The sequence below is a fragment of the Brevibacterium sp. 239c genome (assembly GCF_900169365.1).
Classification (GTDB): Bacteria; Actinomycetota; Actinomycetes; order Actinomycetales; family Brevibacteriaceae; genus Brevibacterium.
In genome coordinates this window covers 115,343-173,013 of record NZ_FXZH01000003.1, presented here as the reverse complement: position 1 = coordinate 173,013, position 57,671 = coordinate 115,343, and the positions used below count along the sequence as shown (strand labels likewise).

Annotated in this window: 48 protein-coding genes and 4 tRNA genes (2 of these 52 running past the window's edge); 42 read left to right on the top strand and 10 right to left on the bottom strand. The window is 61.8% G+C overall.

Annotation, left to right across the window (positions count from 1 at the left end):
* A protein-coding gene (locus BSP239C_RS04215) for a hypothetical protein (protein WP_257930071.1) crosses the window boundary here: on the bottom strand, positions 1–621 show its 5' portion. The gene continues 75 nt to the left of window position 1, outside the view; the window shows 621 of its 696 coding nt (coding positions 1–621); the start codon lies at positions 619–621; its stop codon lies beyond the left edge, outside the window.
* A gap of 94 nt (positions 622–715) precedes the next feature.
* Between BSP239C_RS04215 and BSP239C_RS04210 the strand changes: the two genes are divergently transcribed.
* From BSP239C_RS04210 to holA, 5 genes are all read left to right on the top strand, one after another.
* Complete coding sequence (locus BSP239C_RS04210) at positions 716–2,023, top strand: UDP-glucose/GDP-mannose dehydrogenase family protein (RefSeq protein ID WP_101570372.1); 1,308 nt, start codon at positions 716–718, stop codon at positions 2,021–2,023.
* Entirely contained in the window at positions 2,020–2,895 is an 876-nt protein-coding gene (locus tag BSP239C_RS04205; protein WP_257930070.1) for a DegV family protein, read from the top strand. Before BSP239C_RS04210 ends, BSP239C_RS04205 begins: the two co-directional genes overlap by 4 nt.
* 146 nt (positions 2,896–3,041) lie before the next feature.
* Positions 3,042–3,914 carry a helix-hairpin-helix domain-containing protein gene (locus BSP239C_RS04200; RefSeq protein WP_101570370.1) on the top strand — a complete coding sequence of 291 codons (873 nt, stop codon included), beginning with the start codon at positions 3,042–3,044 and terminating at the stop codon, positions 3,912–3,914.
* A gap of 73 nt (positions 3,915–3,987) precedes the next feature.
* Positions 3,988–6,231, top strand: coding sequence for a ComEC/Rec2 family competence protein (locus BSP239C_RS04195; RefSeq protein WP_101570369.1), 2,244 nt, complete (start codon positions 3,988–3,990; stop codon positions 6,229–6,231).
* A 51-nt stretch (positions 6,232–6,282) separates the two neighbouring features.
* The gene (gene holA / locus BSP239C_RS04190; protein WP_101570368.1) at positions 6,283–7,266 is read left to right on the top strand and encodes a DNA polymerase III subunit delta; all 984 of its coding nucleotides are present in this window, start codon (positions 6,283–6,285) and stop codon (positions 7,264–7,266) included.
* A 129-nt stretch (positions 7,267–7,395) separates the two neighbouring features.
* Here holA and rpsT read toward each other — a convergent pair whose 3' ends face one another.
* The 3 genes from rpsT to BSP239C_RS04175 form a co-directional block, all read right to left on the bottom strand.
* Positions 7,396–7,656 carry a 30S ribosomal protein S20 gene (gene rpsT, locus BSP239C_RS04185; protein ID WP_101570367.1) on the bottom strand — a complete coding sequence of 87 codons (261 nt, stop codon included), beginning with the start codon at positions 7,654–7,656 and terminating at the stop codon, positions 7,396–7,398.
* Positions 7,657–7,888: 232 nt separating this feature from the next.
* Positions 7,889–8,470: a type II toxin-antitoxin system PemK/MazF family toxin gene (locus BSP239C_RS04180; protein ID WP_101570366.1), complete on the bottom strand. Its 582-nt coding sequence runs from the start codon at positions 8,468–8,470 to the stop codon at positions 7,889–7,891.
* 11 nt (positions 8,471–8,481) lie between these two features.
* Positions 8,482–9,249 carry an endonuclease/exonuclease/phosphatase family protein gene (locus tag BSP239C_RS04175; RefSeq protein WP_101570473.1) on the bottom strand — a complete coding sequence of 256 codons (768 nt, stop codon included), beginning with the start codon at positions 9,247–9,249 and terminating at the stop codon, positions 8,482–8,484.
* A gap of 191 nt (positions 9,250–9,440) precedes the next feature.
* Between BSP239C_RS04175 and lepA the strand changes: the two genes are divergently transcribed.
* A complete protein-coding gene (gene lepA / locus BSP239C_RS04170) occupies positions 9,441–11,312 on the top strand; it encodes a translation elongation factor 4 (protein ID WP_101570365.1) in 1,872 nt (623 codons plus the stop codon).
* The gene (gene hemW, locus BSP239C_RS04165; protein ID WP_101570364.1) at positions 11,313–12,545 is read left to right on the top strand and encodes a radical SAM family heme chaperone HemW; all 1,233 of its coding nucleotides are present in this window, start codon (positions 11,313–11,315) and stop codon (positions 12,543–12,545) included.
* A 132-nt stretch (positions 12,546–12,677) separates the two neighbouring features.
* Here the strand turns inward: hemW and BSP239C_RS04160 are convergent, their stop codons facing one another.
* Complete coding sequence (locus tag BSP239C_RS04160) at positions 12,678–13,439, bottom strand: DUF4870 domain-containing protein (protein ID WP_101570363.1); 762 nt, start codon at positions 13,437–13,439, stop codon at positions 12,678–12,680.
* Between the two features lie 107 nt (positions 13,440–13,546).
* Complete coding sequence (locus BSP239C_RS04155; protein WP_101570362.1) at positions 13,547–14,410, bottom strand: DUF3097 domain-containing protein; 864 nt, start codon at positions 14,408–14,410, stop codon at positions 13,547–13,549.
* Positions 14,411–14,551: 141 nt separating this feature from the next.
* Here BSP239C_RS04155 and hrcA point away from each other — a divergent pair, with 141 nt between their 5' ends.
* The 8 genes from hrcA (at position 14,552) to zapE (ending at position 22,527) form a co-directional block, all read left to right on the top strand.
* Complete coding sequence (gene hrcA / locus BSP239C_RS04150; protein ID WP_101570361.1) at positions 14,552–15,622, top strand: heat-inducible transcriptional repressor HrcA; 1,071 nt, start codon at positions 14,552–14,554, stop codon at positions 15,620–15,622.
* 139 nt (positions 15,623–15,761) lie between these two features.
* The gene (gene dnaJ, locus BSP239C_RS04145) at positions 15,762–16,880 is read left to right on the top strand and encodes a molecular chaperone DnaJ (RefSeq protein ID WP_101570360.1); all 1,119 of its coding nucleotides are present in this window, start codon (positions 15,762–15,764) and stop codon (positions 16,878–16,880) included.
* Positions 16,877–17,665, top strand: coding sequence for a 16S rRNA (uracil(1498)-N(3))-methyltransferase (locus tag BSP239C_RS04140; RefSeq protein WP_101570359.1), 789 nt, complete (start codon positions 16,877–16,879; stop codon positions 17,663–17,665). Before dnaJ ends, BSP239C_RS04140 begins: the two co-directional genes overlap by 4 nt.
* A gap of 67 nt (positions 17,666–17,732) precedes the next feature.
* On the top strand, positions 17,733–18,746 hold the full coding sequence (locus BSP239C_RS04135) for a PhoH family protein (protein ID WP_374701017.1): 1,014 nt from the start codon (positions 17,733–17,735) through the stop codon (positions 18,744–18,746).
* A complete protein-coding gene (gene ybeY / locus BSP239C_RS04130; protein ID WP_101570357.1) occupies positions 18,743–19,231 on the top strand; it encodes an rRNA maturation RNase YbeY in 489 nt (162 codons plus the stop codon). Before BSP239C_RS04135 ends, ybeY begins: the two co-directional genes overlap by 4 nt.
* A gap of 3 nt (positions 19,232–19,234) precedes the next feature.
* Positions 19,235–20,488, top strand: a complete 1,254-nt coding sequence (locus BSP239C_RS04125) for a hemolysin family protein (RefSeq protein ID WP_101570356.1) — start codon at positions 19,235–19,237, stop codon at positions 20,486–20,488.
* Position 20,489: 1 nt separating this feature from the next.
* Positions 20,490–21,425, top strand: coding sequence for a GTPase Era (gene era, locus BSP239C_RS04120; protein WP_101570355.1), 936 nt, complete (start codon positions 20,490–20,492; stop codon positions 21,423–21,425).
* A gap of 91 nt (positions 21,426–21,516) precedes the next feature.
* Complete coding sequence (gene zapE, locus BSP239C_RS04115; protein WP_101570354.1) at positions 21,517–22,527, top strand: cell division protein ZapE; 1,011 nt, start codon at positions 21,517–21,519, stop codon at positions 22,525–22,527.
* A 55-nt stretch (positions 22,528–22,582) separates the two neighbouring features.
* Here zapE and BSP239C_RS04110 read toward each other — a convergent pair whose 3' ends face one another.
* On the bottom strand, positions 22,583–23,059 hold the full coding sequence (locus BSP239C_RS04110) for a PGPGW domain-containing protein (protein WP_257930068.1): 477 nt from the start codon (positions 23,057–23,059) through the stop codon (positions 22,583–22,585).
* 136 nt (positions 23,060–23,195) lie between these two features.
* Between BSP239C_RS04110 and BSP239C_RS04105 the strand changes: the two genes are divergently transcribed.
* The 18 genes from BSP239C_RS04105 (at position 23,196) to BSP239C_RS04015 (ending at position 42,664) form a co-directional block, all read left to right on the top strand.
* Positions 23,196–23,268, top strand: a tRNA-Gly gene (locus BSP239C_RS04105).
* Between the two features lie 26 nt (positions 23,269–23,294).
* Positions 23,295–23,365, top strand: a tRNA-Cys gene (locus BSP239C_RS04100).
* A gap of 34 nt (positions 23,366–23,399) precedes the next feature.
* A tRNA-Val gene (locus tag BSP239C_RS04095) sits at positions 23,400–23,471 on the top strand.
* Between the two features lie 36 nt (positions 23,472–23,507).
* Positions 23,508–23,579: transfer RNA gene (locus BSP239C_RS04090), tRNA-Val, on the top strand.
* Between the two features lie 184 nt (positions 23,580–23,763).
* A complete protein-coding gene (locus BSP239C_RS04085) occupies positions 23,764–25,053 on the top strand; it encodes a DUF4190 domain-containing protein (protein ID WP_257930067.1) in 1,290 nt (429 codons plus the stop codon).
* 185 nt (positions 25,054–25,238) lie between these two features.
* A complete protein-coding gene (gene thrS, locus BSP239C_RS04080; RefSeq protein ID WP_101570352.1) occupies positions 25,239–27,245 on the top strand; it encodes a threonine--tRNA ligase in 2,007 nt (668 codons plus the stop codon).
* On the top strand, positions 27,242–27,841 hold the full coding sequence (locus BSP239C_RS04075) for an HIT domain-containing protein (RefSeq protein WP_180958914.1): 600 nt from the start codon (positions 27,242–27,244) through the stop codon (positions 27,839–27,841). The genes thrS and BSP239C_RS04075 overlap by 4 nt, the downstream gene beginning before the upstream one ends.
* Positions 27,838–29,940 (top strand): S9 family peptidase, encoded by a 2,103-nt coding sequence (locus tag BSP239C_RS04070; RefSeq protein WP_101570351.1) that lies wholly within the window; start codon positions 27,838–27,840, stop codon positions 29,938–29,940. The genes BSP239C_RS04075 and BSP239C_RS04070 overlap by 4 nt, the downstream gene beginning before the upstream one ends.
* Before the next feature lie 223 nt (positions 29,941–30,163).
* Positions 30,164–30,643 carry an NUDIX hydrolase gene (locus BSP239C_RS04060; RefSeq protein ID WP_101570349.1) on the top strand — a complete coding sequence of 160 codons (480 nt, stop codon included), beginning with the start codon at positions 30,164–30,166 and terminating at the stop codon, positions 30,641–30,643.
* Positions 30,644–30,746: 103 nt separating this feature from the next.
* Complete coding sequence (locus BSP239C_RS04055) at positions 30,747–31,499, top strand: YebC/PmpR family DNA-binding transcriptional regulator (protein ID WP_101570348.1); 753 nt, start codon at positions 30,747–30,749, stop codon at positions 31,497–31,499.
* 21 nt (positions 31,500–31,520) lie between these two features.
* A complete protein-coding gene (gene ruvC, locus BSP239C_RS04050) occupies positions 31,521–32,117 on the top strand; it encodes a crossover junction endodeoxyribonuclease RuvC (RefSeq protein ID WP_101570347.1) in 597 nt (198 codons plus the stop codon).
* A 427-nt stretch (positions 32,118–32,544) separates the two neighbouring features.
* On the top strand, positions 32,545–34,554 hold the full coding sequence (locus BSP239C_RS04045; RefSeq protein ID WP_101570346.1) for an HNH endonuclease signature motif containing protein: 2,010 nt from the start codon (positions 32,545–32,547) through the stop codon (positions 34,552–34,554).
* A 131-nt stretch (positions 34,555–34,685) separates the two neighbouring features.
* Positions 34,686–35,282, top strand: a complete 597-nt coding sequence (gene ruvA / locus BSP239C_RS04040; RefSeq protein WP_257930066.1) for a Holliday junction branch migration protein RuvA — start codon at positions 34,686–34,688, stop codon at positions 35,280–35,282.
* 35 nt (positions 35,283–35,317) lie between these two features.
* Positions 35,318–36,361 carry a Holliday junction branch migration DNA helicase RuvB gene (ruvB, locus tag BSP239C_RS04035; RefSeq protein WP_101570344.1) on the top strand — a complete coding sequence of 348 codons (1,044 nt, stop codon included), beginning with the start codon at positions 35,318–35,320 and terminating at the stop codon, positions 36,359–36,361.
* 81 nt (positions 36,362–36,442) lie between these two features.
* Positions 36,443–37,000 (top strand): preprotein translocase subunit YajC, encoded by a 558-nt coding sequence (gene yajC, locus BSP239C_RS04030; RefSeq protein WP_257930065.1) that lies wholly within the window; start codon positions 36,443–36,445, stop codon positions 36,998–37,000.
* Between the two features lie 33 nt (positions 37,001–37,033).
* Positions 37,034–39,337 carry a protein translocase subunit SecD gene (gene secD, locus BSP239C_RS04025; RefSeq protein WP_257930064.1) on the top strand — a complete coding sequence of 768 codons (2,304 nt, stop codon included), beginning with the start codon at positions 37,034–37,036 and terminating at the stop codon, positions 39,335–39,337.
* Positions 39,334–40,350, top strand: coding sequence for a protein translocase subunit SecF (gene secF, locus BSP239C_RS04020; RefSeq protein WP_101570341.1), 1,017 nt, complete (start codon positions 39,334–39,336; stop codon positions 40,348–40,350). Before secD ends, secF begins: the two co-directional genes overlap by 4 nt.
* A gap of 16 nt (positions 40,351–40,366) precedes the next feature.
* Complete coding sequence (locus BSP239C_RS04015; RefSeq protein ID WP_101570340.1) at positions 40,367–42,664, top strand: bifunctional (p)ppGpp synthetase/guanosine-3',5'-bis(diphosphate) 3'-pyrophosphohydrolase; 2,298 nt, start codon at positions 40,367–40,369, stop codon at positions 42,662–42,664.
* Positions 42,665–42,692: 28 nt separating this feature from the next.
* On the opposite strand, the gene BSP239C_RS04010 is transcribed toward BSP239C_RS04015, so the two are convergent.
* Together BSP239C_RS04010 and BSP239C_RS04005 are read right to left on the bottom strand one after the other, a co-directional pair.
* Complete coding sequence (locus tag BSP239C_RS04010) at positions 42,693–43,253, bottom strand: hypothetical protein (protein WP_226830493.1); 561 nt, start codon at positions 43,251–43,253, stop codon at positions 42,693–42,695.
* 96 nt (positions 43,254–43,349) lie between these two features.
* A complete protein-coding gene (locus tag BSP239C_RS04005) occupies positions 43,350–44,702 on the bottom strand; it encodes a DUF349 domain-containing protein (RefSeq protein ID WP_101570338.1) in 1,353 nt (450 codons plus the stop codon).
* A gap of 119 nt (positions 44,703–44,821) precedes the next feature.
* Here BSP239C_RS04005 and BSP239C_RS04000 point away from each other — a divergent pair, with 119 nt between their 5' ends.
* Positions 44,822–45,466: an MBL fold metallo-hydrolase gene (locus tag BSP239C_RS04000; protein ID WP_101570337.1), complete on the top strand. Its 645-nt coding sequence runs from the start codon at positions 44,822–44,824 to the stop codon at positions 45,464–45,466.
* Positions 45,467–45,551: 85 nt separating this feature from the next.
* Positions 45,552–46,886 (top strand): histidine--tRNA ligase, encoded by a 1,335-nt coding sequence (gene hisS, locus BSP239C_RS03995; protein ID WP_101570336.1) that lies wholly within the window; start codon positions 45,552–45,554, stop codon positions 46,884–46,886.
* A 53-nt stretch (positions 46,887–46,939) separates the two neighbouring features.
* On the opposite strand, the gene BSP239C_RS03990 is transcribed toward hisS, so the two are convergent.
* Positions 46,940–47,314, bottom strand: a complete 375-nt coding sequence (locus BSP239C_RS03990) for a metalloregulator ArsR/SmtB family transcription factor (RefSeq protein ID WP_101570335.1) — start codon at positions 47,312–47,314, stop codon at positions 46,940–46,942.
* A 119-nt stretch (positions 47,315–47,433) separates the two neighbouring features.
* On the opposite strand from BSP239C_RS03990, the gene aspS reads away from it, so the two are divergent.
* From aspS to mltG, 7 genes are all read left to right on the top strand, one after another.
* Positions 47,434–49,218, top strand: a complete 1,785-nt coding sequence (gene aspS / locus BSP239C_RS03985; protein ID WP_101570334.1) for an aspartate--tRNA ligase — start codon at positions 47,434–47,436, stop codon at positions 49,216–49,218.
* A complete protein-coding gene (locus tag BSP239C_RS03980; RefSeq protein ID WP_101570333.1) occupies positions 49,218–50,765 on the top strand; it encodes a replication-associated recombination protein A in 1,548 nt (515 codons plus the stop codon). The genes aspS and BSP239C_RS03980 overlap by 1 nt, the downstream gene beginning before the upstream one ends.
* Positions 50,766–50,902: 137 nt before the next feature.
* On the top strand, positions 50,903–52,516 hold the full coding sequence (locus BSP239C_RS03975) for a cation:proton antiporter family protein (protein WP_257930063.1): 1,614 nt from the start codon (positions 50,903–50,905) through the stop codon (positions 52,514–52,516).
* Positions 52,517–52,742: 226 nt separating this feature from the next.
* Positions 52,743–53,384: a 30S ribosomal protein S4 gene (gene rpsD / locus BSP239C_RS03970; RefSeq protein ID WP_101570332.1), complete on the top strand. Its 642-nt coding sequence runs from the start codon at positions 52,743–52,745 to the stop codon at positions 53,382–53,384.
* A gap of 238 nt (positions 53,385–53,622) precedes the next feature.
* Complete coding sequence (gene alaS, locus BSP239C_RS03965; protein WP_101570331.1) at positions 53,623–56,277, top strand: alanine--tRNA ligase; 2,655 nt, start codon at positions 53,623–53,625, stop codon at positions 56,275–56,277.
* Positions 56,274–56,750: a Holliday junction resolvase RuvX gene (ruvX, locus tag BSP239C_RS03960; protein ID WP_101570330.1), complete on the top strand. Its 477-nt coding sequence runs from the start codon at positions 56,274–56,276 to the stop codon at positions 56,748–56,750. Before alaS ends, ruvX begins: the two co-directional genes overlap by 4 nt.
* Positions 56,747–57,671 carry the 5' portion of an endolytic transglycosylase MltG gene (mltG, locus tag BSP239C_RS03955; protein WP_101570329.1) on the top strand. The gene runs 218 nt beyond the window's last position, so 925 of the gene's 1,143 nt are visible here — the first part of the coding sequence; its start codon is at positions 56,747–56,749; the stop codon falls past the right edge of the window. Before ruvX ends, mltG begins: the two co-directional genes overlap by 4 nt.

Sequence of the window (57,671 nt, the reverse complement as noted above, 5' to 3'; positions counted from 1 at the left end):
CTCGCCGCGGCTGCGAGCCTCCGTGTACTCTCTCCAGCCGCCTTTGCGGGAATCTCCGGGACGGATCTCTCGCTTCGACTTATCGTCGGCAAGCTGGCGAGTCTCCTCATTCACCCAGATCGACAGAGCTTCGGCGGCACGGTAGAGATCCATGAACGCTGTGTGGGAACGCGGGTTGTCGAAGCTGGACTTCGCGAATTCCTTCCGGAACGTGTGCAGCGGCTCGAGTTCGTCAACCTCGAGCGTCCCGTAAGTCGCATCCAGACGCAGCGACTGCACCAGGCCCGCAGAATCCGGGAGCAGGCCCAGGATCCGCCGCGCACGCTCTTCGTCGGGCAGCGCAGTGACGTCTTCGTCGACAGGAGTCAGACCCAGGGTATCGAGACGCCCACGTTCGGTGCTCAACAGCTGGCGCAGAGAATCGATCTGTATCTGTGCCCGCCGCCACTCGCCATGGAACATGAGCAAGGCGATGATGACTCCGAGGCACAGAATCAGGCCGATGATCCAGGCGAAGGGGTGGAGTCCGGGCACAGCGAAGAGGACGATGCCCAGCACGCTGAGCACCGCGAATGTCACCGCCGCCGGTGAGTTGGTCAGGAAATCCAAGAAACGCTTCACAATTCCAAGGGTACTGTTTCAACCTGCAGATATCGTGGAACCTAGTGGCATATAGTGTGGCTGAAATGCCGGGACGAAGCAGGGAGAACACGGATTGAAGATTTCAGTCATCGGGTGCGGATACCTGGGCGCTGTTCACGCGGCGGCTATGGCATCACTGGGACACGAGGTAGTCGGCGTCGATGTCGACGCTGACAAGGTGGCGGCGCTGACCTCTGGTCGGCCGCCCTTCTTCGAGCCGGGGCTGAGTGAATTGCTGGTGAAGGGTCAGAACCTCGGCAGTCTCGAATTCACCACAGACGTCTCGCGTGTCGCGGACTCGCGGATCCATTTCGTGTGTGTCGGAACCCCACAGAAGCCGGGAGAGTTCGCAGCCGATGTCACCTACGTCGATGCGGCAGCGAATTCGCTGATTCCGTATCTGACTTCGACGTCGGTGGTTGTGGGTAAGTCCACCGTTCCTGTCGGTACTGCAGAACGTTTGGCCGCTCTGCTGGCTCCCGCGGGAGCAACCCTGATGTGGAATCCCGAGTTCCTGCGGGAAGGTCATGCTGTGGAGGACACGCTGCACCCCAACCGCCTGGTCTACGGTGTCGCAGATGGGCAGGCCGGTGAACAGGCCACTGCTGGCCTCGACGAGGTGTATGCGACCATGCTGGCCGAAGAGACGCCGCGCATGATCACAGACTTCGCGACCGCCGAGCTGGTCAAGACCGCGGCGAACTCATTCTTGGCCACGAAGATCTCATTTATCAATGCGATGGCGGAGCTGTGCGAGGCATCGGGGGCCGACGTCACCCAGCTGGCGGATGCGATCGGGATGGATGATCGCATCGGACGGAAGTTCCTCAACGCCGGGCTCGGCTTCGGCGGCGGTTGCCTGCCCAAGGACATCCGTGCCTTCATGGCCCGTGCCGGTGAACTGGGTGCCGATCAGGCGGTGGCGTTCCTGCGGGAGATCGACTCGATCAACATGCGACGCCGTGTGCGCATGGTCGACATTGCCCGGGATACCTTGGACGGGTCATTCATCGGGAAGAAGGTCACGGTCCTCGGCGCCGCGTTCAAACCCAACAGCGACGATGTCCGGGATTCGCCTGCTCTGGCTGTGGCGCGTCTGATCGCGACCCAGGGCGGTGTGGTGACGGTGACGGATCCGCAGGCGATCGACAATGCGGCCAAGACCTTCCCCGAACTCAACTATGTGGCTGATACCTCGCAGGCTCTGGCCGGCGCCGATGCTGTGCTGCTGCTGACGGAGTGGCAGGAGTACCGGGATCTTGATCCGGTGGCCACAGCGTCGCTGGTGGCAGACAAGCTCCTCATCGATGGCAGGAATGTGCTGACACCGCAGGTGTGGCGCGCGGCCGGCTGGACGTATCGGGCGCTGGGCCGACCATGAAGATCGGCCTGGTCACCGACTCGACGGCACAGCTGTCGGACGACGAGGAATCCATGCTGCGCGAGATCACCGGTGACCTCTTCGCCGTCGTTCCCTTGACGGTGCTCGTCGGAGGGGTCGCCTTCGCAGACGGCGAGCTTGAACCGGGGCACCTGTGCCAGAAGATGGACGAAGGCGCCGAGGTGTCGACCTCCATGGCGACTCCCGCTCAGTTCACCAAGGCCTACTCAACCCTGCTCGACCATGGGGCTGAGGCGATCATCGCTGTGACCATGTCGGGGGAGCTCTCCGGGACACGTGACTCGGCCGTCGCCGCCGCTGCGCACGAGGATTCGCTGATCAACGTTGTGGACTCCAGGACCACCTCGGCGGGACTGGCCGGCGCACTTGCGATCGCTGCCGCCGGAATCGCACAGGGACACGATGTGGCGTCGATCGCCGGAACCGTCGCCGACTGGTGCGCCGGCGAGACCCGAACCGCATTCGCTCCAGAGACCTTGGAACACCTGCGCCGAGGCGGTCGCATCGGTGCCGCGTCCTCGCTGCTGGGCCGGGCCCTGCAGATCGTTCCGGTGCTCGGGCTCAACGCCGGTGTCGTGGCCCCTGTCGCCAGGGTCCGCACCCGCACGAAGGCACTCGATCGCATGGTTGCCTTAGCCGGTGAAACCGCAGCCGAGATCGCCTCCGATGAGCAGGACGTGTACGTGGAGATCCAGCACGCGGACGGTGAACCCTCCCACCCAGATGTGGTCACGCTGCGCGAGAAGATCGAAGCGGCCGGCCTACCGACGACATTTCGAACCTTGTCGACCATCATCACCGCCCACGTCGGATCCGGCACCATCGGAATCACGGTCCAAACCAGACCCTGAGCTTCTCACCACCGGTCCACTCATGCTCACCAGACTGTGGACGAGTGGCCCAGTCATGCGTATTTGACCTGTGGACCCAGAGGCGGTTTCCACAAGCGGCAGTTCGGCGCTGGTGCGAGCGAGGCCTGTACCCAAAGCTTGTCGACATGGCCGTCTCTCCCGATGATCGCTTCGCAGGCCTCATCAATTCCAGCGCCGAACGCGGCGGGTGGGTCCCAGGAGATGTGTTCGGAAGCGACACCGAAGGCGAAGAAGAGCCGGTAGAGCAGCGTCGAGTGCGCCTGCCCATCCTGGTGGCATTGTTGGTGGCGACAATTGCTGTGCTCGTCATCGCCTTCCTCATCTTCCGACCCGCCCCACACCATGCCGCCTCTGAAGAACAGGTGGGATCAGCAGAGGGCGGCGGCACAGACGCCGGTGGCAGTGCAGGCGCGACTGCGACCCAGAGCGCCGACGACGGAACCGTCGTCGTCCATGTCACCGGAGCAGTGCACAGACCCTCCGTCGTGACCCTGAGTGCAGGAACTCGAGTCCAGGACGCGGTGGAAGAGGCCGGGGGACTGAAGGAACAAGCCGACGCGGAGGCGATCAACCTTGCCCGGGTCCTTAAAGACGGCGAGCAGATCCACATCCCCGCCCGCGGAGAAGAGCCAGAGACGAGTCGTGCTGATGACGCCGGCTCTGCTTCGAACGCAGGCGGGAGCTCAAGTGCCAGTCCAGGCGGAGACCCAGGAGGGGCTGCGAGCTCCAGGGGCGCAGGTTCCGGTGGTGCGGAGGACAACGCAGCAGGTGATCCCGGCAGCGGCTCCGCAGATCCGAATCCGGGGGCAAAAGTCGACCTCAACACCGCTGACCTCACGAGCCTGGAGACACTGCCCGGAGTCGGTCCTGTGACCGCAGAGGCGATCATTGCCCACCGTGAGGAGCACCCCTTCACCAGCGTCGAGGATCTGCTGTTCGTCCAAGGTATCGGACCCAAGACCTTCGAGAGTCTCAAAGACCTTGTCACCGTCGGGTAGGGCTCAGCGAGCGAGGACTGGTGGGGCGAAATCTGAGCGGGTCAGAGACCGGTGGAAGACGGTTGTCACCTGTGTGAGGACCACTGCCCAGATCTGGCCCGGATCGGTACGCCTGCTCATCTGCGCGCTGGCACTATGGACCACTGCACTGCTGGACCTCGGACCCTGGGCGCTGCTGGCTGCACCAGCTCTCGTCGGCCTCGGCTTCCTGTGTCTGCGCAGGCACCATCACCTCGGTGTGCTCCTCATCGTCTTCACCTGCCTGTTCACGATCCAGACCACCATGCTCGGCGCCGCTCGAGGAACGGATGATGCCACCTCGGCGGAGGGCATCGTGGTCGGGCACAGCCAGCCGGGGGAATCGGGCTGGTCTCGGCTGACGGTGCTGACCTCGACCGGTATCACCGAGGTGCTCAGTCCCTCGGCGCCACCCGATGGTGCTCGTGTGTCCATGCGCACCGAAGCCCTCGATGACATTCGCATCTCCAACGTTGATGCGAACGTCCTTCGTACACCGAACAGGCTGTGGCAGTGGCGAACGGACCTGCGCATGCAGCTGCGCGAAGACTCACTGGCCTCGGGCCACAGCGGCGGAGCACTCTTGCCAGGACTCGTGGTCGGAGACACCGGGCCGCAGAATGCACGGATGGAAGACGACATGCGTGTGGTGTCCCTGACTCACATTTCGGCCGTCTCAGGCAGCAACGTCACGATCGTCAGCCTCGGCGCCGGACTGTTTGCCGGACTGTGTCGGGCCGGGCCCAGAACACGCGTCGCAGTCGGGGTGCTCACCTGCATCGGGTATGTGTTCGTAGTCGGATTCGAACCCAGTGCCATCCGGGCCGCTGGGATGGCTATCGCGGTGGCCCTCGTGTTCCTACGTGGGGGAGGGATCTCACCGGTGGCGGTGATGAGCACGACCGTGTGCCTTCTGCTCAGCCTGGTCCCCGTGCTGGCCACCTCGGTGGGGTTTGTGCTCTCCGTCGTCTCGACCGCCGCCATCATGTTCATCGTTCCGATCCTTCTGCGGTATCTGAGCCTGCGACTGTCGCTGGTCCCCGCCATCGTCATCAGCGCCCTCCTCGTGCCCCTGGTTGCTCAGTTGGCATGTACCCCGGTGCTAGTGGCGATCGATCCTCGGATCGGGATGTGGTCGGTGGCGGCCAACGCCCTGGCCGCACCCGCAGTGCTGCCGGCCACCATCCTCGGGTTCCTATCGCTGGTGTGCGGGGGTCTCGGACTCGTCGGCGTCCCGGGACTGCTGTGGGCTGCTCAACTGCCTGCCTGGTTCGGCTCTCTGTGCGCATGGTGGATCGTTGCCGTGGCCAGGGCCTGTGCCGGACTGCCCGGGGCGGCATTGGACTGGCCGCAACCGCCGTGGGGGACGCTGGCCGCAACCGGGCTCCTCGTCGTGTTGGCCGCAGGCACATGGCTGATAGTGCGCCGCAGACTGTGGGGAGTTCCAGTGGTCGTCGTCTGCATCTGCCTGACAGCGCTGATCATCGTGGTCGGCCGGACGAAACCACCGGCAGATGACTGGTTGGTGATGGTCTGCGATGTGGGGCAGGGCTCGGCAACGCTGATCAACCTCGGCGAAGGCCGTGGGCTCGTCGTCGACACGGGGAAGGACCCGAAGCCGGTCGACGTGTGCCTTGACGAGGGTGGGATTGAGGAGTTCGATCTGTTCATCTCCCACTTCGATGCCGATCACAGTGCTGGGTATGCCGGAACCACATGGTCGCGGACCCTGCAGCAGCTGTGGGTGTCTGCCAACGTCAGTGGGGGAGCCGAAGCCCGCAACATCGTTGAAGACACCGGCGCCGAGGTGGTTGCCACAGCACGTGGACGCACGATCGACGCCGGTGGGGCACAGATCGAGGTGCTCTGGCCGCCTACGACGAACACGGAGGAGTCAGGGGGTGCAGAGGAGGCGGCAGGGGCCGAGGAAGCACAAGGGAGCGGGGGCACCGAGGTGCGCAATGAGGATTCTCTGGTCCTGAGGGTCGAGCAGAACGATTTGAGTTACCTGGTCCCCGGAGATATCGGCGAGGACGAACAGTTCATCGTCGCTCAGAACCTCGAACCCGTCGATGTGCTCATTGCACCCCACCATGGCTCTTCCGACCTGTCAGAGGACTTCTTCACGGCCGCAGGCGCTCGCCTCGGAGTGGTCTCGGTGGGAGACAACAGCTACGGCCATCCCACGCCACGAGCCCTGCAGGCCTTCGGACCCGTCCCTGTTCTGCGCACCGACCTCTGCGGCACCGTCGCCATCTATGCGAACGCACAGTACAGCACCGGGCGAGGCTGCCCATGACTGCCGGTGACTGCGGCGCGTCGTGTCCATGGCTAACGATAGGCTTGGGCCATGGCAGTGAAGAAGACCCTGATCCCGTGGAGTTCCGCGAAGCCCGCGCCCGTAGTGATGATCTCTGGAAACGAGCCTGTGCTCATCCGAATGGCCAAGGATCGGATCGTCACTGCCGCACGGAAGTCCGACCCGGAGGAGATCGAATTCGACGCCGCCGGATACCAAGGCGGAGAGCTGCTCATGGCGGCCTCGCCCTCATTGTTCTCTTCTTCGAAGCTCATCGTCGTCGACAGCGTCGAGAAGTGCTCGGAAGCATTCTTGGCAGATGCGCTCGCCTACCTCGATGACCCCAATGACGATGCCGTCGTCGTTCTCCTGCACGGGGGAGGAAATCGGGGTGCGAAGCTGGTCAAGAAGATCGAGGCGAACGGATTCCCCCGAGTTGATGCGGCCGCGCTGAAGAACGAGAGTGACCGGGCCAAATTCGCCCAAGGCCGGTTCAAGGCTGCGAAGAGGCAGATCGACGAATCCGGGATGGCAGCACTCATGTCCGCGCTCGGGGCCGACCTGTCCGAGCTCAACGCCGGTGTGGAGCAGCTCGTAGAAGACACGGAAGGAACCATCACCGCTCAGGTTGTCGACCGGTACTACGGCGGTCGGGTGGAAGCCACCGGCTTCAAGGTCGCCGACGCTGCCGTCGGGGGAGATGCGAAGAATGCACTGAGCCTCCTGCGTCACGCACTGTCGACCGGCTCCGACCCGGTGCCACTGGTGGCCGCTGTTGCAATGAAATTGCGGGGGATGGCCAAGGTCCAGGGCTTCTCGGGATCAAGCGGTGAACTCGCGGCGGAGCTGAAGATGGCTCCGTGGCAGGTCGACCGTGCCCGGCGTGAGGTGCGCCGTTGGAACGAAGTGGCGCTGGGACAGTCACTGATTGCGGCGGCCGAAGCCGATGAAGCCGTCAAGGGCGGAGGCCGTGACCCGGTCTACGCGGTCGAATGGTTCGTCTCCGAAGTCTGCCGGCTGGCTCGCCAACGCTGAGCGGCGAACACATCCCAAACGCTGCATAACGCTGAGCGGTGAACACATCGCAAACACTGAGCAGTGAATAGACGAGGGGCCCGATCCAAACGGATCGGGCCCCTCGAAGCTATAGCCTCAGTGATCGACTCAGAGAGCGTTGATCTGCGTGGCCATTCTCGACTTGCGGTTCGCAGCGTTGTTCTTGTGCAGAACACCCTTCGAAACAGCCTTGTCGAGCTTCTGGGCGGCAACAGCATAAGCCTGCTGTGCTTCGTCCTTCTTGCCGGCAGCAATGTTCTCGCGGACGACGCGGACGTGTGACCGAACCTCGGACCGCACAGCCTTGTTGCGCTGGCGAGCCTTTTCGTTGGTTTCAATCCGCTTGATCTGTGACTTGATATTAGCCAATTTCAACACTCTTTCGTGTTAGTGGAACATGGTCGTGAGGGCACACCTGATCGACATATTCGTCTCCGCGGGGAAACACATCGACGATATCGAATCCGGTGGCATCTTCACCCGACCTAGACGAGACACACGCCATTGATGAAGATACTCTCTCTACGATACAGGCTGATCCTGTCAGGCAGAAATTCCCTACGCCTGGTCGCAGGATCTCGGTCTCGGTTCAGGCCCGGGGTCAGCCGGCGTTGACGTTCTTGGCGACCTGTTCGAAGATCTCGCGGGGCATGATCGCACCTTCGCGGCGGATGGACTGCGGATCGAGACGGATCACGCGATCGAGACGAATCTCAGAGGGCCGACCCTGCGAGTCCCAGTCGCCGCTGCCGATATTCATCCACCGAGCGTGACGGTCTTCGCGAACCTCGCCGACGCCACCGGGGATGTGATCCTTGCTGGTGAGCATGAGTGCCAGAACCCAGCGACCATCCTTGCCGACGACCAAGGAGGGGCGGTCCTTGCCCTGGGAGTAGTCTTCTTCGAAGGGGATCCACCCCCACACGACCTCACCCGGATCGGCATCGCCGTCGAGATCGGGTGCATAGGAGACATTGACCGAGCCTTGGTAGTCACCCGGATAGTCACTGTCCTTCGCTGAGGCGGCGCCGGAGGCCCGTGCATCACCTCGCGGGGGGTTGCTCGGGTGGGGTCCGGACCCCTGCGAGCCTGCCTTCTTCTTCGCTTGGGAGTCCCTGAGGAACTTGAAGCCTTCATTGACGCCGATCTTGACGGCGCGATTGACCAGTGATTTCCAACTCATGTGCGCCAATCCTAATCGACGTAGTCCAGAACCGCTTCGATCGGAAAATGGTCGGACGGGTATTCACCATCAGTGCAGAAGGTATTGATCCGAGTCGACAGGGTCCGCAGGTCAGAAGTTGTGAGGATCCAGTCGATGCGGCCATCACCGACTTTCGGACCTTTGTAACGGTGGAAGGTGCCGATGTCTTGGCTCGGGACGACCGCCCCAGTGTCGGTGAGTCCCAGCTCTGTGCAGAAATAGTCGTAGACGGGGGAGCCGGTGGCGACGTTGAAGTCGCCGGTGACCACGGCCGGACCGTTCGCCTCGGCGATGTGGAGTGCCATGATCTTCCCCGACTCCAGACGGGCCTCCTCCGATTTGTGGTCGAGGTGGGTGTTGAGCAGGCGCAGCGACCGACTTGTCACCAGGTCTCGAAGGTCCACGACGTTCAGGGTTCGGGCGTGTGAGACGCCCCACGATTCGGAGGCGACCGTCTCCGGCTGTTTGGAGAGCCAACTGATGTCGACCTTGTCGACGTCGAAGCGCGACGAGTCGTAGATGACGGCGGTGAACTCACCCGAATTCCCGCCCGAATGCCCCTCACCCAACCAGATGTACTCATCGGGGAGCAGGCTGATGAGTGTCTCGAGCTGATCGAGCTCACCCTCCTGCGTGCCGATGATGTGAGGGTGAGCCTCAATGATGAGATCGGCGGCGATGGGCAGACGCTTGGACACGGGATGCCCGTCCAGCGCCGGATACCTGAGGTTGAAGCTCATGATCGAGAAATCGCTCATGCCCCAATCTTCGCCGATCAGCACCGAAAGTGGGGATCGGCGTCGGGATTCTCAGCCAGTTGAAGTGGCTTCGAACACGTGTTGCCCGCATGTGACCGGACGCCCGGACTGTTCCCAGGTGCTGAGGATTCCAGTCTGGTGCGCAACCCATGGAACAATGGAAGTTCTGGTCTGTCGAAGGAAGGGCGTTCATGTCACCTCAGGTGAAGCCACAAGCACTCGAACGGATTTCTCCGTCCGCTACATCACCCGAGTTGATCCGCAATTTCTGCATCATCGCTCACATCGACCACGGCAAATCGACCCTGGCCGATAGGATGCTCCAGGTCACAGGGGCTGTGCAGCCGCGCGATATGCGTGCTCAGTACCTCGACCGGATGGACATCGAACGCGAACGCGGAATCACGATCAAATCCCAAGCCGTGCGCATGGCCTGGGAGAACGACGACACTCCCTTCGCTCTGAACATGATCGACACACCGGGCCACGTCGACTTCAGCTATGAGGTCTCCCGGTCGCTTGCCGCCTGTGAAGGTGCGCTCCTCCTCGTCGACGCCGCACAGGGCATCGAAGCCCAGACGCTGGCTAACCTCTACATGGCCATGGAGAACGATCTCACGATCATTCCCGTGCTCAACAAGATCGACCTCCCCGCGGCCCAGCCGGAGAAGTACGCGGAAGAACTCGCCAACCTCATCGGCTGCGAACCCGAAGACTGCCTGCTGGTCTCCGGTAAGACAGGCGAAGGCGTCGACGCGGTCCTCGACCGCATCATCTCCGACATTCCCGCTCCAGTCGGCGACGCGGATGCTCCAGCGCGAGCCATGATCTTCGACTCCGTCTACGACACGTACCGGGGGGTCGTGACGTATGTTCGCCTTATCGACGGTGCCCTGCGCCCGCGTGAGAAGCTGACGATGATGTCGACCGGCAGCACCCACGAACTCCTCGAGATCGGTGTCTCCTCACCGGAGCCGAATGCCACGAAGGGGCTCGGGGTCGGCGAGGTCGGATACCTCATCACCGGTGTCAAAGACGTCCGCCTGTCCAAGGTCGGTGACACGGTCACCTCGGCCTCGAAGCCGGCCGAACAGGCACTCGATGGCTACAAGGAACCCAAGCCCATGGTGTACTCCGGGCTCTTCCCGATCGATGGATCGGACTATCCGGTGCTGCGCGATGCGCTCGACAAGCTCAAGCTCAACGACGCCTCGCTGGCCTACGAGCCGGAGACCTCCACGGCACTGGGCTTCGGCTTCCGCTGTGGCTTCCTCGGACTCCTCCACCTTGAAGTTCTGCGCGACCGCCTAGAACGCGAATATGACCTCGACCTCATCTCCACCGCACCCAGCGTGATCTACGACGTCACGATGGAAGACGGATCCGAGATGGAGGTCACGAACCCCAGCGAGTATCCGACGGGCAAGATCAAAGAGGTCCGCGAACCCATGGTCCGGGCGACCATCCTCACGCCGAGTGAGCACATCGGTGCGGTGATGGAGCTGTGCCAGACACGTCGCGGCAGCCTGCTGGGCATGGACTACCTGTCCTCGGACCGGGTAGAGATCCGTTACAGGCTGCCTCTGGCCGAGATCGTGTTCGACTTCTTCGATCAGCTGAAGTCGAAGACCAAGGGCTACGCCACGCTGGATTACTCCGACGACGGCGAAGATGCGGCAGATCTGGTCAAGGTCGACATCCTGCTCCACGGCGACCAGGTCGACGCCTTCTCTGCGATCGTCCACCGCGACAATTCCTACTCCTACGGTGTGCTCATGGCCGGGAAGCTGCGCAAGCTGATTCCCCGCCAGCAGTTCGAGGTGCCTATCCAGGCGGCCATCGGTTCGCGCATCATCGCCCGCGAGACCATCCGCGCCATCCGCAAGGACGTGCTGAGCAAGTGCTACGGCGGCGACATCAGCCGTAAACGCAAACTGCTGGAGAAGCAGAAGGAAGGCAAGAAGCGAATGAAGTTCGTCGGCAATGTCGAAGTTCCACAGGAAGCCTTCATCGCAGCGCTGTCCTCCGATGAGCCGGAGTCCAAGAAGGAACCTAAGAAGTAAGTGCCCGCACAACCGACTGGTGAGACCCCACCGCTCGACGGTTCGCTGCCGGCCTCGGCCGGGATCGGCGCGACAGATCGTGGGCTGAGCCTCTACGTCCACGTCCCGTACTGCCGGGTCCGCTGCGGTTACTGCGACTTCAACACCTATACCGCCGAAGATCTGGGTCCCGGTGCCTCCCGCGACGACTATCGCAGCAATCTTGCCCGGGAGCTCGACCTCTCGACCCGTGTGCTCGCCGAGGCAGGCGCCGGCGATCGTACGGTCACGACGATCTTCTTCGGCGGGGGCACCCCGACGATGCTGGCCGCCGAGGTGCTGGCCGGAGTGATGGACGACATCCGCGACCGCTTCCGGTTGGCACCTGACGTCGAGGTCACGACCGAAGCGAACCCCGACACCTTAGCCCCGTCCTATATCGCCACCTTGGCAGCCGCAGGTTTCACTCGGATCTCCCTGGGCATGCAATCAGCGGTACCCCATGTGCTCGCGACCTTGGATCGCACACACGACCCAAAGAAGATTCCGGATGTGGCCCGGTGGATCAAAGAGGCCGGACTGGAGCTGAGCCTCGACCTCATCTATGGAACCCCGGGGGAGTCCATCGACGATTGGCGCAGATCACTTGAAGTGGCTCTGAGCAACGACGTCGATCATATTTCAGCCTATTCGCTGATCGTCGAGCCCGGGACGAAGATGGGGGCCATGGTTCGCCGCGGCGAACTGGCAATGCCCGACGAAGACGACCTGGCCGATAAGTATGAGATCGCCGATGCCGCTATGGAAGCCGCCGGTCTGCACTGGTATGAGGTCAGCAACTGGTCGACGTCAGCGAAGACCCGCTGCGACCACAACATGGCCTACTGGCGCAATGCCGATTGGTGGGGCTTCGGTCCCGGAGCCCATTCGCACATCGGTGGGGTGCGATTCTGGAATGCTAAACATCCCCGTGCCTGGTCCGACCGCCTGCTGGCAGGTGAGTCGCCCGCCATCGGACGCGAGGTGCTGGACACAACGACCCAGGAGGTCGAGCGGATCATGCTCGCGGCTCGAATCGATTCGGAACTGCCGCTGGATTCACTGGGCGCAGGCAGTGAGCGGGCAATCAGAGGGTTCGTCAAACAGGGACTGCTCGATGGTGACGCTGTAGGCGAAGGCCGCTTTGCACCCACGCTGCAGGGCCGGCTGATGGCTGATTACATGGTCCGCATCCTCACGGATTACGTGAACTGAACCGCTGGGTCCCACTTACTGAACCGCTCGACTCTGTGAACTGAGTCGAACGCAGAGAAGCCGCTGTCATCAAATGCGATGACAGCGACTTCTGCGTGCAGATAACACGATCAGATCATCTGATTGGCGTGATCACTTCACGAAGTTGAACACGAGCGGGAACTTATAGCCCTCGCCCTTGCTCCCTGCGACCGCAGCGATGATGTAGAGCACCGTGTAGAAGATCGGGACGATGAACGCCAAGAAATAAATGAAGATGCCCAGGCCGAAGGTGACCAAGGCGAGGAGGAAACCCAAGACCAAGAACACGATGACAGCAGCGAACGTGGCGATGCAGTTCGTGATCATCGCGTTGAGTCCCTGCCGCGAATGTTCGCGTACATAGGGCGATTCGTCCTTCTTCACCAGGAACATGATGAGAGGCAGGAAACCGACGAAGATGGACCCGATATGAGTCCACAGCACCGTGGTTCTTTCGCTCTCGCTGGCCTGCCAGAACATTTCGGAGCCGGGACCATAGGCATTCCCCGGCAGCATCCGCGAGTCGAACATGGCCGGATTGCCGACCGGCTGCGCAGGACCGTTGCCGTAGGCCTGCTGCCCATAGGGCTGCTGCGTGTACTGCTGCTGACCCTGGCCGTAGGCCTGCTGGGAACCGTAGCCGGGCTGAGCGGGCTGGCTCTGACCATAAGGCTGTTGGAAACCGTAGCCGGGCTGTGGGGGCTGGCCCTGCTGGGAACCATAGTTCTGCTGAGCCGGGTTTGGCTGCTGCGAACCGTAGCTTTGGTTCTGCTGGCTGTAGGGCTGGTGGGGTCCAGAGGCCTGAGAATAATTCGGTGGCATGGGACGCGACTGGTCAGAGCCGTTGTTCGGCTGCTGCAGGTTATAAGACATGCGGGTCCTTTCAGAGCTTCTGGTCATTCACACTATCGGAAACCCCATGTCGCCGAACTGGGGAAAGCCCGAATCGTGTACCAGATCGATCACAATCGACCTGGGCCTCAGCCGACGGTGACGAAGTCGATGAGTTCTTCGACTCGACCTGAGAGCGTGGGTTCGACGTCGGCGATGGTGCTGACCTTGCCCAAGATACGCACCCAGCCCCGGGCCACGTCCCTGTGGTCGGCGTGAGGCCAACCGATACGCCGCAGGACCCCTGTCTTCCAGTCCTCGCCCCGAGGCACGACTGGCCATTCCCTGATGCCCACGACATGAGGCTTGACGGCCTGCCAGATGTCGACATAAGGATGACCGATGATGTGGACGACGTCGCGATAGCGCGGATCGGCGCGCACCGCCTCGGCGATCTTGGATTCTTTGGTGCCGGACACGAGATGGTCGGCCAGGACCCCGACGCGGTGGTCCTTGTCGGGACCGAACGCCGCGAGCTTGTCGGCGACATCGTCCAGGCCGCCCAGCGGTTCGACGACGACACCTTCGATGCGCAGATCGTCGCCCCAGATCTTCTCGACGAGCTCGGCATCGTGTTTGCCTTCGACCCAGATGCGAGATCCGCGAGCCACTCGGGCCCGAGCATTGCCGACCGCGCGCGACCCCGAGGCTGTGCGACCGGGAGCCGATTTCTTCTTGGCCGGCAGTCTGAGGTCGACGGGTTTGCCTTCGAGAAGGAAGCCAGGCCCCAAGGGGAATGCGCGGACCTTTCCTGCCCGGTCCTCGAGATTGACGACGACTCCGGCGGTGGTCTTCTCGGCGCCGACGACGGCACCGACATATCCGCTCATTGCGTCTTCGAGAACCATGCCGAGACCCAGTTCGACGGGGGTGGACTTCTTGGGTCGGTGTGAGGAGGGCGAGGAGCCGGCCAGCACATCGGGCCCGTAGCGATCAAAGGTATTCACGGACAACCACCCTAATCAAGGACTCGATGGGATGGGTGGTGACCCGCTGAGGTGGAGCCGAAAGTGAATTCGGAATATAAGAGGCGTAGAATTGGCACTCAAGACAGATGAGTGCCAAAAACGGTGCCGAGCGAAGGAAGGAGACGAATGAACGACAGCAGGCGAGCACAGGTTCTGCGTGCGATCGTCGAAGACTTCGTCGCCACCAACGAACCCGTCGGATCGAAGGCCATCGTGCAGCGCCACACGCTCGGCGTCTCTCCGGCCACGATCCGCAACGACATGGCCCATTTAGAGCAAGAGGGCTACATTGCGCAGCCCCACACTTCGGCAGGGCGGATTCCGACCGATCTCGGCTACCGAATGTTCGTCGACCGCATCGACGACTTCAAACCGCTGACGCATGCTGAGCGACGTGCGATCTTCCAGCTCATCGACGGCGACGGGGACCTCGATGACATGCTCGACCGCACGGTGCGTGTGCTCTCAGGCCTGACCCATCAGGTGGCACTGATCCAGTACCCGAGCGTCTCCCGCGCCACGATCAAACACATCGAGGTCGTAGGGCTGGGCCCCAACCGCATCCTCGTCGTCCTCATCACCGACGCCGGTCAGGTCGAACAGAAGATTGTGATCACTCCCGGCAGCGTGGATGACGAGGTGCTGCGGGGAATCCGCGATGAGGTCAACACCGAATTCTCCGGCCAGAAGTTATCGCAAGTGATGAGCACGAGTACATCCAGTGCTTCGGTGCAGGGCATGGACCCCGCTGTGACAGAGCCTGTCGTGGCGACCAGCCAGCCAGGCGCGGACGTCGCCGCAGCGCTGGCACAGGTCCGGTCCGCGGTCACCGATCTCATCATGGCCACACGCGAAGAACGCATCATCATGGCGGGCACAGCGAATCTGGCTCGCTCCGGGAGGGAGTTCGGTGAGAAGATGGCACCGATCCTCGAAGCTTTCGAAGAACAGGTTGTACTGCTCAAGCTGCTGACATCGATGGCCGAGGACCAAGAGGAGATCAGCGTTCGGATCGGTCGTGAGAATACTCACGAGTCATTCAGCTCGACATCTCTCGTGGCTGCCGAATATGGTCATGACGCGGGGTCCTCCGCTCGATTGGCTGTGCTCGGGCCGACCCGGATGGACTACCCCACGACGATCACAGCTGTGCGGGCCGTAGCGAAATACGTCTCCTCTGTCCTCGATCAGGGCTAGATGCACCGGCACGAGCGCACACAGCACACCATGACCACACAGCACAATAGGACCACACAGCACAGCGCGCACCAACACCACCGCGCGAACAGGCACGAGAACGCGAACAACGCACACCACCAGGGAGAGAGAAGTTTCTGTGGCCGATCACTATGAAACACTCGGAGTGTCCAAAGACGCTTCGGCGGCTGAAATCAAATCGTCGTACCGAAAGCTCGCTCGGAAATATCACCCCGATGTGAACCCCGGACACGAGGACGAATTCAAAGCCATTTCCCTCGCCTACGACGTCCTCTCCGATTCGGAGAAGCGCCGTAACTACGACATGGGAGGCGGCGAGAACGGACAGGGCTTCCCTGCCGGCGGTGGCGGCTTCGGCGGCTTCGGCGATATCTTCGAGACCTTTTTCGGTGGGGGAGCCGGCTCGGCCGGTGGCCCGATGCCGCGCACACAGCGTGGCAAGGACGCACTCGTCGGAGTCAACATCGATCTCGAAACCGCCGCGTTCGGCGGAAACATCGATCTCGATGTCACCACGGCAGTCGTCTGCGACACCTGTTCAGGTGCCGGAACACAGCAGGGCACATCCGTTGAGACCTGCACCCTGTGCCACGGAGCCGGCAGCGTCCAGCGCATGACCCGGACCCTGCTGGGCCAGATGGTGACCAACCAGACGTGCAACTCCTGCCACGGCTACGGCACCGTCATTCCCAGCCCCTGCCTCAACTGCCAGGGTGACGGACGCGTCCGCAAACAGCGGACCATGAAGATCCGAATCCCCGCCGGAGTCTCCGACGGCACACGCATCCAGCTCTCATCCCAGGGCGAAGTGGGCCCCGGCGGCGGACCTGCCGGCGACCTCTTCGTCGAGGTCATGGTGGCCCGCCACGAAGTATTCCAGCGCGACGGTGACAACCTGCGCGCCTCCGTCTCCGTGCCGATGACGGCAGCCGCACTCGGTGCCTCGATCCCCTTCGACACCTTCGACGGCACGCAGGATCTTTCCATCGAGGCCGGCATCCAGTCGGGCACCGTCGTCAAATTGCCCGGCCTCGGCGCCACCCGACTGCGCTCGGAGACCCGAGGCGACCTGCTCATCACGGTCGACGTGATGACGCCGGACAAGCTCGACGACGCGCAGAAGGACCTGCTTGCGCAGTTGGCAACGCTGCGTGAGGAAGAGACCCCACGCGCCCAGATCACCACCCAGAACCGTGGCGTGTTCTCCCGCATGCGTGAGAAGTTCGCCGGTCGGTGAGTCTTCCCGTCTTCTTCTCGCCCCAGTCCGCCGAGGCGGTCACCGGCCAGGTGCTCACTTTCGGTGAGGACGTGGCCGGGCACGCGGTCCGAGTCCGCCGACTCGGACCGGGGGACGAACTCGAAGTCGTCGACGGATCCGGCACCCGTGTGCGCGGAACCGTTTCGAACGCCTCGGCGAACGAACTCGGACTTCACGTCGCATCGGTCACGCACACGAGAGCAGACCAGCCACGGTTGGTTCTCGTGCAGGCTCTGGCCAAGGGCGACCGTGACCTGCAGGCGATCGAAACCGCCACAGAGATCGGCGTCGACGAGGTGGTTCCCTGGGCCGCCGAGCGTTCGATCGCCGATTGGCCGACGAAGAAGCGTGACAAGCTCGCCGCCAAATGGGACAACGTCATCCGGGCGGCCTCCCTGCAGGCCCGACGCTCCCGCTTCCCGTTGCGCCACGACCTGGTCCGCGGCACCGGCCTCGCAGCGACTCTGAGCGAGACTGACACCGTCTACGTCCTGCATGAGGCCGCAGAACTCAGACTCTCGCAGGCCCTGAGTGAATCTCGTTCCGCGGGCATCTGGTCTGCTGCCTCTGGAATGGAGAATTCTCCAGATCCCGAACGCATCGTCTTAGTCGTTGGTCCCGAAGGCGGCGTCAGCGACGCAGAGCTTGATGCACTCGCGGCCGTCGGCGCCAAAGCCGTACTTCTCGGTCCGACAGTCCTGCGGTCGTCCTCCGCCGGTGCGGCCGGGCTCGTCATGGCTCAGAATTCATTGGGCCGTTGGTGACTAAGCGGACTACGATGGAAGCACACAATTGCAGTACTCCTAAACGTACGAACAGCCACTAAGGATCATTCTGGACACCTCCACTCAGCCCACGAACTCTGTGAACCTCACTCCAGGCGAAGAAACGCCGTCGGACACAGTGCGTCTCGTGATTCCCGACTCCATCGATCTGGTCGAGTTCTTCGGACCGGGGGAGTCGAACCTGCGCAAGCTCGAGCGAGTCTTCCCCGACCTCGACCTGCATGTGCGGGCCAACCAGGTGCAGGCCACCGGTGAACCGAATCGCGTCGCAGCATTCGTCTCCGTCATCGGGGAACTCAAGAAGCTGCACGCCTCCGGCCACCGCATCAACGAAGAGACGATCGACCGGGTGGCGTCGTTCTCCTCCGAGGGGAAGGCAGCCTCGGCGGTGATGGGAACGAACATCCTCTCCACCCGTGGAAAGTCCATCCGTCCCAAGACGATGGGCCAGCACGATTATGTTAAGGCGATCCGCAACCATACGATCACCTTCGGCATCGGGCCTGCAGGCACGGGCAAGACCTACCTGGCCATGGCCATGGCCATCAACGCACTGCAGCACAAAGAAGTCTCACGCATCATCCTCACCCGTCCCGCGGTTGAGGCCGGAGAGAGCCTGGGCTACCTGCCGGGAACTCTCAACGAGAAGATCGACCCGTACGTGAGGCCCCTCTACGACGCCCTGCACGATATGGTCGATCCCGAATCGATCCCGCTGCTCATCGAAACGGGAACCATCGAGGTCGCACCGCTGGCCTATATGCGCGGGCGCACCCTCAACGACGCGTTCATCATCCTCGACGAGGCGCAGAACACGACCGGTGAGCAGATGAAGATGTTCCTCACCCGCCTGGGCTTCGGCGCTCGGATGGTCGTGACCGGGGACGTCTCCCAGATCGACCTGCCGGGCAAGACTCGCAGCGGTCTCAACGTCGTGCAGGACATCCTGACCGGAATCGAAGACCTGGAATTCTGCCACCTGGGCAGCAAGGACGTCGTCCGCCACTCACTGGTGACGAAGATCGTCGACGCCTACGACCTGTGGGGAAGCAGCGAATGAATACCGAGATCTCCAACGAAACAGATGCAGCGATCGACCTCGACGAGGTTGTAGCTCTGACTGAATACCTGGGCCAGGCTCTGCACATGCACGCCGGTGCAGAACTCGCCGTGACGATGGTCGATGCGAAGGCGATGGAGGAACTCCACGTCACCTGGATGGACCTCGACGGTCCCACCGATGTGATGTCCTTCCCGATGGACCAGCTCACGCAGGGGCAGGCCGGGGCGCCCACCGAGGGCCAGATGGGCGACATCATCATCTGCCCCGAGGTGGCCGCAGCCCAAGCCTCGTCTTCGGGACATTCGACGATGGACGAGGTGCTCCTGCTGACTGTCCACGGCTTCCTGCACCTTCTCGGCTATGACCACAGCGAACCCGAAGAGAAGGAAGAGATGTTCGCGCTGCAGCGGCATCTGCTGCTGACCTTCTTCGCTGCGCGCTACGACGGACGCACCGACATCCCTTCACCCACCGAGGTCTGAGTCGTGCTCTGGCTGTTCCTCGGCGCAGCACTGTGTCTCGTCGTCTCGGCGACGCTTTCGGCCGTTGATGCCGCTCTGCTCAGTGTCTCCCATCAGGCAATCCAGGACGCGAAAGACGAAGGCAAGAAGGCTGCGTTCCGGGCAGAGAAGATCCTGATCGATCTGCCCACCAACATCAACGTCATCATCTTCGTCCGCAACTTCATGGAAGCTCTGGCCACGGTGTTCATCGCTTTGGCCTATGACTCGATCTACTCCGTCGGACCGCTCATGGTCGTCCTCACCGTGCTCACCGCATCGATCGCGGTCTTCGTCGTTGCAGGAGTGTCGCCGCGAACCATCGGACGACGCCGTTCTCTGGCAGTCTGCCTCAATCTCAGCTGGGTTGTGGGCGTCGCCCTCGTGGTACTCAAACCGCTGACGAAGATCCTCGTCCTCCTGGGCAACCTGCTGACTCCGGATCGCGTGTACAAGGACGGCCCCTTCGTCACCTCCGACCAGCTGCGCGACCTGGTTGAGCGGGCCAGCGAATCCGATGTCATCGAAGACGGCGAACGCGAAATGATCCAATCCGTGTTCAACCTCTCGGACACCTCGGCGAACGAGGTCATGGTCCCGCGCACCGACCTCGTGACCGTCAACTCAGGAACCCCGCTGTCCAAAGTCATGAATCTCTTCCTCCGTTCGGGGTTCTCACGGGTCCCCGTCAGCGGCGAGGACCTCGACGACATTCGTGGCGTCGCCTACCTCAAGGACGTGGCCCGACGACTCCATCTCCACCCGGAGGACGCGGAGCGGTCGGTCGACATCCTGGCCAGAGGAGTGCTGTTCGTCCCCGAAACCAAACCCGCCGATGACCTGCTGGAGCAGATGCAGCTTGATTCGACGCATCTGGCGATCCTAGTCGACGAATACGGCGGCACCGCTGGGCTCGTCACGATCGAGGACATCGTGGAAGAGATCGTCGGCGAAATCGAAGACGAATACGACACCAGCGACGAAGAGCTCGTCGAGGCCGAAGACGGCTCATTCGTCATCAGCACCCGCATGTCCATCTCCGACTTCGCCGATCACTTCGATGTGAAGATCGACGAAGACGACGTCAACAGCGTCGGCGGTCTTCTCACGAAGCTCATCGGCCGCGTCCCCATCGACGGTTCGCACGCACAGATCGAAGGCCTCAACATCGAAGCGATGGAGGGCCAGGGCCGCCGCCACCGCATCACCCACGTCAGGGTTACGAAGGAAGAGAACTGAAATGGAATTTCGCACGGACTATCCCGAGAACTACAGGGCCGGCTTCGCCTGCTTCGTCGGCCGGCCGAACACCGGAAAATCAACGCTGACGAATGCTCTGGTGGGGGAGAAGGTGGCGATCACCTCGTCGAAGCCCCAGACCACTCGGCACACGATCCGCGGCATCGTCCACAAGGAAGACCACCAGCTGATCCTCGTCGACACCCCGGGCCTCCACAAACCACGCACCCTGTTGGGCAGCAGGCTCAACGACCTTGTGGCCTCGACCCTGAGCGAGGTCGACGTCATCGGCTTCTGCCTGCCCGCCGACGAACCCATCGGTCCCGGCGACCGGTACATCGCCTCCCAGCTTGAGCTCCTCGACGGGCGCACCCCGATCGTGGCCCTGGTGACGAAGACCGACAAGGTCTCCCAAGACAAGGTCGCCGAGGCGCTGATGGCCGTCGGCGAGCTCGCGAACTTCGCCGACGTGGTCCCGGTCTCCGCCGTGGATGGGTTCCAGATCGACACGGTCGATTCTGTGCTCACCGGTCATCTGCCGAAATCGCCCCCGCTCTACCCGGAAGGGGAGCTGACGGACGAGCCGGAGGAGAAGATGATTGCCGAACTCGTGCGTGAGGCCGCGCTCGAAGGCGTCCGCGACGAACTTCCTCACTCCCTGGCCGCTCAGGTCGAGGAGATGTACCCCCGTGAGGGACGCAGCGAGGACAACCCGCTGTGGAACGTCCACGTCAACCTCTATGTCGAACGTTCCAGCCAGAAGGCGATCATCATCGGCAAGGGCGGCAGCCGACTCAAAGCCATCGGCAGCGAATCCAGGCGCGGCATCGAGGCACTGCTGGGGACCAAGGTGTATCTCGACCTGCATGTGAAGATCGCCAAGGACTGGCAGCGTGACCCGAAGCAGCTGGGACGCCTGGGCTTCGACTTCAGCTGACAGGTCGTCGGCCGATGCAATTTCGGCTGAGAGGACTCTCACGTCAGCGGCAGTTGATTGACGAGGCGCGGCCTGCAATAGACTAGGCCGAGTGAATGCCGAGCAGACTCTGGTCGCACTGAGCGACCGTTCCCCCCAAGTTGCCCCCGACGAACTCATTGCGGGCCTTGTCCCGCCACCGCAGTTCCAGGACGTGTCCTTCGCCAGCTACCGCACCGATGACTCGGAGCCCTCGCAGGCTCAAGCACGCAACAAGCTTGAGGAGTTCGTGGCGTCGTCGACATCGAAGGGCTTCCTGGGCAAACTGTTTTCGAAGGGCAAGGACGGACCCAAGGGGGTCTATCTCGACGGCGGCTACGGCGTAGGCAAAACCCACCTCCTGGCCGCGGCATGGCATGCCAATGAGAAGCCTGCGACCTTCGGCACGTTCGTCGAATATACGAACCTCGTCGGCGCGCTCGGTTTCATCCGTGCTCGCGACGATCTCTCACAGATGAAGCTCGTCTGCGTGGACGAGTTCGAACTCGACGATCCCGGTGACACGGTGCTCATGTCGCGACTCATGCGCGAACTGACCGACGCTGGGGTGAAGATCATCGCCACCTCGAACACCTTGCCCGGGGCACTGGGAGAGGGTCGCTTCGCGGCACAGGATTTCCTCCGGGAGATCCAGGCGCTTGCCGACCAGTTCGACATCTACCGGATCGAGGGTAAGGACTACCGCCATCGCGGGCTGAGTGAACCTGCTGATCCGGTTCCGGCTGAGAGCCTTGACGCCGAGACGGCTAAGTTGACCGGCACCGTCGCCCGCGACGACTTCCCGACGCTTCTGCGGCATCTCTCCACGGTCCACCCTTCGCGTTACGGACGCATGGTCGACGGTCTCGACGCAGCCGTGTGGGAGGACGTGCAGACGATCGACAACGAGGGTGTAGCCCTGCGCTTCGTCGCGCTCGTCGACCGGCTCTATGACCGCGACGTCACGATCATCAACTCGGGCCAGGCGCTGAACAAGGTCTTCACCGACGAGTCGCTGGCCGGAGGCTACCGCAAGAAGTACATGCGCTGCCTTTCGCGCTTGACGGCACTCTCTGCGCAGTAGCCGGCGCTCTCCCTGCAGCATTCAGCAGCGAGCACTCAGCGCGGAGGCTTCGGCGCTACTGCAACTTGAGATACCTGAGGACCTCGAGTTCGGGGATCCAGTCGGGGAGACCGATGATCCTCAATGCACTCCAGACGAGGACTGCGACGAACGCTGCTGTGACCGCAGCGATCGTCCAGCGCACCCACAGCGGCTGCGCCATGACCCAATGCGTCCATTTCTCGACGTGGACTCGCACGAAGTGCAGAATCCTCTGCGCCCAGCTGAACTCGCTGGAGATGACGAACAGTCCGATGATGACGATGAGCCACCCGGGGCCCGGCAGTGGCACAAGCAGTAGTCCGATGAGCACGATGAGAGTGCCCACTGCGCCGACGACGATCCGATAGAGCCGTGCCGCGTGCGGGTTGGCTGTGATGTTTCCGCGCCAGCGCAGGAAGCTCAGACGTGTTTTGCGCCAGGGGCGCACGCCTTGCTTGTGATGGCGCGACAGCCACCCTTGCGGGCGCTTGTCCGTGGGGTCATCGTTCACTCTTCCAATATAAGTCGATGAGTCTGAAAGCTAGATTTGCGCGTGTGACCACGATCACGCCGATCTGATTTTGCATGGACCGTCACCTGCGTATAGAGTTGTATCTCGTTGCCAGGGAAACCGGGCAGTGAGAAATGCGGATGTGGCTCAGCTGGTAGAGCATCACCTTGCCAAGGTGAGGGTCGCGGGTTCGAATCCCGTCATCCGCTCGGAGGCGTCATGGCACTGCCTTGGCGGTGGCGTGGCCGAGAGGCGAGGCAGCGGCCTGCAAAGCCGTATACACGGGTTCGAATCCCGTCGCCACCTCAGATTCGTCCGATGGTTCTCCATTGGTGAGTCGGCGCGATTGGCGCAGCGGTAGCGCGCTTCCTTCACACGGAAGAGGTCACTGGTTCGATCCCAGTATCGCGCACAGGGACCTTGTGTTCCGGTGCAATAACTGAATAAGGCGCGATTGGCGCAGCGGTAGCGCGCTTCCCTGACACGGAAGAGGTCACTGGTTCGATCCCAGTATCGCGCACAGAAGAAGCCCCGAGTGACTCACTCGGGGCTTCGTGCATTCATCGCCGAATGATTCCGGCCGGAGGAGCGCGGACCGATGTGTCGGCCGTGTGTCAAGACTGCCACGTGGAAGTCATGGGGAAAGGCACACATTCACTAGTACGCTAGTGAGGGTAACCATCGACGAATACTTCGGAGCACTCATGTCTACTCCTCAGAACCCGTATGAACCGAATGACGGTTCTGGAAATCAGAACCCCAACGGTCAGGGCCCCGACAATCAGCCGCCCAGCGCTCCTAGTTTCTCTGGAGATCAGAACAGCGCGCCTCAGTACGGCTCACAGAACGACCCGAACCAGCAGCCTCAGTACGGCTCACAGCCCCAGTATGGTTCGCAGCCTCAGTACGGTCAGCCGATTGACACGGGAGCGCCAAGCTACGACCAGAATCAGGGTGGCTACGGCCAAGGCTACGGTGCCAACGCGTCGGGCTACGACGCCAACGCACAGGGCTACTACGGTCAAGACCCCTACGGCCAGAACCAGGGCGGCTACGGCCAGGGTTATGACCCCAATGCACAGGGCTATGACGCAAACCAATACGGTCAGCAGCCTGCTTATGCCGGTGCTGACGGTTCTTCGGACCAGTTCATTCCTGCCAACCCCAATGCGAGCTACGGTTCGTATTCTGCTGGCCCGGGCAACAACAAGTCGAAGAACATCTGGGGCATTCTCGCTCTTGTCGGTGGCATCGCCGGTATCGTCCTGTCCATTTTCTTCGGGATCGGATTCCTCTTCGGAGTTGCTGGTGTGATCTTCGCGTTCGTCGGTCTCTCCTCGATCAAGAAGGGGGTGGCCAACAACAAGGGCATGACTATTACCGGCATGATCCTCAGTTTCATTGCCATCCTGTTCTCGATCATCTCTGTCATCGTCACCTTGATCTTCGGTGGCATGTTCATCACCGCGATCGGCGAAGCTGCCGATGCGCAGTCCTCATCCCCAGCACCGGTCCAAGGCCCCTCTGACCCAGCACAGGACCCCAGCGAGGGTGCAGGTTCATCTGACGACAGTGAAGAAGCTGCTCCTCCTGTCGAGGACGGCGGGGTCGAGATCGGCACCGATCTGACCGCGGCCATCGCCGTGAAGCCAGGTACCGTGGACGAATATGCGGCAGGAGCCGAAAGTACCAAGGGTGAGGTCGCAGTCGTGACTGTGACCGTGAAGAACAGCGGGAGCTCAGACGCCGATCTGGGGCTTGCCCGAGTCACGGCCGATAACGGTGCCGGCAAGGAGTATAAGGACGTCTTCGACGGCTCCAAGAATTACTCAGGTGGCTTCGCATTCAGCGAGCCGGTCCCCGCGAATGGAGAGAACACTGTCCAGCTCGCGTTCGCAGTGCCGTCGGCTGAAGTCGACAAGGTTCACCTGAAGCTCTCACTGACCGAAGATCTCGGTAAGGGCAAGGACTTCGAATTCAGCAAGGCCGCGTGATGTGGCTCGGGGCGGTGCGTCGATCCCGAGCGACATAGGCGCGAACCGCGCAGACATCGAAAATTGCATACGATTCATCAGTTGGGTGGCGGTCTCACGACTGCCACCCAACTGATTTCGCACCGCCGATTAGGTATTAGACTCTAGGGGCGAGGCACCCCAACACAGACGAACGGAGAAGATCAGTGGCTGACAGCATTGACTGCGCGGGAGAGACCATTCCTTGGAAACAGGGGTTGACTGGCACGGAGATCTTCTCCACGGACCGCACAGTCGTTGCAATGTGGCTCGACGGACAGCCCGTCGATCTCAGTCGCGAACTCGCCGCTGGTGACCAGATCGCTCCGATCACCATCGATTCTCCAGCCGGACTCGACATTCTTCGCCACTCGACCGCCCACGTCACAGCCCAGGCTGTCCAGGACCTGTTCCCCGACGCGAAGCTCGGCATCGGCCCCTACATCACAGACGGCTATTACTTCGACTTCGACGTGGCCGAGCCCTTCACCCCCGAAGACCTCAAGGCGATCCAGAAGAAGGCCGCCCAGATTGTGAAGTCCGGCCAGAGCTTCAACCGCGTCGTCGTCACCGAGGACGAAGCCAAAGCGCGCATGGCCAACGAGCCCTACAAACTCGAACTGATCTCCGACAAGGGTGCAGGCTCCGACGATTCCGCCTCCGTCGAGGTCGGTGCCGGCGAGCTCACCGTCTATGAGAACCTCGACCGCAAGGGCGAGATCGTATGGCAGGATCTCTGCCGAGGACCGCACCTGCCCACCACCAAACTGATCGGCAACGGATTCGCCGTCACCCGCTCCTCGGCGGCCTACTGGCGCGGAGACCAGGCCAATGCCAGTCTGCAGCGCGTCTACGGCACCGCCTGGGCCTCGAAAGAGGATCTCAAAGCACACCAGGACCGCCTCGCCGAGGCCGAACGCCGTGACCACCGCAAGCTCGGCGCCGAACTCGACCTGTTCTCATTCCCCGAGGAACTCGGTTCAGGCCTGCCCGTCTTCCACCCCAAGGGCGGTGTCATCAAGCGCGAGATGGAGGACTACGTCCGCGCCCGCCACATCGAAGAAGGCTTCGAATACGTCGGCACCCCGCACATCTCGAAGGAAAACCTGTACTACACATCGGGGCACCTGCCGTACTACGGCGAGAACATGTTCCCGTCGATCTCCGTCGACGAGGTCCGCGACGAGTCCGGTGAGATCGTCAAGGAGGGCACTCCCTACCGCCTCAAGGCGATGAACTGCCCCATGCACAACCTCATCTACCGCTCGCGCGGTCGCTCATACCGTGAGCTTCCCCTGCGTCTCTTCGAGTTCGGCACCGTGTACCGCGACGAGGCCTCCGGAGTCGTCCACGGCCTCACCCGCGTGCGCGCACTGACACAGGACGATTCGCATTCCTATGTGGCTCAGGAAGACGCCGCCAAGGAGATCCGCCACCTCCTCGAATTCGTCCTCAGCCTGCTGCGCGATTTCGGACTCGATGACTTCTACCTGGAACTGTCGACTCGCGACGAAGACGGGAAGAAGAAGGACAAATTCATCGGCTCGGATGAGCAGTGGGCAGAAGCCACGCAGGTTCTCGAAGAGGTCGCGTTGGAAACCGGACTCGAACTGGTTCCCGACCCGGGCGGAGCCGCGTTCTACGGCCCCAAGGTCTCCGTCCAGGCCCGCGATGCCATCGGCCGGACCTGGCAGATGTCGACCGTTCAGCTCGACTTCAACCAGCCCGAGCGCTTCGGTCTGGAGTACCAGGCCGCCGACGGCACCCGCAAACAGCCCGTGATGATCCACTCGGCAAAGTTCGGCTCCATCGAACGGTTCATGGGTGTGCTCATCGAACACTATGCGGGTGCGTTCCCCGTCTGGTTGGCACCGGTCCAGGTCACCTGCATTCCCGTGGCCGAGGAATTCAACGAATACCTCGCGGAGGTGGCCTCACAGCTGCGCGCCGCCGGAGTGCGCGTGGAGATCGACGACAGCGACGATCGGTTCCCGAAGAAGATCCGCAACGCCTCGAAGTCGAAGGTGCCCTTCGTGCTCATCGCCGGTGGGGAGGACCGCGACGCAAATGCCGTGTCGTTCCGTTTCCGCAACGGTGAACAGGACAACGGCGTATCCGTCGCCGAGGCGGTCAGCAGGATCATCGAATCCATCGAAGCCAAGGCCCAGGTATGACGGAGAAACCACACAACCACCTCGGCGAGGGCAGCTCCGATCCTTGTGAGGGCATACCTGAACCAGAGGCGGCTGCAGGCTTTCCCGGCGAACCTGATGGCTTCCAGCGGCTGTGGACACCACATCGGATGGTCTACATCGGCGGACAGGACAAACCCAAGGACTCCGGAGTCTCCGAATGTCCGTTCTGCACGGCACCGACGAAGTCCGATGAAGAGGGCCTGATCGTGGCCCGCGGTGACGAGGTGTACGCGGTGCTCAACCTGTATCCGTACAACCCGGGCCACCTCCTCATCTGCCCCTATCGTCACGTCGCGGACTACACGGAGCTGACCGAGTCGGAGACCGCTGAACTCGCTCACTTCTCGCAGAAGGCGATGACCGTCATCCGCGCCGTGTCATCCCCGGACGGCTTCAACCTGGGAATGAACCAAGGTCCCGTGGCAGGTGCCGGAATCGCCGCACACCTCCACCAGCACATTGTGCCCAGATGGGGCGGGGACTCGAACTTCCTGCCCGTCGTGGCACAGACCAAAGCTCTGCCGCAGGTGCACGCTGATGTGCAGGCAGCGCTGTCAAAGGAATGGAACAGATGAACCCCGAAGATCTCGACGCCCTCGCCGAGTACTCATCCCCAGTGATACGCGGCAGCGAAGCCGTCATCACAATCACCCGTCCCGACCTTGAATCCAACAGCTACCTCTCGCAGCTGTTCGCGCTGTCAGGGGAGTCCTCGCGACGGTTGACCCACAACTGGCGAGACTACGCACCCGAGGTCCGCACCAATTGGTCCGGATATCTGAGCGCGGCCAAGAAGGAATCCGGTCAGCTGTTCGTCGGTTCCAGCCTCGAAACTGCTCATCGGATCACGGACAATCACCTCGGCGTCTCCGAATTCGCACTCGATGATGACGGCGCACGAGCTCTCTACGTCGCCCGGGTCGCTGAAACGGGACGCTACGGTCAGGACGAGGACGTTCCCGCCAGCGAGGAAGCGCCACGGCGAATCACCTCGGCGGCCTACCTGAGCAATGGGCTCGGCTACACGAACGACCGTCCGGCGCGAGCATTCCTCGTCGATCTCGTCGAACCGGGGCTGGGCAAGTCCGGCATTGCCGGCGGTGCCGAAGTCCCGTTGTCCACACTCTTAGAGACCCCAGAATCCGACGTCCACGACCCGCAGTTCTCACCGAGTGGCACCAGAGTCAGTGTGGTCTCCTCGCTGGCGCCTGACCACGGCGAGCCTGACCTGCGCTCTACCGTGTGGCTGCTCGGCGGAGAACGCCCCGAAGCGTTGACGCTGCCACGGATGAGTGTGAACCTGCACCGGTGGATCGACGAAGAGACCCTGCTGCTCATCGGCAATGAACTGACCCGAGACGAACTCGACTTCGTCGGGCAGATGCCCGGACTCTTCGTCCACGATCTGACAGCCGGTTCGACACGGCGTCTGACAGACCCTGAGACCGTCTCAGTCGCCTCGATCCGGCCTCAGATCGCCGGTACCGGCCATGGCACCGGCCATGGCACCGGCCATGGCACCGGCCACGGCAGTGGTGTCCGCGGAGATGCGCCTGTCATCGCTGTTGTGGACACGGACGGAGCCTCACGGATCATCTCGATCGAACTGGCGGCGGAGAACCGCACGCTGGACGAGCTGGACTTCCTCACGGACGAAACAGCCGTGGTCAACGGCATCGATGTCGACGGCGACAGCCTCGTCTGGACAGGGGACACGCCCACCAACCCAGCCGTGCTACACCGAGTGCGGCTCTCAGCCGACGGCACGAAAGCCACGGGCACAGGCGGGGACATCACCGCCACGGACGCCGGCTCGACCACGACAGACGACGGCGCGGTCAGGGCACACCCAGCGCCCGCGAATTCCGTCCTCCCACAGCTTCTTCGAGTCGACGGTGAGGGCGGGTCCATCACCGGGTGGCTGGCGAAGCCCAGCGGCCCAGGACCGTTCCCTGTCATTCTCAACATCCACGGTGGACCGTTCGCGCAGTACACCCACGGGTGGTTCGACGAAACCCAGATCCTCACCTCGGCGGGCTATGCCGTGGTCTACGCAAATCCGCGCGGCTCCGGCGGACGCACTCGTACGTGGGGGACAGCGGTTCAGGGGGACATGGCCGCCCCAGCAATGGCCGACGTCCTGGCCGTCCTCGACCACGCATTGGCCGGCGATGCAGAGCTCGACTCCAGCAGCCTCGGCGTCCAAGGCGGTTCCTATGGCGGCTATCTCACCGCGATGATGACCGCCGACGATCACCGCTTCCAGGCGGCGATCGTCGAACGTGGCTATCTCGACCCCGACAGCTTCGTGGGCACCTCCGACATCGGACGCTTCTTCACAGAGGAATACACCACTCGTGATGCGCAGGCCATTGCACGGCAGTCGCCGTTGGCACATGCCTCACAGGTGCGCACACCCAGCCTCGTGATGCATTCGGAACTCGACTTCCGGTGTCCGCTCGAACAGGCACAGCAGTACTATGCCGCACTGCAGCGAGCGGGTGTCGACACGGAGCTGCTCATCTTCCCAGGCGAGAATCACGAACTCTCACGCGCGGGCCAACCTCGGCACCGTCGGCAGCGCTTCGAGGCGATGCTCGACTGGTGGGATCAGCATCTGGGTGGAGACGTCGATGCGAATCTCGACGACGAAACCACCTCGGCGATCCGCTGAACCATGGCTGACCACAGCGCCTCAGAGGCGATCCCCTTACCCCGCCTGCACCTGGTGAGAACACGTCCCAAGTCGGTGATTTCTCACATTGAACGCCACCAGCTTGGTGGAGTGAGCACTACCCGATATCGTTCTGTCGGTTACGATTGCGGTCTTGCTGGTTGCTTGCCGCTTCACTATTCTGCACAGACTGCTTCCGTCCATAGCCAACTCCTGGAGAACCATGAAACCGCGTAAAGCCTCACGGGTCGTATTACTCAATGAGCGCGACGAGGTTCTCCTGATTCGAGCCCAGGACCTGCTCACGCCCACCCACCAATGGTGGATGACCTGCGGTGGAGGGTCCGAGCTGGGTGAATCGGCGGCGCAGACCGCAGCACGTGAACTCGCAGAGGAGACCGGAATCGAATGCGAACCCGGCGAACTCATCGGCCCCTTGGCCACACGCGACGAGGTCTTCGAATTCACGGAGAAGTCGCTGCATCAGCAGGAAACCTACTTTGCATTCCGCACCAGCGAGGACATCGAGCTCGAGGACGCTGTCTGGACGGACATCGAAAAGCGCAGTCTGCTCGAATTCCGGTGGTGGTCCCGCGAGGAGCTGATGGCCACGACGGAGACGATCTACCCGAAGAATCTGCTCAGCCTCATGGATCTCGTCACGGCCGGCTCTGTGCCCGAGGTTCCTCTCGTCATCGACTGAACACCGTGGTGCATGCGTGGTGCTCCCGAGACGGCAGAGCGGGGCACATAACGGGCATTGAGCGTATAGACTCTAGGGGCTATATCTAAAGGAAGGAACACCAGTGTCAGGTCATTCCAAGTGGGCAACGACTAAACACAAAAAAGCCGCCATCGATTCTAAGCGGGCGAAGCTCTTCGCCAAGCTGATCAAGAACATCGAGGTTGCCGCTCGAAACGGTGGGCCTGATCTTGAAGGCAACCCGACGCTGTTCGACGCGGTTCAGAAGGCGAAGAAGAACTCTGTTCCCGCCGACAACATCACCCGCGCGGTCAAGCGCGGCGGTGGTCTCGACGGCTCTGCCGTGAACTACGAGAACATTCTGTACGAAGGATACGCCGCCGGCGGTGTCGCCCTCCTCATCGAATGTCTGACCGACAACCGCAACCGGGCAGCCTCTGAAGTCCGCGTGGCAGTCACGCGCAACGGCGGCACCATGGCAGACCCCGGATCGGTCACATACAACTTCGACCGCAAGGGCGTCATCACCGTTCCCGCCGAGGGAACCGACGAGGACTCGATCCTCCTGGCCACCCTCGACGCCGGAGCCGAAGAGGTCAAGGACGAAGGTGAGAACTTCGAGATCATCTGCGAAGCCACTGACCTCGTTGCCGTACGTACAGCACTTGTCGATGCAGGCATCGATTACGACTCGGCCGAAGCATCGTTCGTGCCCGGAATCGAAGTCAGCCTGGACGCGGAAACAGCCACCAAGGTCTTCAACCTCATCGACGCGCTTGAAGACAGCGACGAGGTACAGAACGTCTACTCCAATGCTGATGTCAGCGACGAGGTTCTTGCCGAACTCGATGCGTGATGGCATCGAACATGGTTACCGATGAGAATCCTCGGCGTTGATCCGGGCCTGACCCGGTGCGGGCTGGGTGTCATTGACACCCAGCCCGCCCGCAAGGTCAAAATGGTGTCAGTCGATGTGCTGCGGACACCATCCACGGATTCCGTGGACCTGCGTTTGGGCGCCCTTGCCGAGGCGTTCGACAGCTGGTTGGACACGTACCGTCCCGATGTCGTCGCCATCGAGCGCGTGTTCGCTCGCAACGATGTTTCCACGATCATGGGCACTGCACAGGTCTCGGGTCTGACGATGGGCCTTGCCGCGAGACGTGGACTGCCTGTGGCCATGCACACGCCTTCCGAGGTCAAAGCCGCCATCACCGGATCGGGACGCGCTGATAAGAAGCAGGTCACGAACATGGTGACCCGGATCCTCGAACTCGACGCGGCACCTAAGCCGGCCGATGCCGCCGACGCTCTCGCGATTGCTATCTGCCACTCATGGCGCGGGGCGCTGAGCGGACAATCGACCCCCGGAGCGAACAAAGACCTCAACGAGCGCAAGAGCGCTGGCCGCCAAGGTGCAGGCATGACGAAGGCACAGGAGCAGTGGGCCAAGGCCCTTCGCAACTCCAAATAGCGTCATAGCGGTTTTGCGTCCTGCTGGTGTTCTGCCGGTGTTCTGCTGTGCCGTGATTTTGGCACTTCGTTTCACCGTCATTCTTTTCTGTTCACCGTCATTTCGTTTCGCAATGCGAGGCAGGTGTGGCGGCTATTTTTGTTTGGAGTGCACGAGCCCGAGAATCCGGGTACCGGGAATCTGCACCCGGATCTCGATGTAGTGGGTTGGTTGTGTGTCTCTCTGTCCCGAGGTGCTCGTTGTTCTGTGTTCGCAGTTCTATTTGCCCTGGGCAGATACTGATTGGAGGCAGCTGCGATTCGAACACACTAGAAAGTGATAGAAACTATGACCGAAGAATCGAATATAGGTCTGTACAAGTGATGTTAGCGCTATTATAATGAGATTAATCACGCAACAATGTTGTTGACGAACGGACGCATAGGCGATGACTCTCACCCCCGACCAGACGCCAGGAAAGAGCGGCAAACGCTCACTTGGTGCTGCTCGGCGGAAACTTGGTGCGAGCCGGCACGGATCTGACGCGGTGGCGGGGGAGTCCGTTGCCGGTCGAAACGAACCATCGGCGGCGCCGGCGACGGGATCAGAGCCGACATCGCTTCGTGAGCAGCTCGAAGCCGCTGGAATGGACCTGACTGGCAACCCCCTGGTGGGGAAGCTCGATTCGATCGCCGCGGTTCCCGTGAGGCCCCTAGAAGACTGTGATGATGAGCAGATTCCTCCCGGCGATTCTGCCGTGGCGGAGGCGCAGCTTGCTTCTCTGGGCGATGCGGAGACATTCGATTCAGATGCTGGCACGCCCACGGACGGCAGCGGCAGCGAACAATCCACACCTGGAGATGGAAGTGAACCAGCTGCCACGGTTCCTCACCCACTCCTGTCCGAGACCGAATGGCGTGACCTCGACCGACTTGCACCTGAACTGACCCACAGCATCAGTGGTCTCACCATTCTCAAAGACGAACTGCTGAGTTTCTCACGCCCTCTTGGGCCCGATCAGGCGATGACAGTTGTCAATGGGATCGAAACCGCCACCCGCATCCTCGAGGCGATGTCGGCCGTTGCACTATCGGTCTACGACCGGTGTGGGACACCCGCCGACTACGGGGCAAAGACGACGAAGGCGCTGGTCCAGAACCGTTTCAACCTGACCGGCTATGAAGCCAACCGACGCACCGAGCTCGCCAAGAATCTTGGCAGCCGCGCATATATGACGGGCCAACCCAGAGAACCCGTCAACCCCATCGTTGCGAAGGCTCTGCACGCTGGAGTGCTTTCGGCAGGTCAGGCGACCACGATCAACGACTGCCTGTCCAAACTGCCGTTCTGGGTATCGGCCGAAACTCGCGACACAGTGGAATCAGACCTCGTGGACAAAGCGCCGCGTGTTCGGGTCTCAGATTTGAAGACGATCTTCGCCGCTATTCTGGACCGTCTCGACCCCGACGGAGAAGAGCCGAAGCTCCCGCCGGATCGTGGGCGCTGCTACGTCAACGTTCGAGCCCGCGATGACGGGACCTGGGTTCTCAGAGGACTGCTGGATCCTGTATCGGGGGGAGTCCTGAGCGGGTTGCTGACTTCGCGCATACTGCCTGGAAGCAGTTCGAAAATCGGGCAGGGTGCGCCGGGACCCGTAGAAGATCTGCAGGAACAAGGCAATGAGCGGGTAACCACGAACGACGAGGATCTCGACGAGCCCGAGTTCGATATCTTCAGAGCAGTTCTGGCCGGAGAAGTCGCGGACGCTGCACTGCCAGATCATCTGCGAAACGAGAAGTCCTCAGTCTTCGGCGTACGCGAAGACGGCACACCGATCGATACGGGTACGGGCCAAGGCACAGTGAGGAACCGAATCTACGAACGCTTCGCAACAATGATCTCCCGCGTCGAAATGGATCGGATAGGCCGTGGTTCACCATTCGCCCTGGTCGTCACAGCGAAAGCCGAAGACATCACGTCCGGAAAAGGACGCGCATCCACCGGCTGCGAAGCCGAATTTCCGCTATCAACGGCAGCCAGCGAAGGCTTGAACGGATCAGTCTTCTTCCACCTGATGTCGGACAAAGCCAAAACGATGGAAATCTCCACCGAAGGCCGATATGCCACGAACAGGCAAGTGGCAATACTGGCGGCCAGAGACCAAGGCTGCACATTCCCCGGATGCGACGCACCGCCGGGATGGTGCGATGCTCACCACATCGTGCCCTGGGCCAATGAAGGCAAAACTGATATAAACAACCTCACATTGGCATGCGGGCTGCACCACCACCTGATCGACAAATCAGACTGGTATGCCCGAATGCTCCACGACGGCCGTCCCGCTTGGATTCCGCCGCCCAGCATCGACGTGGAACGGCGCCCGATCCTGCATTCCAGGTTCGTCGCGCAGGCGATCATCGATGGACTCTCCGGCGGGGAAGGATTCCCGTCCCAATAGTTGGCTGATGATGCCTTCAACGCTGTCTGCAACAGGGCGGTGCCTTGATATCGTCGGTATGTCGAGGCCGGTTCCGGAAGACCAACTGATAGCCTGGATTCGTACAAGTGTTCCCACACGAAAGGCAGGCCGTGATCAGTTTCCTCAGCGGTACGGTCCATCGCATCGCAGCTGACCACCTCGTCATTCTCACCTACGGTGTCGGACGCAAGGTCAACGTCACGCCGGACACCCTTTCAAACACTCGCCATGGTGCGAACATCGAGCTCGTGACCACCCTGGTCGTGCGTGAGGACTCCATGACTCTCTTCGGGTTCGGAACTGAAGACGAGAACCACACCTTCGAAGTGCTGCTGTCGATCTCCGGAATCGGTCCGCGCCTGGCGATGGCGATCCTGTCCGTAATGGGACCGGGAGAACTGGCGGCCGCGATCTCGAATCAGGACGCCAACGCGCTGACTCGAGTCCCAGGTATCGGCAAAAAAGGTGCCTCCCGAATCATCCTCGAGCTCGAAAACAAACTGCCGAAACTCGCCGCATCAGACCCGGGCCCCCAGCTGTCCTTCGGCGGAGCGAACCAGCAGGTCGTGGATGCACTGGTCGGACTTGGCTGGAAAGAGTCCCAAGCCGCTGATGTCGTGCAGGAAGTCGTCAACGATCTTGGCCAGAATGCTGGCACGTCGGAGCTCCTGAAGGCTGCACTCAAGGTCATGGGTGCCCGGAAGTGACAAGCTCCTATGAGGACGGAAGCACCTCCTATGAAATGGAATTCGGCGATCAGGAGCTGACCGGCGCTGAAGAAGAGCGTTTGGTCTCGGGTCGCGCGGAGACCGCAGAGCGTGATGCAGAAGCTGCGCTTCGTCCCAAGGGACTGCAGGATTTCATCGGCCAACCTCAGGTCCGCGAACAGCTTTCCCTCGTGCTCGATGCCGCGAAAGCACGAAACAGGGCCCCCGACCATGTGCTGCTCTCGGGCCCTCCTGGACTGGGAAAGACCACATTGGCGATGATCATCGCGCATGAGATGCAATCGAGCCTGAGGGTCACCTCAGGGCCGGCAGTTCAGCATGCCGGAGATCTCGCCGCGATCTTGTCGTCTCTGGAAGAAGGCGAAGTTCTATTCATCGACGAAATCCATCGCATGGCTCGTGCCGCAGAAGAGATGCTCTATGTTGCGATGGAGGACTTCCGCGTCGACGTCATCGTCGGCAAGGGCCCCGGCGCCACAGCAATTCCCCTCGACCTGCCGCAATTCACCATGGTCGGAGCCACGACCCGCTCTGGCCTGCTCCCCGCGCCGTTGCGTGACCGGTTCGGATTCACGGGACTCCTGGACTTCTACTCCAGCACCGATCTCCTGACCGTGCTGAAACGATCAGCTCACATGCTCGGAATCGAAGCAGATCTCGCAGGTTTGAAAGAAATCTCAACGCGATCTCGCGGCACACCACGTGTCGCCAATCGACTTCTGCGCCGAGTCAGAGATTGGGCGCAGGTGCGCGGAACCGGCATCATCGACGAAGCTGCGGCACTCACCGCACTCAAGGTTTACGAAGTCGACGAGCTGGGCTTGGATCGACTCGACCGTTCCGTGCTGCAGGTGCTGTGCAAGCGTTTCGGCGGGGGACCGGTTGGCCTCAGCACTATCGCTGTTTCCGTCGGAGAAGAGGCCGATACCGTTGAAACCGTCTCGGAACCTTACCTTGTTCGAGAAGGTCTGATCAGTCGAACTCCGCGCGGTCGCGTCGCGACCGCGGCAGCCTGGAAGCACCTTGGGATGCAGATCCCAGCAAACTATGAGTTCTGATCCCGGCAATTGAGTTCGCCTTGAGTACTTAGTACGAACTAAGGTAGTGGACTGGTTCGTTCTTATGAAAGGTAGATACCTGTGGATTTATTGATCCCTCTCGCGCTTGCTGCGCTGCTTATTTTTTTCCTATTCAATTCTCGGCGTAAGCAGAAGGCGCGTGCAGAGCAGATCAAGACGGGACTCGTCCCCGGAGCTACTGTGATGACAACGTTCGGTGTCTTCGGAACCGTTCTGTCCATCGACGAAGAAAACAACCAGGTCACTCTCGAATCTGGCCCCGGCACCGTCCTGCGCGTGCACCGCCAGGCAATCGGTCAGATCAACAACCCTGAAACCGAAGGCGCCGCTGCAGACGGTGCGGTTGCAGGTTCGGCCGACGTTGCCGACGACGCTGAGAGCAGCGATGCTCCGGCAATCACCGACGCGGAACTCGACGCTATGAATGAGCGCAAGCGTGCAGAGGGAACGACCGGCGAGGCAGAGCTTCCAGCAGACGACGTCGTCGACTCTGACGCCGAAGTGATCTCAGACGCCGATGAGCTTAAAGCCGACGACGGTGCGGATGACCTCGGTGAGGCTGATGCTGATGCATCGGACATCGATCCTTCCGATCCTGAGAACAAAAAGAAGAACTGACTTCGCTCACTGCACTCAATCGAAAGCTGAAACGTGTCCGATATTGAAGAAAAGCCACGTCCTGGTTTGCGCTTCGTGTGGCTGTCGATCATTGCTGCACTGCTCCTGGCCATCATTGCCGGCGGTGTCGTGTGGTCCGATGCCACAACAACTCCGAAGCTCGCTCTCGACCTCGAGGGCGGAACCTCGATCATCCTGGAACCCCAGGTTTCGAAGGACACGGACATCAGCAAGGAACAGCTTGACCAGGCTGTGTCGATCATCCGACAGCGCGTGGACTCGACCGGTGTGTCTGAAGCCGAGATCACGACTCAAGGTGACCGCAACATTGTCGTGAACCTGCCGGGCAACCCCGACGAGGAAACACGCAACCTGGTTCGCTCTTCCGCCCAGCTCGTCTTCCGCCGTGTCGCCCTCGTCGGTGACCCCCGTTCCCAGGAGGAAATCCAAAAGGAACAGGAGAAGAGCGGCGGAGACAAGCAGGAGGACCCGTCCAAGGGTCTGTCCGATGAGGAGAGGAAACGACTCAAAGATCTCACCGGTGGCAGTGGCGAAGACAAAGGAGACGCACCTGCTGGCGGGGGCGAGGTCTCCAAGGCAAGCGGCGATGACGCCAACGCTGGTGGAAAGATTCCTGGCCCAGCCGGCAAGGACGCTGCGAAATCAGGAGAGAACAGCGGGGACAAGGCAGCCGAGAAGAACGGGTCCGGAGACAGCGAAGATACGAAGGTCACCGACTCGACTCCACGTCCTCTCTTCGACCCCGAGAAGGACACCGACAAGTGGCAGACTGACGCCATCATCAAGAAGTACACAGAGCTCGACTGCACCGATCCGAAGAATCGCACCGGTGGTCAGCAGCAGGCGTCGGATAAACCAGTCGTCGCCTGCGCCAAGGACGGAAAGTCCAAGTACATTCTGGGTCCGGTCGAACTTTCGGGAGACCATCTCGCAGATGCCAGCTTCGGCTACAAGGCGGGTGCCAACGGAACACAGACGAACCAGCCGGCTGTGAACCTCAAGTTCGACTCCACCGGACGGGAGATCTTCAAACAGATCACCTCCGACATCACCGGCAAGCAGCAGCCGTACAACCAGTTCGCCATCGAGCTTGACGGGAACGTGCTTTCGGCACCATCTTCAGATGCAGCGATCACCGACGGAAACGCAGAGATCTCGGGTAGCTTCACCCTCGACTCGGCGCAGACCTTGGCCGACCAGCTCAAGAACGGCTCGCTGCCTTTGAGCTTCCAGGTCCAGAGCGAGGACCAGATCTCGCCGACTCTGGGTTCGAACTACCTGAAGATCGGTCTGTTGACCGGCTTGCTCGGACTCATCCTCGTTGTCGTCTACTCGCTGCTGCAGTACCGGGTCCTCGGGCTCGTGACCGTATCCAGTCTTGTGGTTGTCGGTGTCGTCACCTATCTGCTGTTGTTGTTGGCCTCGTGGCGTTACGGCTATCGCCTGTCATTGGCAGGTCTCGCAGGTATCATCATCGGCATCGGCATGGCAGCCGACTCGTTCATCGTCTACTTCGAACGCGTCAGAGACGAGCTGCGCAGCGGACGAGTCCTTCTGTCCGCTGTCGAGGTCGGCTGGGATCGCGCCAAACGAACGATCTATGCCTCGAAGGCGGTCAACATGTTGGCCGCAGTCATCCTCTACATCCTGGCCGTCGGCTCGGTCCGTGGATTTGCGTTTACCTTCGGTATGGCCGTGATCGTCGATGTGGTTGTTGTCTTCCTGTTCACGCACCCGATGCTCCAGCTGTTGGCGCGCACCAAGTTCTTCGGTGAAGGTCATCCGATGTCAGGTATGGATCCACGCCTGCTCGGCGTCAGTCCTGCTTCGTACCGCGGTGCACTCAACCTGAGTAAAGACAGCGAGATGTCGCCCGAGGCGCGACGTCGGGCGAAGGCTCGAGCACGTAAGGCTGGAATCTCATCGACAGACGAAGCCGATTCGTCGAGGGCGGATTCCGCCACTTCAGCGACGAATGCGAAGAACGAGGTGGGCGCGACGGCCGAATCCAGCACTGTCTCCAAGACGAAAACGTCGACGAAGAAGAAGCGCGGAACTTCGCCGAACGACGACGTTGCCGAGACAGTTACGTCCGAGGACCGCGAGGTCTCCGTTGAGAGGTCCGATCAAGAAGATGTGACCGCAACCGGGTCGTCTTCGAAGTCCGAGAAGCCGACTAAGAAGAACGGGTCGAAGGGCAAAATCTCGACTTCAACGAAGGCGGGCGCAACCGGCGGTTCAATCGCCGAGCGGAAGGCAGCCGCGAAGAAGGCTGCCGAAGAATCTGCCGACAAGGGCGAGGAGGCAGACAAATGAAAAGGTTCTTTGCCTGGGGCAATAGGCTCCACAACGGTGAAACGTCGATTCCCTTCGTAGGGAAAGCCAAGTTGTGGCTGACGATCGCCGGAATCGCAGTCCTCCTGTCTGTGCTGGTCCCGCTCGTCGCTGGATTCAATTTCGGAATCGCGTTCAAGGGTGGGTCGCAGTTCCAAGTCGATCACGTCACGGATACCTCGGCGCCTAAAGGCGAGGGCATAGTCAACGATGTCGTCTCCGGATCGGAGCCGCGCCTGACTCCGACGAGCGACACTGCGGTGCAGATCGAGACGAGTCAGCTCTCCGACCCAGAGATGCAGGAAGTTCGCGATGCCCTCGTAAAGGGCTATGACGTGAAGGTCGAAGACGTCACCTCGACATTCGTCGGCCCTGAATGGGGCAAGGACGTGACAGGAAAGATGGTCCGCGCCCTGGTCATCTTCGTGGCGATCGCGATGATCGTCATGGCGCTGTACTTCCGGACTTGGAAGATGTCGCTGGCGGCGATCGTCGGGCTGGTCGTGGTCATGATCGTGACCATGGGCATCTACTCCGTGACCGGAATCGAGGTCACACCAGAGGCGGTCATCGGCTTCCTCACGGTGCTGAGTTTCTCGCTCTACGACACAGTGGTGGTGTTCGACAAGATCAGGGAGAACACCACACGGTTCAAGGACAAACGAACTCTCAAGTTCTCTGAACTGGTGAATCTTGGTGTCAACCAGACGACTGTGCGCTCGATCAATACGACCGTGGTCTCGGTACTGCCTGTCGCATCGATTCTGTTCATCGGCGTCATCGCGTTGAAGGCTGGAACATTGGTTGATATCTCGCTGTCGCTGTTCATCGGAATGATTGTGGCCGCGACCTCGACGTTGTTCGTCGCCAGCCCTCTTTATGCTCTCCTGCGGGCGAATGAACCCGCGGTCAAGAAGCAGGAAGAGGCCGTGCGTGAACTACGATTGAAGAATGGGACAGAAGATGTTCCACCGGTGATTCACGCCGAGGTTTGAGCAGAAAGGGGATGTCATGGCTTCTTCCGCCGATTCGCGCCGTCCGCGAGGCATCTCCCGCTTAGCTTGGTGGGCAGCCAGGGCACAGAACAACCCTGGCTACCCACGAGTTCTGGGCCCGATGATCAGGGCGCTGCAGTCGAACCACCCGAAGGCCGACATCGACCTGGTGGTGCGGGCCTACAAGATCGCCGAACAGGCTCATCGGGGGCAGACCCGCAGGTCCGGCGACGACTACATCACGCACCCCGTGGCCGTGGCCACCATCCTGGCTGAGATCGGCATGTTGCCGGTCACCCTCGCCGCCGCTCTGCTCCATGACACGGTCGAGGACACCTCTTACTCCCTGAAGGAGCTGACAGAGGAGTTCGGTCCCGAAGTCGCAGCAATGGTCGACGGGGTGACCAAACTCGACAAACTCACCTACGGTCAGGCCGCCCAGTCTGAGACCGTGCGCAAGATGATCGTGGCGATGGCCAAGGACATCCGTGTCCTCGTCATCAAACTTGCCGATCGACTCCACAACGCCCGCACCTGGCGTTTCGTGCCTGCTTCCTCGAGTACGAAGAAGGCACGCGAGACGCTTGAGATCTATGCCCCTTTGGCTCACCGCCTGGGTATGAACACGATCAAGTGGGAACTTGAGGACCTGTCCTTCCAGGTTCTGCACCCCAAGGTCTATGACGAAGTGGTGCGTCTCGTTGCTGACAGGGCACCCGAACGTGAGAAGTACCTGGCCACGGTCTCCAACGAACTCCAATCGGAGCTCGTGCAATCCAACATCGAAGCAGCGATCACGGGTCGGCCGAAGCACTATTACTCGATCTATCAGAAGATGGTCGTCCGCGGGCACGAATTCGCCGACATCTACGACCTCGTAGGTGTCCGCGTCCTCGTTGAAACTGTCCGCGAATGCTACGCGACGCTGGGCATCGTCCATGCTCGTTGGAATCCTGTTCCCGGGCGGTTCAAGGACTACATCGCGATGCCGAAGTACAATATGTACCAGAGCCTGCACACGACAGTGATCGGTCCCAACGGGAAGCCTGTCGAGATCCAGATTCGCACCCATGAAATGGATCGGCGAGCAGAATTCGGTGTGGCCGCCCACTGGAAGTACAAAGACCGTCGCACTCCCTCGGATGCCGCGACGTCGAATACCGCACGGTCGGTCAAGGTCTCCGATGAAGGCGAAGTCGATGACGCGGCTTGGCTGCGGCAGCTGCTGGAATGGCAGCGCGAGGTCAGCGACCCCGATGAGTTCCTCGACAACCTCCGCTATGAGGTGAATTCCAAGGAGGTCTACGTCTTCACCCCCAAGGGAGATGTGATGAGCCTGCCCGCAGGAGCGACCCCTGTCGACTTCTCATACGCGGTTCACACCGAGGTCGGGCACAAGACAATGGGCGCCCGAGTCAACGGCCGTCTCGTCGCGCTCGACACCGAGCTGAAGAACGGCGACTCGGTCGAGGTCTTCACCTCCAAAGATGAGAACGCGGGCCCCAGCCGCGACTGGCTCGGCTTCGTCAAGAGTCCCCGCGCACGCAGCAAGATCCGTCAGTGGTTCTCGAAAGAACGCCGGGAAGAAGCGATCGAGAACGGTCGCGAACAGCTGGCGCGAGCAATGCGTCGCCACACACTCGCAGCCAAGACGCTGATGAGCCAAGAAGCACTGCAGGTCGTCGCCACAGAACTTCGCCTACCCGACGTCACCGCCCTCTACGCCGCGATCGGCAATGGAGTGAGCTCAGCTGCCCACGTCGTCGACCTGCTGGCAAAGGAGGTCGGAGACGACGCCGATGAGGCCGTTCTGCCGCCTGCGCCGCGTAATCGCACCGGCCAGTCCTCGGGCCACCATTCCTCATCTGGGGGAGTGACCGTCAGAGGCGTCGAGGATGTTCTGGTGAAACTGGCCCGTTGCTGCACTCCGGTGCCGGGTGATGAGATCCTTGGCTTCGTCACCCGCGGTTCGGGAGTCTCCGTACACCGGGTGGACTGTCCCAATATCGGGTCCTTGGAACGCGAACCCGAGCGGATGGTCGATGTTTCCTGGGGCGAGAAGACCAGCGGCATCTACCTTGTTCAAATTCAGGTGGAGGCACTTGACCGTTCCGGTCTGCTCTCTGACATCACGAAGGTTCTCACCGAGACCCACGTCAACATCCTGTCTGCCACTGTGGCCACTTCCCGTGCCCGAGTGGCTCAGTCGAAGTTCGTCTTCGAGATGAGCGATGCCAGCCACCTCGACACCGTGCTCTCAGCAGTTCGCAAGGTCGAAGGGGTCTTCGACGTCTACCGCATCGCTGGAGGCTGATCGCATCCGGGCGTGGATGTACACAGGATCAGCGTCTGTCACCATCTGATGCGGCACAGGTCCGCTCGAACACGGTCCGCATGAGGGCGACATAAGGCCTGCGCGACATCTCCGCCAAATACAGTCGGAACCGTTGCCTCGCCCGTCCGGGAAGTTCGTCGATGAGGTTCTTCACTGTCTGAGCCGAGCGGTCATCGGGGCTGCGCAGATGTGGCAGCAGCAGATCGTAGAGCGTCCTATCCTCCGTGGTGATGGGCAGACCGTTGATCAGTTCCCACTCGTCTCGCGCAATCGTGAGCTCGTGGACGACGACGTCGCTGCCATCGACATAACGCCGCCTTGGATAGGTGATGAACGTCAGCGGACGCGGAGCCCGCCCCAGACCACTGTGGACCCACCATGCGATGTCATGGGAGAGGACAAGTCGTGGCGGGATCTGCGCATGCAATGCAGCCATCCGGTCCTCTGAGCTGAGCACAGCACCCTTGCGCACCCAGGTGGACTCGGTCAGTCGAGTCAGCAGACCATCAAGGGTCAGCTCGGTGAGGTGCTCATAGCTGTAATCGCGCAGATGAAACATCGCCTCCATACAGACACTATTGCGCTGTATGGAGGCGTGTTCAAGACCGAAGAGGCGATCTGTGGATAAACTTCGACTCGTGGTCGCCAGGCTGTGGAAGAAGCGTCAGCCCAGCTCGGCAGCTGTCTGAGCCAGCTGATCGCGCCAGGCCCGACGTGCGTCGAGAGCCGACTGTGCCTCAGCGACAGCCTTCTCATCGCCACCGGACTTCGCTTTTTCGTACTTCTGCTCCAACTCAGCGATCGAATCGTCGAGCTGGCTCAGCGCACCGGACGTTCGTGCCTTGGTCTCTGGGTTGCTGCGCTTCCATTCGGCATTCTCTGCGTCGGAGAGGGCACGTTCGACGTCACGCAGTCCGTTCTCCATGCGAGAGACATCGGCTCGCGGCACCTTGCCAGCGGATTCCCACTCGTCCTGGATGACGCGGAGTTCCTTCTTCGCCACACTGATATCGCCGATCGGCAACAGACCCTGCGCCCTGGCCAGGATTGCTTCTTTGACTTCCAGATTGCCCTTGTACTCTTCGTCGACGGCAGCATTCTCTGCGTCGCGGGCGGCGAAGAAGACGTCCTGGGCGGCACGGAAGCGCGCCCACAGGGCGTCATCGTCCTTGCGGGAGGCACGTGGAGCCTTCTTCCACTGGTTCATCAGGTCTTTGTACTTCTGAGATACGTTTCGGAAGTCAGTGGAACCAGACAGTGACTCCGCCTCGACGACAAGTTTTTCCTTGATTCGCTTGCCCTCGGAGTTCTGCTTGTCGAGCTCTGCGAAGAATTCCTTGCGCTTGTGTTCGAACGTGTTCCGAGCCTGTGAGAAACGGCCCCACAGTTCCTGGTCCACAGCACGCGGCAGCCTGGGACCGCTGCGCTGCATGTCCTTCCACTGACCGAAGAGCTCACGCAGACGTGCCCCTGACTGCTTCCACTGGATCTTCGCGGGATCACGCTTGGCCAATGATTCGGCCTCGGCGACGATCTCTTCGCGTTCCTGCGCGGCCTCTAGCTTTGCTGCCTCTGCACGAGCAGCCTGCTTCGACTCGGTGGCCTCAGCATCCGAGATCAGGGTATCCAAGGTGGCAGACAGGCCCTTGAGATCACCGACGACATTGGCCTCTGGCAGAGTCTCCTGCAGGGTCTTCGCGGCAGAGACGACCTCGCGGCCCGGGGCTCCGGCGGACAGGCGGTTGCGGAGAAGCGCTGCGTTCTCCACGAGTTCGACGTACTTCTTAGCGAAGTATTCCAAGGCTTCTTCGGGAGTGGCATCGGGATACTGCCCGACCGCCCGCTCGCCGTCGGCAGTGACGACGAAGACATTGCCCTCCTGGTCAGCGCGACCGTGCTCGATTGCGCGCCGGACTTCGGCATCATGATCAACGGTTGTCCCGGTCACGGTCTGTGCCGCCTGTGGGCGGGGCAGAGAGGACGGGCGCGGGACCGGCTTCGGTGTCGGGGTCGACATGATTCTCACCTTGTTTCCATCGGTCGAACCTGCGGGACTCTGTGCCTGCAGATCACTCGATTTCCTGATTGACGTTATCCCAGCATAACTAAGCCCCAGGCTCTGGATAGACTTTGAGCATGGATGTATTTGTTACCCGTGCCGAATTTCTCGACGTCAACTGCTACGCCGTGCGTGCAGAAGGCCGTGACGACTGTATTCTCATCGACTCAGGATTCGACTGCGCACCCGGCCTTGCCGAAATTGTAGACGAGGAGAAACTAGTGCCTCGCGCCATCTTCCTCACCCACGGTCACCCCGACCACATCCTCGGACTGACCAACGTGCTGGCCCGCTGGAATGTGCCCGTCTACCTGGGCGAGACAGACCACTACCGCCTGGACCGGCCCGCCGAAACGCTGAGTCCGCAGTTTGCTCAGATGCTTCAGCCACTTGTCAAGGACTGGTCGGCACCCGAGGTGAACGCTCTCGTCGATGCGCAGACCGTGGGGGTCGCAGGACTGACCATCACCGCTGTGGCAGCACCTGGACACACGGAAGGATCGACTCTCCTGCGAGTGGAAGCCGACGGTGAGGAGATCATCTTCACCGGCGATGTGGTCTTTGCCGGAGCGATCGGCCGGGTCGATCTGCCAGGAGGAGATGCCTCGGCGATGGCAGAATCACTGCAGGCGTTTGCGACACTGCCCGACGTTCCCATCTATCCTGGACACGGTCCAGGATCTCGAGTCGGGCACGAGCTGGCGACGAACCCGTTCTTCTAGGAACGAATCCGTTCAGCTCGGGCAGACCAACCGAGCACCGACAGCACCCGAACCCCATCAGAAGCGACGAGCACCTAGGAGAATAATGGCGAAGTCAGCCCGACTGTCCGGATTCCCGGAACGACTTCCAGCAGAACGCGTCATCGAGAAGTCGATCATCGACGTCCTCGACCACACCTTCGCGCTGCATGGATACTCGGCACTCAACCACCGTGCAGCCGAGCCGATCAGCCAGCTGGCAAAGGACGGAGAGATCGACAAGGAGATCTTTGCCGTGAGCCGGCTGCACTCCGATGGCAGCGAGCGCAATCCACTGGGTCTGCACTTCGACCTCACGGTGCCGTTGGCACGGTACATCGCAGATAACGCGAACGAACTCTCCTTCCCGTTCAAGGCGGCCCGAATCCAGCCGGTATGGCGTGGTGAACGCCCTCAGCAGGGCAGGTACCGCGAGTTCATCCAGGCAGATATCGACGTCATCGCCGAGGCGGAGCTGCCCGGCCACTTCGAAGTCGAGATTCCGCTTGCCGTCGCCGATGCCTTCAGCCGGCTGGCGCCGCTGGGCGTGCCAAGAGTCAAGATCGTCGTCAACGATCGCAGGCTCCTCGAAGGGTTCGCTCGCGGCATTGGTCTGACGAACATCCAGGCTGTCCTGCGCTGCCTCGACAAGTACGACAAGATCGGCCCCGCCGAGGTGGGTAAGCTGTTGGCCGCCGAAGCCGATGCGAACGAGGAACAGCAGCGACTGTGCCTTGAACTGGCTGCGATCGAATCGGACTCGCCGGACTTCGCAGACGACGTGCGTGCCCTCGGAGTCGAGCACCCGCTGCTCGACGAGGGACTCGACTCTCTGACCACCATGCTCCGCGCCGCCCACGACCGAGCGCCCGGTGTCGTTGTGGCGCAGCTGAAGATCGCGCGCGGACTCGACTACTACACGGGGGCCGTCTATGAAACGCAGCTGATCGGACATGAGGAGCTCGGATCGGTGGCCTCGGGCGGTCGCTACGACTCACTCGTGACCGTGGGGAAGAAGAGCTACCCGGGCGTCGGCATGTCGATCGGCGTTTCACGCCTTATGGCCTTCATCCTCGATGCTGAAAGCGGAATCAAAGCCACACGCGGAACACCCTCGGCCGTAGTCGTTGCCGTGACTGAAGAGGACAAGCGCAGCGAAGCCGATGCGGTGGCCACCGCTCTGCGTGCCCGCGACATAGCCTGCGAGGTCTCACCGAGCGCGGCGAAGTTCGGCAAGCAGATTCGCTATGCCGAACGTCGAGGGATCCCCTTCGTCTGGTTCACCGATGGTGAGAGTGGTCACGAAATCAAGGACATCCGCTCCGGCGAGCAGGCCTCGGCAGACCCGGCGACTTGGGAGCCTGTCGACGCTGACCGCAGGCCCCGGGTATATCGGGACTGACGTCAGGCGGGCTGGCGATCACCTGAGCTGACGTGTGCTGAGTCTGCCCTGTTTCAGGAATCGCTCACGGGCGGGTCGGGAGCCAGCGATCCGTCCGGGGCGATGTGATCGAAGATCTCACGCACCATCGAGACCACATGCGGGTCATCGACGGTGTAGAAGATCCGACGCCCGTCTCGACGAGACGAGATCAGGCCCGCCAATCTCATCTTCGCCAGATGCTGACTCACAGTGGGCACGGCTGCACCGATCGCCTCGGCGAGGGAAGAGACATCGAGTTCCTGGTTGACCAGACTCCACACCAGACGCAATCGCGTCCGGGACGCGAGCATGCGAAACGTCTCGGCTGCGACCTCGACCTGCGCCGAGGTGGGGTCAGTTCCCACGTCCGAGTCGAGTCCCTCCGTGCCTGTACCACCAGTGCTCATGTCATCCTCTTTCTCGTGCCCCTCAGCGGATGGCCTGCAGTGGGCCGTGCCAGCAATCATGCGGCGAGGCACTATCATTGTTCACGCGCTGCCACATAAACATCGTAAAGGAGCCCTAGGTGCTGCGAAGCCATGAAACCGGAAGCCTGCGAGCCTCACACGCAGGACAGACCGTCATCCTCTCCGGGTGGGTCGACCGCCGTCGCGATCACGGAGGTGTCGCCTTCATCGATCTGCGTGACGCATCCGGGATCGTCCAGGTCGTCGTCCGTGAGGACGATGCGCACGCACTGCGCAACGAGACCGTCGTCAAGGTCACCGGTACCGTGTCCCTGCGTCCCGAGGGCAACACCAACGCCAACCTGCCTACAGGTGACGTCGAGGTCATCGACACGAACGTCGAGATCCTCAGCCTCGCTGAGGCTCTGCCGTTCCAGGTCTCCGACCACGCCGAAGATGCCGGCATCGTTGGTGAGGAGACTCGCCTGCGCTACCGCTACCTCGACCTGCGCCGGTCCGGTCCAGCCGCCACGATGCGTCTGCGCTCGGCCGCGAACAAGGCAGCCCGTACGGTCCTCGATGAGCAGGACTTCCTCGAGATCGAGACCCCGACCCTGACCCGGTCCACACCTGAGGGCGCGCGTGACTTCCTGGTTCCCGCACGTCTGCAGCCCGGCTCCTGGTACGCCCTGCCGCAGTCACCGCAGCTGTTCAAGCAGCTCCTGCAGGTGGCCGGCATGGAACGCTACTACCAGCTGGCTCGCTGCTACCGCGACGAGGACTTCCGTGCCGACCGGCAGCCGGAGTTCACCCAGCTCGACATCGAAGCCTCTTTCGTCGAGCAGGAGGACATCATCGCTCTGGCGGAGAAGATCCTCGTTGCTCTGTGGAAGCTCATCGGTCACGAGATCACGACGCCGATCCCACACATCACCTACGCCGATGCGATGGAGAAGTACGGCAGCGACAAGCCCGATCTGCGCTTCGAACTCGAACTGCACAATCTCACGGACTTCTTCTCGGAGACTCCGTTCCGGGTCTTCCAGTCCGAGTACGTCGGCTCCGTCGTCTACCCCGGCGGAGGCACCCTGCCCCGCCGTCAGCTCGACGGCTGGCAGGACTGGGCAAAGCAGCGCGGCGCTAAGGGCCTGGCCTACGTCCTCGTGGGCGAAGACGGAACCCTGACCGGTCCTGTGGCCAAGAACATCTCCGATGAGGAGAAGGCCGGCCTCGTCGAGGTTGCCGGAGCCAACCCCGGTGACGCGATCTTCTTCGCCGCCGGTGACCCTGCGAGCTCGCGTTCACTCCTAGGTGCGGCCCGCAACGAGATCGCCGAACGCACCGGACTCATCAAGGAAGGCGACTGGGCCTTCGTGTGGGTCGTCGACGCACCTCTCTTCGAATCCGCAGCCGCGGCACAGGCAGCAGGCGACGTCGCCGTCGGCGAGGGATCGTGGACCGCAGTCCACCACGCCTTCACCGCTCCGAAGCCCGAATTCCTCGAGACTCTGGAATCCGATCCCGGCGCAGCCCTGGCCTACGCCTATGACATCGTCTGCAACGGCAATGAGATCGGCGGCGGTTCGATCCGTATCCACCGCAAGGATGTTCAGGAACGTGTGTTCAAGATCATGGGCATCTCGGAAGAGGACGCTCAGGAGAAGTTCGGCTTCCTCCTCGAAGCCTTCAAATTCGGCGCACCACCACACGGAGGCATCGCCTTCGGTTGGGACCGCATCGTGTCCCTGCTCGCCGGGGTCGACTCGATCCGTGAAGTCATCGCCTTCCCGAAGACCGGTGCCGGATACGATCCGCTCACCCAGGCTCCCGCGCCGATCACCGACACACAGCGTGCAGAGGCCGGCGTGGACTTCGAACCGGAAGACGACGACGCTGAGGCCTGATGACCGACGGCCCTGACCTCTTCTCCTCCGACAGCCCGGGCCAGGGATCTCCTGGTCCGGGCGTCGGTGGTTCCTCCGTCGGTTCGGGGCGTGCCCTCGATCCGTTAGCGGTGCGGATGCGTCCGCGCACCATCTCCGAGGTGGTCGGCCAAGATCATCTGACATTCCCCGGCTCGCCTCTCGTCCAGCTCGTCGAAGCCAGCGGGGGAGACCGGGCAGGAGCCTCATCGGTGATCCTGTGGGGTCCTCCCGGCGTCGGCAAAACCACCCTGGCCCACGTCATCTCCCACGCACCGGGCCGCACCTTCGTCGAACTCTCCGCGATCACCGCCGGCGTCAAGGACGTGCGCCAGGTGATTGAGAACGCCAGGCGTGAGCGCGACATGTATCAGCGCACGACTGTGCTGTTCCTCGACGAGATCCACCGGTTCTCAAAGGCGCAGCAAGACGCGCTGCTGCCGGCAGTGGAGAACCGCCTCGTCGTTCTCGTCGCCGCGACGACCGAGAACCCGTCCTTCTCCGTCATCTCCCCGTTGCTGTCCCGCTCGCTGCTGCTGACGTTGCGTCCACTCGACGATGCCGCCGTCGCCGATCTCCTCGACCGGGCCATGACCAGCGAACGTGGTCTGGCCGGGCAGTTCGAACTCGCACCGGCCGCGAAGGACTTCATTGTCCGCATCGCCGGTGCCGATGCCCGACGCTCCCTGACGATCCTCGAAGCCGCTGCCGGAATCGCTGCCGCACAGGCGGAATTCGCCGAGGCGGCTGGCGGAGACTCGGCTGATGCTGATGCTGATGCTGATGCTGATGCTGATGCTGATGCTGATGCTGATGCCGATGGAGACGCAGACGATGAGGCAGACTCAGAGGTCGAAGGCGAGGACTCGACTGACTCGGACTCCGAGACTCGAGCAATCCTCATCACCGAGGCCGCCTGTGCCGAGGCCAGCTCCGAAACGGTGCTGCGCTACGACAAGAACGGCGACCAGCACTATGACGTCGTCTCCGCATTCATCAAATCCATTCGCGGCTCAGACGTCGACGCCGCGTTGCACTACCTGGCTAGGATGATCGTCGCCGGGGAAGATCCCCGGTTCATCGCCCGACGCGTTGTGATATCGGCTGCCGAGGACATCGGGATGGCCGATCCGCAGGCGCTGCCGATCGCGGTGGCGGCATCAACGGCCGTGCAGAACATCGGGATGCCCGAAGGTCGCATCCCCCTGGCCGAGGCGGTCACCTATCTGGCCATGGCGCCGAAGTCGAACGCCAGCTACCGGGCACTGGACGCAGCGATCGCCGACGTCAAGAACGGTTTCTCGGGACAGGTGCCCACGCATCTGCGCGACGCCCATTATCCCGGAGCCAAGGAACTCGGTCACGGCGAAGGCTACAAGTACTCCCACGATCATCCTCATGGGGTCGCCGCCCAGGAATACCTGCCCGAAACCCTGCGTGGAAAGCGCTACTATGAACCGACAGGCAATGGCATGGAACGTTCGCTGGGGGAGAGACTCGAGATGCTTCAGCGACTGCTCCGACCCTGAGGCCGGCACCCGTCTGACGATATTCGCCCCGAATTCCTCCCTTTGGCTCGTGTGACACGGTAGTTTTGTGCACAGGGTGAAAGCGCGCCGCCGCCACGCTCGGTGAGTTGGTGCCAAAGAGGCCGAGGGGGGTCGACGTGGAGGACATCATCGTCACCATCGCGGCGGCCCTCGCGCTGGGACTGGTGGCGCGTGAACTGCGCATCCCACCATTGGTGGGCTTCCTCGGCGCAGGTTTCCTGCTTCACTTCCTCGGTGTCACAGCATTCGACGGGCTCGAGCAGGTCTCCGACCTAGGCGTGGTCCTGCTCCTCTTCACCATCGGACTCAAATTCGATCTGCGATCTCTCCTGCAGCCCGAGGCCTACGGTACTGCCGCGCTCCACATGATCTCCAGTGTCTTCGTCGGAGCGGGCACGATCGGGCTCGCCGCGGTCGTGGGTGTCGTGTCACTCGATGGCGGGCTGGGCACGATCGGTCTGCTCGGCTTCGCACTGTCGTTCTCCTCAACGGTTCTCGTCGTCAAGGTCCTCGAGGATCGCTCCGACGACGGGTCTTACTACGGTCAGATCGCCATTGCGATTCTCGTCATCCAAGACATCGCTGCGGTCGCCTTCATCACTGTTGCGGGAGAGGAGCCACCGAGCCCGTGGGCCTTCGCCCTCGTCCTGGTCGTTCCCGCCGCTTGGGTTCTGCGTCGCGTCCTCGACCGAGTCGGCCGTGGCGAGCTGCTCGTCCTCTTCGGTGTGGTGATGGCGCTGGGGCCGGGATACGTGGCATTCGTGTCCGTGGGCATCCACGGCGACCTCGGTGCCTTGGTGATGGGTCTGCTCTTTGCCACCCACCCCAGATCCAGCGAATTGTCGAAGTCTTTGTTCAGCGTCAAGGAACTCTTCCTCGTCGCCTTCTTCGTCGTCATCGGACTGCAGGCGATCCCGACCTGGGCCGACCTGCTCATGGCGCTCATCCTCTGCGTGATCCTCATTCCCTTCAACTTCCTCAGCTTCTTTTTGATGGGGCGCCTCTTCGGCCTGCGGAATCGGACCAGCATCCGCACCAGTCTCGCGTTGAGCAACTTCTCCGAATTCGCCCTCATCGTGGTGGCCGTCGGAGCGGCCAACGGAGTGTTCGAGGACAGTTGGCTGACCGTGACCGCCTTGGCCGTCGCCATCGGCATGATCATCTCCTCCCTCGCCAATGCCTACAGCCTGCAGATCGTCGGCCGACTCGATGAGATCCTGCCTGACGAGAACGAATCGAAACTGCGACTGCCGGATCGTCCGATCGACACCGGGTCCGCCGAGGTGGTGGTGCTGGGGATGGGGCGCATCGGTCGCGGCGCCTACGAAAGGCTGGTCGACAACGGAGGACTCTCAGTCATCGGTGTCGACAATGACCACCAGGTGGTGGAAGAGCTGAAGCGAGAGAAGTTCAATGTGCTCGAAGGTGATGCCACCGATCACGAATTCTGGCATCGCCTGGTCGTCGGTGGGTCCGCTCGAACCGTGATTTTGGCTATGGCGATCCACGACTCGAACACCTTTGCGCTGGAGCAGCTGAGGATAGCCGCTTTCGATGGTGCCATCGCCGCAGTGGTTCAGCGCCAGGATCAGGCCGATGCTCTGACTGCGGCAGGAGTTCACACAGTCGTCAACATCTACGGTGGTTCGGGAGCCGAAGTCGCCGATGCGGCGATGCGTCTGCCCACGAAGCGACGGCCCGATGACGGAGGACAGCCTGCCAACGGCTGACCGCAGGGTTGGCGGTCTTTCTGTTGTTCGGCTGAGTGCGGATTCTCCGGTCGATTCCGCTTTGCGCAGGGGGAGTGGAATCCGCTAAAGTGGGTAGCTGTTGTGCCTGCAAGCTAAAGGCGGTCGGTGCGAGCGTATCTCGACGCTCAATCCCTCTTTCCCATCCTGGGAAACAACCGTGTCGACTAGGGCGAGAACCTATGGCCGGTCGAGACACACTACATTGATGAAAGGTAATACTGTGCCAGCACCAGCACGTAACCGCCGGATGACGCGCGTCTCGCGCGCCCTCGGCATGCCGCTGACTCCGAAAGCGGAGAAGTACTTCGAGCGTCGCCCGTATCCTCCAGGCGAGCACGGCCGCGCACGTCGTCGCAATGACAGCGACTACTCGGTCCGCCTCAAGGAGAAGCAGCGTCTTCGCGCCCAGTACGGCATCCGCGAAGCTCAGATGCTCAAGATCTACAAGGAGTCCAGCCGCCTCTCCGGTCTGACCGGTGAGACCATGGTCGAGCTCCTCGAAATGCGTCTCGACGCCCTGGTTCTGCGTTCGGGCTTCGCCCGCACCATTGCCCAGGCGCGTCAGTTCGTCGTGCACCGTCACATCACCGTTGACGGCCAGCGCGTCGATCGTCCTTCATTCCGCGTGAAGGAAGGACAGACCATCCAGGTTCACGAACGCAGCGCATCGATGGATCCGTTCCAGGTCGCCGCAGCCGGTGGACACAAGGATGTTCTCCCTGCAGTTCCGGGTTACCTCAACGTCAACCTCGAGGGTCTGCAGACCACTCTGGTTCGTCGCCCCAAGCGCGAAGAGGTCCCTGTGACCGTCGACGTTCAGCTGGTCGTCGAGCACTACTCGCGCTGATCACCCCAGAGGGATCGCACGGCATCAACTGCCCGGAACGTCGAGTTCCGGGCAGTTGTGCATTCACCCCCCCCCAGATCAGCACGCCGGTCAATCACCGACCGGAACTGAAAGCTGACCTGGAGGTGACCCGCGGGTCGGCGGCGCGCAGCGTCGGCACCTCGCATAATGTGGATGAGCCACTAAACTAATCACTGATGAGTGCAAGAGTGCACACGCAAGATGTGAAAGGCCATGGATGAAGACGGCAGAGATCAAACAGCGCTGGTTGGACTACTTCGAAGCGAACGGGCACGCAGTCGTCCCCTCAGCGTCGGTGATCAGCTCCGATCCATCGATCCTGTTCAACATCGCGGGAATGGTGCAGTTCATCCCGTATCTCACCGGTCGGGAACCCGCCCCGTTCAATCGCGCCACGAGCGTCCAGAAGTGCGTGCGCACCGGTGACATCGAAGAAGTCGGCAAGACCACCCGACACGGCACCTTCTTCCAGATGAATGGCAACTTCTCCTTCGGCGACTACTTCAAGCGCGAAGCCATTCGCTTCGCCTGGGGTCTGCTGACGAATTCCATAGACGACGGCGGGTTCGGCTTCGATAAGAACCGACTGTGGGCAACTGTCCATGAAGACGACATTGAGACCATCGATCTTTGGCTCGAAGAGACCTCGATTCCGCGCGAGCGCATCCAGCCGCGCGACAATGAGGACAACTTCTGGCACACCGGACAGCCTGGCCCTGGTGGCTACTGCTCCGAGATCTACTTCGACCGTGGCCCGGACTACGGTGTCGAAGGCGGCCCCGTGGCCGATGAGGACCGCTACATCGAGATCTGGAACCTCGTGTTCATGGAGTTCGAACTCAGCGAGGTTCGCTCCAAAGTCGACTTCGATATCGCCGGCGACCTCCCCGCTAAGAACATCGACACCGGTATGGGGCTCGAACGCGTCGCCTTCCTGCTCCAGGGTGTCGAGAACATGTACGAGATCGACGAGGTGTTCCCCGTCATCGAGGCCGCCAGCCGCCTCTCCGGCCACCGCTACGGTAACGATCATGAGGCCGATGTGCAGATGCGCGTCGTGGCCGACCATGTGCGTTCGTCTCTCGTCATCATCGGCGACGGTGTGCGTCCCGGAAACGAAGGTCGCGGCTACATCCTGCGCCGTCTCCTGCGCCGCGCTGTGCGTGCGATGCGTCTCCTCGGCGTGACCAGCGAGGTTCTGCCGGAACTGCTGCCGGTGTCCATGCAGTCGATGAAACTCTCCTACCCCGAGCTGGAGACCGACTTCGATCGCATCTCCCGTATCGCCTATGCCGAAGAGAAGGCCTTCCTGCGAACCCTGGAATCGGGCACTCAGCTGTTCCAGAACGCTGCGGCCTCGCTTCCGGAGTCGAACAAGACGCTGAGCGGCGACGTCGCATTCGCCCTCCACGACACCCACGGATTCCCCATCGACCTGACCCTGGAGATGGCTTCCGAACAGGGTGTGAACGTCGACGAAGAGGGCTTCCGCGCCCTCATGAGCGAACAGCGGACACGTGCGAAGGCCGATGCGAAGTCGAAGAAGGGCGGGGGGCACGCCGACCTCTCCGCGTACTCCGCACTGCTCGAAGACGGTGCCTCCGAGTTCGTCGGCTACGACCGGCTCGAAGCTGACTCCCGGGTGCGCGGAATCGTCGTCGACGGACTCGCTCAGGAAGTCCTGACTACGGGACAGACCGCAGACCTCATCCTCGACCTGACTCCGTTCTACGCCGAAGCCGGCGGTCAGCGCGCAGACATCGGCCAGATCAAGGGCCATGGCTTCACCGCAAGCGTCCTCGACGTGCAGAATCCCATCAAGGGGCTGCCCGCACACAGGGTCGAAGTCATCGACGGTGAGATCCACGTCGGTGCCGAAGTCCTGGCCGTCGTCGACCACGACCACCGGTTCCAGGGCTCGCAGGCTCACACCGCCACCCACCTCGTCCACGCTGCCCTGCGCGAGATTCTCGGCACCCATGCTGTCCAGGCTGGTTCGATGAACCAGCCGGGCTACATGCGCTTCGACTACTCCTTCCCTGAAGCTCCGAGTCAGCAGATGCGGGCAGAGATCGAAGACGTCGCGAACCTCGCGGTGCGTTCCAACTATGAGGTCGGCACGGAGTTCCTGCCGTTCGAGGACGCCAGGAAATCCGGTGCGATGGCACTCTTCGGCGAAAAGTACCCGAACATCGTGCGCGTCGTCGACATCGGCGGGCCCTTCTCCCGTGAACTCTGCGGTGGTACCCATGTCGGTGCCTCGTCCGAGGTCGGTCCGATCTCCGTGCTGTCCGAAGCTTCCGTAGGCTCCGGTGTACGCCGCATCGAAGCTGCTGTCGGCATGGACGCATTCCGTTCACTGGCCGCCGAACGCAGCATCGTCTCCTCGCTCTCCGACATGCTCAAGGTGCCCGGAACCGATGTGCGCGAACGCGTCGGGGATCTGATGAGCAAGCTCAAGGACGCGGAGAAGGAGATCGCGCGCCTGAACTCCCAGCAGCTCCTGGCTTCGGCCGGGAAGTTCCTCGACAACGCTGAAACCGTGGGATCGACGTTGTTCATCGTCGCCGAACTCGGCGAGGTCTCAAACGCCGGAGACATCCGCACCGTCGTCACTGACCTGCGCAGCCGCGTCTCCGAACGCTCCGCCGTGGTTCTTGGCATTGGGACCAGCAATGGAAAGCCCGTCGTCGTGGTCGCCACGACCCCCGCCTCACGAGAGGAAGGTCACCAGGCCGGCAAACTCGTGTCCCTGGCCTGCGGTGAACTCGGCGGCGGTGGAGGCGGAAAACCCGATCTCGCCCAGGGCGGCGGCAGCGATGTCGCCGCGATCCCAGCATCCATTGCAGCGGTCAAGGCAGCCCTCCAGTGAGTTTCCGCCGAGGCCGACGTGTGGGCCTCGACATCGGTTCGGTGCGCATCGGGGTGGCCAGCAGCGACCCTGATGGCATCCTCGCCACACCACTGACCGTGGTGCGGCGGACCGACGAACCCGCTGCGCTGCGCGCGCTGCGGGACATCATCGACGAATACGAGCCGATCGAACTGCTCATCGGGGACCCGAAATCCCTCGATGGAGCGGCCCGGGCGGCGGCAGCCACTGCTCTCGAGTTCGCCAGACGGATCAGCGTCGCCACGTCGACACCCATCCGCCTCGTCGATGAGCGCTTCACCACGGTCGAAGCTCATCACGCCCTCGCAGCTGCAGGGAAGAACTCGCGGCAGCGCCGTGAGATCGTCGACGCCCAAGCTGCTGTGATCATCTTGCAGAATGCCCTCGAATTCGAACACAACACCGGTGAGCCAGCCGGTCGAGCAATGCCCGACGAGGAGAGTGAGCAATGAGCCCGTTCCCAGGCGAGTTCTCGGAAGACGAAGGGCTGTCCAGGTCCGATCTCAAAGCAAAGAAACACCGCCGGATGCTGCGCAGGCGGCGGACGACGGCCATCGTCGTCATTTGTGTGCTGGTCTTCGGCATCGGCGGATTCTTCGGCATCAGAGCCGCAGGCGGAGTCTTCGACGACCTGTTCGGACCGAAGGGCGATTACGAGGGCGCCGGCACCAGCGAAGTCTCGATTGACATTCCACCGGGGTCCTCAGCGCGCTCGGTGGCCAACCAGCTTGTCGAAGCCGGAGTGATCATGAACTCCGAACCGTTCCTCGATGAGGTCGAACGTCGCGACATCACGATCCAAGCCGGCCCGATCATCATGCGCGAGAAGATGAGCTCCAAGGCAGCGGTCGAGGCGATCGTCAATCCGATCAAACCTCCCAAGATCACGATCGCCGAGGGGCGCAAGATCGACCAGATCAAATCTACGATGGTCGAATCGGGAATGAAGGCCGAAGCGGTCGACAAAGCCATCGACGACAAGACCCCGAAGGACTACAGCCTCGACGTCGATGCCCCCAGCCTCGAAGGGTATCTGTACCCGGCGACCTACGATCTCAACAAAGACAAGACCGCCGAGGACATCGTGTCCGAAATGGTAGACAAGACGAAGGCGGAGATCGAGAACGCTGACATCGACCTCGACGATGCGAATCGGATCATGACCCTGGCCAGCCTCGTCGAAATCGAATCACCCGGCGATGAAGAGGTCCGGAAGAAGGTCGCGCGCGTCTTCCTCAACCGAATCTCGGACGACTCGAAGACCGGCAAACTGCTCCAGTCCGATGCGACCGTCGCATATATCCACGGTGCCCGCAGCGACCTGACGACGACGAAGAAGGAGCGCAAGTCCGACAGTCCGTACAACACGTACA

Excerpts from the sequence above, each read along its gene's own strand:
- lepA (WP_101570365.1), top strand. The coding sequence starts at position 9,441 with ATGTCACCTCAGGTGAAGCCACAAGCACTCGAACGGATTTCTCCGTCC.
- BSP239C_RS04070 (WP_101570351.1), top strand. The coding sequence starts at position 27,838 with ATGAACCCCGAAGATCTCGACGCCCTCGCCGAGTACTCATCCCCAGTG.
- ybeY (WP_101570357.1), top strand. The coding sequence starts at position 18,743 with ATGAATACCGAGATCTCCAACGAAACAGATGCAGCGATCGACCTCGAC.
- alaS (WP_101570331.1), top strand. The coding sequence starts at position 53,623 with ATGAAGACGGCAGAGATCAAACAGCGCTGGTTGGACTACTTCGAAGCG.
- BSP239C_RS04180 (WP_101570366.1), bottom strand. The coding sequence starts at position 8,470 with ATGAGTTGGAAATCACTGGTCAATCGCGCCGTCAAGATCGGCGTCAAT.
- BSP239C_RS04200 (WP_101570370.1), top strand. The coding sequence starts at position 3,042 with ATGGCCGTCTCTCCCGATGATCGCTTCGCAGGCCTCATCAATTCCAGC.
- ruvB (WP_101570344.1), top strand. The coding sequence starts at position 35,318 with ATGGAATTCGGCGATCAGGAGCTGACCGGCGCTGAAGAAGAGCGTTTG.
- holA (WP_101570368.1), top strand. The coding sequence starts at position 6,283 with ATGGCAGTGAAGAAGACCCTGATCCCGTGGAGTTCCGCGAAGCCCGCG.
- BSP239C_RS04005 (WP_101570338.1), bottom strand. The coding sequence starts at position 44,702 with ATGTCGACCCCGACACCGAAGCCGGTCCCGCGCCCGTCCTCTCTGCCC.
- BSP239C_RS04085 (WP_257930067.1), top strand. The coding sequence starts at position 23,764 with ATGTCTACTCCTCAGAACCCGTATGAACCGAATGACGGTTCTGGAAAT.
- BSP239C_RS04175 (WP_101570473.1), bottom strand. The coding sequence starts at position 9,249 with ATGAGCGATTTCTCGATCATGAGCTTCAACCTCAGGTATCCGGCGCTG.
- rpsD (WP_101570332.1), top strand. The coding sequence starts at position 52,743 with ATGAAAGGTAATACTGTGCCAGCACCAGCACGTAACCGCCGGATGACG.
- hisS (WP_101570336.1), top strand. The coding sequence starts at position 45,552 with ATGGCGAAGTCAGCCCGACTGTCCGGATTCCCGGAACGACTTCCAGCA.
- BSP239C_RS04000 (WP_101570337.1), top strand. The coding sequence starts at position 44,822 with ATGGATGTATTTGTTACCCGTGCCGAATTTCTCGACGTCAACTGCTAC.
- BSP239C_RS04015 (WP_101570340.1), top strand. The coding sequence starts at position 40,367 with ATGGCTTCTTCCGCCGATTCGCGCCGTCCGCGAGGCATCTCCCGCTTA.
- BSP239C_RS04160 (WP_101570363.1), bottom strand. The coding sequence starts at position 13,439 with ATGTCTTATAACCTGCAGCAGCCGAACAACGGCTCTGACCAGTCGCGT.
- BSP239C_RS04075 (WP_180958914.1), top strand. The coding sequence starts at position 27,242 with ATGACGGAGAAACCACACAACCACCTCGGCGAGGGCAGCTCCGATCCT.
- BSP239C_RS04010 (WP_226830493.1), bottom strand. The coding sequence starts at position 43,253 with ATGGAGGCGATGTTTCATCTGCGCGATTACAGCTATGAGCACCTCACC.
- BSP239C_RS03980 (WP_101570333.1), top strand. The coding sequence starts at position 49,218 with ATGACCGACGGCCCTGACCTCTTCTCCTCCGACAGCCCGGGCCAGGGA.
- BSP239C_RS03990 (WP_101570335.1), bottom strand. The coding sequence starts at position 47,314 with ATGAGCACTGGTGGTACAGGCACGGAGGGACTCGACTCGGACGTGGGA.
- secF (WP_101570341.1), top strand. The coding sequence starts at position 39,334 with ATGAAAAGGTTCTTTGCCTGGGGCAATAGGCTCCACAACGGTGAAACG.
- BSP239C_RS04045 (WP_101570346.1), top strand. The coding sequence starts at position 32,545 with ATGACTCTCACCCCCGACCAGACGCCAGGAAAGAGCGGCAAACGCTCA.
- ruvC (WP_101570347.1), top strand. The coding sequence starts at position 31,521 with ATGAGAATCCTCGGCGTTGATCCGGGCCTGACCCGGTGCGGGCTGGGT.
- BSP239C_RS04205 (WP_257930070.1), top strand. The coding sequence starts at position 2,020 with ATGAAGATCGGCCTGGTCACCGACTCGACGGCACAGCTGTCGGACGAC.
- hrcA (WP_101570361.1), top strand. The coding sequence starts at position 14,552 with ATGAACGACAGCAGGCGAGCACAGGTTCTGCGTGCGATCGTCGAAGAC.
- BSP239C_RS04060 (WP_101570349.1), top strand. The coding sequence starts at position 30,164 with ATGAAACCGCGTAAAGCCTCACGGGTCGTATTACTCAATGAGCGCGAC.
- era (WP_101570355.1), top strand. The coding sequence starts at position 20,490 with ATGGAATTTCGCACGGACTATCCCGAGAACTACAGGGCCGGCTTCGCC.